Source organism: Mesorhizobium sp. Z1-4, assembly GCF_004000235.1.
Taxonomy (GTDB): Bacteria; Pseudomonadota; Alphaproteobacteria; order Rhizobiales; family Rhizobiaceae; genus RCIO01.
On record NZ_RCIO01000009.1, the window covers coordinates 1 to 53,742 of the forward strand.

66 protein-coding genes and 1 pseudogene (1 of these 67 only partly in view) are annotated in these 53,742 nt (G+C 61.0%); 22 read left to right on the forward strand and 45 right to left on the reverse strand.

All coding sequences use genetic code 11. From position 1 onward, the window contains the following. A partial coding sequence (locus tag EP165_RS19205; protein ID WP_127524478.1) for a formyl transferase occupies positions 1-706 on the forward strand: 706 nt, incomplete at its 5' end. 250 nt (positions 707-956) lie between these two features. Here EP165_RS19205 and EP165_RS19210 read toward each other — a convergent pair. From EP165_RS19210 to EP165_RS19220, 4 genes are all read right to left on the reverse strand, one after another. After that, positions 957-1,148 (reverse strand): DUF1344 domain-containing protein, encoded by a 192-nt coding sequence (locus EP165_RS19210; protein WP_245440242.1) that lies wholly within the window; start codon positions 1,146-1,148, stop codon positions 957-959. Between the two features lie 719 nt (positions 1,149-1,867). Further along, positions 1,868-1,972 (reverse strand): hypothetical protein, encoded by a 105-nt coding sequence (locus EP165_RS20850; RefSeq protein ID WP_501981692.1) that lies wholly within the window; start codon positions 1,970-1,972, stop codon positions 1,868-1,870. Then, entirely contained in the window at positions 1,969-2,394 is a 426-nt protein-coding gene (locus tag EP165_RS20855) for a L,D-transpeptidase (protein ID WP_501981693.1), read from the reverse strand. The genes EP165_RS20850 and EP165_RS20855 overlap by 4 nt, the downstream gene beginning before the upstream one ends. 390 nt (positions 2,395-2,784) lie before the next feature. Continuing rightward, positions 2,785-3,036 carry an ATP-binding protein gene (locus EP165_RS19220; RefSeq protein WP_127524480.1) on the reverse strand — a complete coding sequence of 84 codons (252 nt, stop codon included), beginning with the start codon at positions 3,034-3,036 and terminating at the stop codon, positions 2,785-2,787. Between the two features lie 127 nt (positions 3,037-3,163). Here EP165_RS19220 and EP165_RS19225 point away from each other — a divergent pair, with 127 nt between their 5' ends. The 4 genes from EP165_RS19225 (at position 3,164) to EP165_RS19240 (ending at position 5,825) form a co-directional block, all read left to right on the forward strand. Further along, positions 3,164-3,574, forward strand: a complete 411-nt coding sequence (locus tag EP165_RS19225) for a hypothetical protein (protein ID WP_127524481.1) — start codon at positions 3,164-3,166, stop codon at positions 3,572-3,574. Beyond that, positions 3,565-4,017 (forward strand): plastocyanin/azurin family copper-binding protein, encoded by a 453-nt coding sequence (locus tag EP165_RS19230; protein ID WP_164743102.1) that lies wholly within the window; start codon positions 3,565-3,567, stop codon positions 4,015-4,017. The genes EP165_RS19225 and EP165_RS19230 overlap by 10 nt, the downstream gene beginning before the upstream one ends. Before the next feature lie 31 nt (positions 4,018-4,048). Further along, positions 4,049-4,561 (forward strand): cupredoxin domain-containing protein, encoded by a 513-nt coding sequence (locus EP165_RS19235; RefSeq protein ID WP_127524483.1) that lies wholly within the window; start codon positions 4,049-4,051, stop codon positions 4,559-4,561. A gap of 535 nt (positions 4,562-5,096) precedes the next feature. After that, on the forward strand, positions 5,097-5,825 hold the full coding sequence (locus EP165_RS19240; protein WP_127524484.1) for a helix-turn-helix transcriptional regulator: 729 nt from the start codon (positions 5,097-5,099) through the stop codon (positions 5,823-5,825). Between the two features lie 15 nt (positions 5,826-5,840). On the opposite strand, the gene EP165_RS20465 is transcribed toward EP165_RS19240, so the two are convergent. Beyond that, positions 5,841-6,152: a transcriptional repressor TraM gene (locus EP165_RS20465; protein WP_164743103.1), complete on the reverse strand. Its 312-nt coding sequence runs from the start codon at positions 6,150-6,152 to the stop codon at positions 5,841-5,843. 274 nt (positions 6,153-6,426) lie between these two features. On the opposite strand from EP165_RS20465, the gene EP165_RS20470 reads away from it, so the two are divergent. Further along, on the forward strand, positions 6,427-6,858 hold the full coding sequence (locus EP165_RS20470; protein WP_164743104.1) for a hypothetical protein: 432 nt from the start codon (positions 6,427-6,429) through the stop codon (positions 6,856-6,858). 152 nt (positions 6,859-7,010) lie between these two features. Here EP165_RS20470 and EP165_RS19250 read toward each other — a convergent pair whose 3' ends face one another. The 5 genes from EP165_RS19250 to EP165_RS19270 form a co-directional block, all read right to left on the reverse strand. Further along, entirely contained in the window at positions 7,011-8,366 is a 1,356-nt protein-coding gene (locus EP165_RS19250) for a dihydrolipoyl dehydrogenase family protein (protein ID WP_127524486.1), read from the reverse strand. Positions 8,367-8,537: 171 nt separating this feature from the next. After that, a complete protein-coding gene (locus EP165_RS19255; protein ID WP_127524487.1) occupies positions 8,538-8,798 on the reverse strand; it encodes a hypothetical protein in 261 nt (86 codons plus the stop codon). A 9-nt stretch (positions 8,799-8,807) separates the two neighbouring features. Then, complete coding sequence (gene merA / locus EP165_RS19260) at positions 8,808-10,238, reverse strand: mercury(II) reductase (protein WP_127524488.1); 1,431 nt, start codon at positions 10,236-10,238, stop codon at positions 8,808-8,810. A gap of 102 nt (positions 10,239-10,340) precedes the next feature. Continuing rightward, the gene (locus tag EP165_RS19265; protein ID WP_127524489.1) at positions 10,341-10,673 is read right to left on the reverse strand and encodes a heavy-metal-associated domain-containing protein; all 333 of its coding nucleotides are present in this window, start codon (positions 10,671-10,673) and stop codon (positions 10,341-10,343) included. Between the two features lie 10 nt (positions 10,674-10,683). After that, on the reverse strand, positions 10,684-11,082 hold the full coding sequence (locus tag EP165_RS19270; RefSeq protein ID WP_127524490.1) for a mercuric transporter MerT family protein: 399 nt from the start codon (positions 11,080-11,082) through the stop codon (positions 10,684-10,686). A 76-nt stretch (positions 11,083-11,158) separates the two neighbouring features. Between EP165_RS19270 and EP165_RS19275 the strand changes: the two genes are divergently transcribed. Together EP165_RS19275 and EP165_RS19280 are read left to right on the forward strand one after the other, a co-directional pair. Further along, positions 11,159-11,572, forward strand: coding sequence for a MerR family transcriptional regulator (locus EP165_RS19275; RefSeq protein ID WP_127524491.1), 414 nt, complete (start codon positions 11,159-11,161; stop codon positions 11,570-11,572). Further along, the gene (locus EP165_RS19280; RefSeq protein WP_127524567.1) at positions 11,572-11,898 is read left to right on the forward strand and encodes a YnfA family protein; all 327 of its coding nucleotides are present in this window, start codon (positions 11,572-11,574) and stop codon (positions 11,896-11,898) included. Before EP165_RS19275 ends, EP165_RS19280 begins: the two co-directional genes overlap by 1 nt. Positions 11,899-11,943: 45 nt before the next feature. Here the strand turns inward: EP165_RS19280 and EP165_RS19285 are convergent, their stop codons facing one another. The 18 genes from EP165_RS19285 to EP165_RS19370 form a co-directional block, all read right to left on the reverse strand. Next, the gene (locus EP165_RS19285; protein ID WP_206075952.1) at positions 11,944-12,150 is read right to left on the reverse strand and encodes a hypothetical protein; all 207 of its coding nucleotides are present in this window, start codon (positions 12,148-12,150) and stop codon (positions 11,944-11,946) included. A gap of 90 nt (positions 12,151-12,240) precedes the next feature. Next, entirely contained in the window at positions 12,241-12,981 is a 741-nt protein-coding gene (locus EP165_RS19290; protein ID WP_127524493.1) for a cytochrome c biogenesis CcdA family protein, read from the reverse strand. A gap of 30 nt (positions 12,982-13,011) precedes the next feature. Then, on the reverse strand, positions 13,012-13,815 hold the full coding sequence (locus tag EP165_RS19295) for a DsbA family protein (protein ID WP_245440244.1): 804 nt from the start codon (positions 13,813-13,815) through the stop codon (positions 13,012-13,014). 17 nt (positions 13,816-13,832) lie between these two features. Next, on the reverse strand, positions 13,833-14,459 hold the full coding sequence (locus EP165_RS19300; protein WP_127524495.1) for a redoxin domain-containing protein: 627 nt from the start codon (positions 14,457-14,459) through the stop codon (positions 13,833-13,835). Continuing rightward, positions 14,456-14,905 (reverse strand): copper chaperone PCu(A)C, encoded by a 450-nt coding sequence (locus EP165_RS19305; protein ID WP_127524496.1) that lies wholly within the window; start codon positions 14,903-14,905, stop codon positions 14,456-14,458. The genes EP165_RS19300 and EP165_RS19305 overlap by 4 nt, the downstream gene beginning before the upstream one ends. After that, the gene (locus EP165_RS19310; protein WP_127524497.1) at positions 14,905-15,546 is read right to left on the reverse strand and encodes an SCO family protein; all 642 of its coding nucleotides are present in this window, start codon (positions 15,544-15,546) and stop codon (positions 14,905-14,907) included. The genes EP165_RS19305 and EP165_RS19310 overlap by 1 nt, the downstream gene beginning before the upstream one ends. 122 nt (positions 15,547-15,668) lie before the next feature. Then, entirely contained in the window at positions 15,669-15,956 is a 288-nt protein-coding gene (locus tag EP165_RS19315) for a hypothetical protein (protein WP_206075953.1), read from the reverse strand. After that, complete coding sequence (locus EP165_RS19320; protein ID WP_127524498.1) at positions 15,949-16,374, reverse strand: hypothetical protein; 426 nt, start codon at positions 16,372-16,374, stop codon at positions 15,949-15,951. The genes EP165_RS19315 and EP165_RS19320 overlap by 8 nt, the downstream gene beginning before the upstream one ends. Positions 16,375-16,387: 13 nt before the next feature. After that, positions 16,388-16,996 (reverse strand): TlpA family protein disulfide reductase, encoded by a 609-nt coding sequence (locus EP165_RS19325; protein ID WP_127524499.1) that lies wholly within the window; start codon positions 16,994-16,996, stop codon positions 16,388-16,390. Then, positions 16,993-17,598: a DsbE family thiol:disulfide interchange protein gene (locus EP165_RS19330; protein WP_127524500.1), complete on the reverse strand. Its 606-nt coding sequence runs from the start codon at positions 17,596-17,598 to the stop codon at positions 16,993-16,995. The genes EP165_RS19325 and EP165_RS19330 overlap by 4 nt, the downstream gene beginning before the upstream one ends. Next, positions 17,595-18,080, reverse strand: a complete 486-nt coding sequence (locus tag EP165_RS19335; protein WP_127524501.1) for a c-type cytochrome — start codon at positions 18,078-18,080, stop codon at positions 17,595-17,597. Before EP165_RS19335 ends, EP165_RS19330 begins: the two co-directional genes overlap by 4 nt. A 126-nt stretch (positions 18,081-18,206) precedes the next feature. Beyond that, a complete protein-coding gene (locus tag EP165_RS19340; RefSeq protein ID WP_127524502.1) occupies positions 18,207-18,695 on the reverse strand; it encodes a DUF411 domain-containing protein in 489 nt (162 codons plus the stop codon). Between the two features lie 11 nt (positions 18,696-18,706). Beyond that, the gene (locus EP165_RS19345; RefSeq protein WP_245440245.1) at positions 18,707-19,657 is read right to left on the reverse strand and encodes a WD40/YVTN/BNR-like repeat-containing protein; all 951 of its coding nucleotides are present in this window, start codon (positions 19,655-19,657) and stop codon (positions 18,707-18,709) included. 2 nt (positions 19,658-19,659) lie between these two features. Beyond that, positions 19,660-20,370, reverse strand: a complete 711-nt coding sequence (locus tag EP165_RS19350) for a c-type cytochrome (protein WP_127524503.1) — start codon at positions 20,368-20,370, stop codon at positions 19,660-19,662. Further along, complete coding sequence (locus tag EP165_RS19355) at positions 20,367-21,848, reverse strand: multicopper oxidase family protein (protein ID WP_206075957.1); 1,482 nt, start codon at positions 21,846-21,848, stop codon at positions 20,367-20,369. Before EP165_RS19355 ends, EP165_RS19350 begins: the two co-directional genes overlap by 4 nt. 131 nt (positions 21,849-21,979) lie before the next feature. Continuing rightward, positions 21,980-22,318: a hypothetical protein gene (locus EP165_RS19360; RefSeq protein ID WP_127524504.1), complete on the reverse strand. Its 339-nt coding sequence runs from the start codon at positions 22,316-22,318 to the stop codon at positions 21,980-21,982. A 421-nt stretch (positions 22,319-22,739) separates the two neighbouring features. Further along, positions 22,740-23,165, reverse strand: a complete 426-nt coding sequence (locus EP165_RS19365; RefSeq protein ID WP_127524505.1) for a hypothetical protein — start codon at positions 23,163-23,165, stop codon at positions 22,740-22,742. Between the two features lie 148 nt (positions 23,166-23,313). Further along, positions 23,314-23,727 (reverse strand): MerR family transcriptional regulator, encoded by a 414-nt coding sequence (locus EP165_RS19370; protein WP_127524506.1) that lies wholly within the window; start codon positions 23,725-23,727, stop codon positions 23,314-23,316. 182 nt (positions 23,728-23,909) lie between these two features. Here EP165_RS19370 and EP165_RS19375 point away from each other — a divergent pair, with 182 nt between their 5' ends. Further along, positions 23,910-24,434 carry a copper chaperone PCu(A)C gene (locus EP165_RS19375; RefSeq protein ID WP_127524507.1) on the forward strand — a complete coding sequence of 175 codons (525 nt, stop codon included), beginning with the start codon at positions 23,910-23,912 and terminating at the stop codon, positions 24,432-24,434. Positions 24,435-24,623: 189 nt separating this feature from the next. Next, positions 24,624-25,214 (forward strand): transglutaminase-like cysteine peptidase, encoded by a 591-nt coding sequence (locus tag EP165_RS19380; protein ID WP_127524508.1) that lies wholly within the window; start codon positions 24,624-24,626, stop codon positions 25,212-25,214. Position 25,215: 1 nt separating this feature from the next. Here EP165_RS19380 and EP165_RS19385 read toward each other — a convergent pair whose 3' ends face one another. Together EP165_RS19385 and EP165_RS19390 are read right to left on the reverse strand one after the other, a co-directional pair. Beyond that, positions 25,216-25,410 (reverse strand): hypothetical protein, encoded by a 195-nt coding sequence (locus EP165_RS19385; protein WP_127524509.1) that lies wholly within the window; start codon positions 25,408-25,410, stop codon positions 25,216-25,218. 63 nt (positions 25,411-25,473) lie between these two features. After that, positions 25,474-25,668 carry a hypothetical protein gene (locus EP165_RS19390; RefSeq protein ID WP_127524510.1) on the reverse strand — a complete coding sequence of 65 codons (195 nt, stop codon included), beginning with the start codon at positions 25,666-25,668 and terminating at the stop codon, positions 25,474-25,476. Positions 25,669-26,003: 335 nt separating this feature from the next. Here EP165_RS19390 and EP165_RS19395 point away from each other — a divergent pair, with 335 nt between their 5' ends. Next, the gene (locus tag EP165_RS19395) at positions 26,004-26,867 is read left to right on the forward strand and encodes a L,D-transpeptidase family protein (RefSeq protein WP_501981694.1); all 864 of its coding nucleotides are present in this window, start codon (positions 26,004-26,006) and stop codon (positions 26,865-26,867) included. A 16-nt stretch (positions 26,868-26,883) separates the two neighbouring features. Here the strand turns inward: EP165_RS19395 and EP165_RS19400 are convergent, their stop codons facing one another. After that, positions 26,884-27,609, reverse strand: coding sequence for a heparan-alpha-glucosaminide N-acetyltransferase (locus tag EP165_RS19400; protein WP_127524511.1), 726 nt, complete (start codon positions 27,607-27,609; stop codon positions 26,884-26,886). Between the two features lie 633 nt (positions 27,610-28,242). Here EP165_RS19400 and EP165_RS19405 point away from each other — a divergent pair. The 5 genes from EP165_RS19405 (at position 28,243) to EP165_RS19425 (ending at position 32,192) form a co-directional block, all read left to right on the forward strand. Continuing rightward, positions 28,243-28,956 carry a L,D-transpeptidase gene (locus EP165_RS19405; RefSeq protein WP_245440252.1) on the forward strand — a complete coding sequence of 238 codons (714 nt, stop codon included), beginning with the start codon at positions 28,243-28,245 and terminating at the stop codon, positions 28,954-28,956. A 68-nt stretch (positions 28,957-29,024) separates the two neighbouring features. Further along, a complete protein-coding gene (locus tag EP165_RS19410) occupies positions 29,025-29,651 on the forward strand; it encodes a DsbA family protein (protein WP_127524512.1) in 627 nt (208 codons plus the stop codon). Between the two features lie 11 nt (positions 29,652-29,662). After that, positions 29,663-30,547 carry a foldase protein PrsA gene (locus EP165_RS19415; RefSeq protein WP_127524513.1) on the forward strand — a complete coding sequence of 295 codons (885 nt, stop codon included), beginning with the start codon at positions 29,663-29,665 and terminating at the stop codon, positions 30,545-30,547. A 32-nt stretch (positions 30,548-30,579) separates the two neighbouring features. Then, complete coding sequence (locus tag EP165_RS19420) at positions 30,580-31,140, forward strand: L,D-transpeptidase (RefSeq protein ID WP_127524514.1); 561 nt, start codon at positions 30,580-30,582, stop codon at positions 31,138-31,140. Beyond that, complete coding sequence (locus EP165_RS19425) at positions 31,137-32,192, forward strand: flavin-containing monooxygenase (protein WP_127524515.1); 1,056 nt, start codon at positions 31,137-31,139, stop codon at positions 32,190-32,192. Before EP165_RS19420 ends, EP165_RS19425 begins: the two co-directional genes overlap by 4 nt. A 45-nt stretch (positions 32,193-32,237) precedes the next feature. Here EP165_RS19425 and EP165_RS19430 read toward each other — a convergent pair whose 3' ends face one another. From EP165_RS19430 to EP165_RS19465, 8 genes are all read right to left on the reverse strand, one after another. Beyond that, positions 32,238-32,699, reverse strand: a complete 462-nt coding sequence (locus EP165_RS19430) for a copper chaperone PCu(A)C (RefSeq protein ID WP_127524516.1) — start codon at positions 32,697-32,699, stop codon at positions 32,238-32,240. Beyond that, a complete protein-coding gene (locus tag EP165_RS19435) occupies positions 32,700-33,167 on the reverse strand; it encodes a copper chaperone PCu(A)C (protein ID WP_127524517.1) in 468 nt (155 codons plus the stop codon). Next, positions 33,164-33,829 carry an SCO family protein gene (locus EP165_RS19440; protein WP_164743105.1) on the reverse strand — a complete coding sequence of 222 codons (666 nt, stop codon included), beginning with the start codon at positions 33,827-33,829 and terminating at the stop codon, positions 33,164-33,166. Before EP165_RS19440 ends, EP165_RS19435 begins: the two co-directional genes overlap by 4 nt. A gap of 11 nt (positions 33,830-33,840) precedes the next feature. Continuing rightward, positions 33,841-34,494 (reverse strand): cytochrome c oxidase assembly protein, encoded by a 654-nt coding sequence (locus EP165_RS19445; protein ID WP_127524519.1) that lies wholly within the window; start codon positions 34,492-34,494, stop codon positions 33,841-33,843. A 432-nt stretch (positions 34,495-34,926) separates the two neighbouring features. Further along, positions 34,927-35,940 (reverse strand): cell wall hydrolase, encoded by a 1,014-nt coding sequence (locus EP165_RS19450; RefSeq protein ID WP_127524520.1) that lies wholly within the window; start codon positions 35,938-35,940, stop codon positions 34,927-34,929. Between the two features lie 110 nt (positions 35,941-36,050). Beyond that, complete coding sequence (locus tag EP165_RS19455; RefSeq protein ID WP_206075954.1) at positions 36,051-38,414, reverse strand: heavy metal translocating P-type ATPase; 2,364 nt, start codon at positions 38,412-38,414, stop codon at positions 36,051-36,053. A 129-nt stretch (positions 38,415-38,543) separates the two neighbouring features. Further along, the gene (locus EP165_RS20475) at positions 38,544-39,002 is read right to left on the reverse strand and encodes a methyltransferase family protein (RefSeq protein ID WP_164743106.1); all 459 of its coding nucleotides are present in this window, start codon (positions 39,000-39,002) and stop codon (positions 38,544-38,546) included. Positions 39,003-39,377: 375 nt separating this feature from the next. Next, positions 39,378-39,977: a transglutaminase-like cysteine peptidase gene (locus EP165_RS19465; RefSeq protein WP_127524522.1), complete on the reverse strand. Its 600-nt coding sequence runs from the start codon at positions 39,975-39,977 to the stop codon at positions 39,378-39,380. A 310-nt stretch (positions 39,978-40,287) separates the two neighbouring features. On the opposite strand from EP165_RS19465, the gene EP165_RS19470 reads away from it, so the two are divergent. From EP165_RS19470 to EP165_RS19495, 5 genes are all read left to right on the forward strand, one after another. Continuing rightward, positions 40,288-40,932, forward strand: a complete 645-nt coding sequence (locus tag EP165_RS19470) for a ZIP family metal transporter (RefSeq protein WP_206075955.1) — start codon at positions 40,288-40,290, stop codon at positions 40,930-40,932. 49 nt (positions 40,933-40,981) lie between these two features. Further along, complete coding sequence (locus EP165_RS19475) at positions 40,982-41,890, forward strand: cation diffusion facilitator family transporter (protein ID WP_245440254.1); 909 nt, start codon at positions 40,982-40,984, stop codon at positions 41,888-41,890. Continuing rightward, positions 41,859-42,221 carry a SpoIIAA family protein gene (locus EP165_RS19480; RefSeq protein WP_127524524.1) on the forward strand — a complete coding sequence of 121 codons (363 nt, stop codon included), beginning with the start codon at positions 41,859-41,861 and terminating at the stop codon, positions 42,219-42,221. The genes EP165_RS19475 and EP165_RS19480 overlap by 32 nt, the downstream gene beginning before the upstream one ends. Before the next feature lie 462 nt (positions 42,222-42,683). Next, positions 42,684-43,814: a multicopper oxidase domain-containing protein gene (locus tag EP165_RS19490; protein ID WP_127524526.1), complete on the forward strand. Its 1,131-nt coding sequence runs from the start codon at positions 42,684-42,686 to the stop codon at positions 43,812-43,814. Further along, on the forward strand, positions 43,811-45,019 hold the full coding sequence (locus tag EP165_RS19495; protein WP_127524527.1) for a ZIP family metal transporter: 1,209 nt from the start codon (positions 43,811-43,813) through the stop codon (positions 45,017-45,019). The genes EP165_RS19490 and EP165_RS19495 overlap by 4 nt, the downstream gene beginning before the upstream one ends. A 444-nt stretch (positions 45,020-45,463) precedes the next feature. Here EP165_RS19495 and EP165_RS20715 read toward each other — a convergent pair whose 3' ends face one another. The 6 genes and pseudogenes from EP165_RS20715 to traA form a co-directional block, all read right to left on the reverse strand. Then, positions 45,464-46,309, reverse strand: coding sequence for a vitamin K epoxide reductase family protein (locus EP165_RS20715; RefSeq protein ID WP_245440266.1), 846 nt, complete (start codon positions 46,307-46,309; stop codon positions 45,464-45,466). Next, entirely contained in the window at positions 46,213-47,130 is a 918-nt protein-coding gene (locus tag EP165_RS20720; RefSeq protein WP_245440256.1) for an SPW repeat domain-containing protein, read from the reverse strand. Before EP165_RS20720 ends, EP165_RS20715 begins: the two co-directional genes overlap by 97 nt. Positions 47,131-47,136: 6 nt before the next feature. After that, positions 47,137-47,940 carry an NAD-dependent epimerase/dehydratase family protein gene (locus tag EP165_RS20725; RefSeq protein WP_245440258.1) on the reverse strand — a complete coding sequence of 268 codons (804 nt, stop codon included), beginning with the start codon at positions 47,938-47,940 and terminating at the stop codon, positions 47,137-47,139. A gap of 518 nt (positions 47,941-48,458) precedes the next feature. Then, a complete protein-coding gene (locus EP165_RS19505) occupies positions 48,459-49,601 on the reverse strand; it encodes a conjugal transfer protein TraB (protein WP_127524528.1) in 1,143 nt (380 codons plus the stop codon). 1 nt (position 49,602) lies between these two features. Continuing rightward, positions 49,603-50,133 carry a conjugative transfer signal peptidase TraF gene (gene traF / locus EP165_RS19510; RefSeq protein WP_127524529.1) on the reverse strand — a complete coding sequence of 177 codons (531 nt, stop codon included), beginning with the start codon at positions 50,131-50,133 and terminating at the stop codon, positions 49,603-49,605. Continuing rightward, positions 50,130-53,482, reverse strand: a pseudogene (gene traA / locus EP165_RS19515) (Ti-type conjugative transfer relaxase TraA). Before traA ends, traF begins: the two are co-directional and overlap by 4 nt. A gap of 258 nt (positions 53,483-53,740) precedes the next feature. On the opposite strand from traA, the gene traC reads away from it, so the two are divergent. After that, positions 53,741-53,742, forward strand: partial view of a conjugal transfer protein TraC gene (gene traC / locus EP165_RS19520; protein ID WP_127524530.1) — a 2-nt sliver only. The gene runs 262 nt beyond the window's last position; a 2-nt sliver of its 264-nt coding sequence is all that appears in the window; only part of the start codon is in view: it crosses the right edge, with 2 bases visible at positions 53,741-53,742; its stop codon lies off the right edge, out of view.

Here is a 53,742-nt window from a genome sequence, read left to right on the forward strand (position 1 = left end):
TGCGCTGGTAGAACGCTTCGGGCCCATTACCATCATCCGAGAGGAAGCGGAGCCGAAAGGCCTGTTCCTGCGACGGCGGATGAGAAGGCTCGGTGTGGTGACGGTCACGGGGCAGGTGCTGTTCGTGATTCTATCGAAATTCATCGTGTTGATGAGCCGCGCAAAGCGTAGACGTATCGTCGCCGAATATGGCGCCAACGCCGACTTTCCGTCCGGTTGCGAGACGATAGAGGTACCGAGCGTGAATTCTCCGGCCTGCCGCGAAGCGCTTCGCGCCATGTCGCCAGACGCTGTGATGGTCGTGGGAACACGCATCATCAGCGGGGAGACGCTCGGCTGCGTCGAGGCGCCCTTCATCAACTACCATCCCGGGCTGACGCCCCAATATCGTGGCATGAACGGCGCTTATTGGACACTCGTCGGAGGTGACGAAGAAAACCTCGCTGTGACGCTGCATCTCGTCGACAAGGGCGTCGATACCGGCGATGTCCTTTATCAGGAGCGGGTCAGCATGCCGGCCGGCAACAACATCATGACCTATCACCACTACATGGCGGTTATGGCGCGACCCTTCGCCGTGAAGTCCGTGGAGGACGCACTTTCCGGCCGCTTGAAGCCGCGAAGGTCTGACCTGCCTTCCAAACAGTGGTTCCACCCCACGCTCTGGGGCTATCTGTGGACGGGCCTGACACGTCGCGTATGGTAATCGCAGCGGACAATCTAGTCGTGCGAGATGAATTACAGCGACTGGTAGAGGCTCTTCCTGACCTAACTCGATGCCAAACGCCGGCCGGTGCCCCCTTGCGCGAACGCGACAAGGACGATCTCCTGTCGCCGGGTTCAAAGGCCCAGATCAACTGGGTACTGGTAGACAGCAACGGACCAACCAATCGATAACCGCGCACTCAAAGCCGCCTGCAAGGGTAGCGTAGGTAGAAATTCTTTCTGGAACAACGCTACTGGATCAGCATATCCGTGATCTGATTCACGCCGTGGCGTGAATCATAGGCGATGATAACCGTGATGCCTTCAACAATCACGCTCACATCCATTTCCGCGGGCAGCTTATAGGTCTTGCCGTCGTCGAGCGTAATGGTCATCTCATCGGGATCGACCTGCCTGACCTCGCCTTCTGTATCCGCTGCCAACGAGCCTCCCGTGTCCGCCGCATGCGCACTCGCCGTTACTAACATCAACGCCTACGCGGCAGCGACTATCGAGCGCATTTCCGTGTCCTTTTAGCAGTTTTCACACCCGCATCATGCAGATTGCCTATCCACCTTTCATGACCGGGTACCCCGCGTCAAGGCAGGAGTTTACCGCTATTCGATAGGTTGCCCGTGCTTTGGCTTGGATGTCGGACAGCTTCGGTTGTCTGGACTTGCCCTGCTGTGGCGAAGAGCTATTGGCTCACTTTCTGGCCCTCATCAATTTCACCGCATGCGGTATTTGAAGGCGAACAAGGAATGCCGTCTACGGGTTTGTAGAATCCGTCGATGCACCAGGCCAGGGCGCTTTCGGCCGGCGAACCGTAAATACGGCCGGAAGAACGAACAATCCCGGATCGACCGCCCACACGCCATGGACGACGAAGCGCAACGGCTCGAGATCATGCCATGCATCTCGGCTCAACCTGGGTCAGAGAAAATCGTCGCAGCAACGCCCAGTTCATTTTCGAATAATTCCGCCGAATGTTCGCGCCCACCTTTGGGCCGAGTAGTGATCGAAGAACCAACGGATTGGAATGATGGCGGTAACTGGAGACAATGGCACGTTCCTGATCTAGTGGCCGGCCTGGGCGCGCTTTGGTGATGCGCGTCCAACGGCGTATCTATCTCCATGAACAGCTACTGCGACCGGTAACACGTCAACCGATTGGATCCGGATGTCCGGCGAGGCTCTGCGTTCCGACGACGATCGGCGAACCGGTCGGGACACGCCCGTATAGGTCGATGACGTCCTGGTTCATCATCCTGACACAACCGCTGGAGAGGATTTGCCGATTGTCCAGTATTCCGGCGATCCATGAATACGATAAAGTGTGTCGACCCCGTTCTTGAAAATATAGAGCGCTCGCGCGCCGAGCGGATTGTCCAAACCCGGCGGCATACCGCCGTTTGCGGCACTCCATCTGGCGAGTTCTGGCTGCCGGGCGATCATCTCCTCCGGAGGCGTCCATTTGGGCCATTGCTGTTTCCAACCGACGCGGGCGCGGCCCGACCATGCGTAGCCGGCGCGCCCCAGGCCAACTCCGTATCGCAATGCTTTCCCTCCCTCCTGTATGAGGAAGAGAAAGAACCTGTCGGTATCGATGATGATTGTGCCGACCTGTTCGGTCGTGGCGTAGTCGACCTGCCGACGGTAGAATTTCGACGGAACCCTTTTGAGGTTCACCGCCGGGATCGGAAATCGCTCCTTTGGCCTAGGCCCATACATCAGGGCATAGGAGGGACCAGGTCCTGGAACGGACGGTTTTCCCTCCACCGGCGCCCTTGTGACGCAACCCGCGAGCGACAGCCCCGCGAATGCGGCAGCCCCGCTCAGCAGTCGGCGGCGATTCACTTGATGGCCGGTCAACACAGGCGCACTACCTACCGGCTTCATAAGAGATCTCCATTTCGCCATCCGAACTTCCCGCGCGGAAGACATACTGCTTTCATGTGAATGTGGCGGTTTTCCCCGCGACGATCCGTATCCACGGAATCTCCTCTCGGTTGAACCGGCACAATACCGGTTTCCTGCCGCTTCCAGCAGGTGGAAGGTCCAGGGCGACAAGAACCAGGGTCAGCCCTTTTGCGGAAGTTCGGCGGCGAGCGGAAGGGCGACCTCCACGCAAAGCCCGCCGCCCTCCCTGTTCCGCAGCCGGATGTCCCCGCAATTGGCGCGAACCAGGGTGCGGGCAATGGTCAGACCGAGTCCCGTGCCACCGGATTCCCTGCTTCTGGAGTCTTCGAGTCTGACAAACGGATCGAACACCTCTTCCAGCTTGTCTTCGGGAATGCCGGGTCCCCAGTCGCAGATCTGAATCTCGGCCATGTCGTGGTTTGCCGCTGCCGGGCCCGGCACCGCTGAACCTTGCCATGCACATTCTGGTCACGTTCTTCCTGTTCGATGCCGACCATCCGAATCGCCAACAGCTCAGCGACAGTGCCGGTCAGCCAGAATGCATCGAACGATCCTTTCGGCGGTGATGGTCCTTGGGCTGGTCGTGGCTCATTTTTCGGCGATGGCCGATGATCATTTGGGCACCACTGTCGCCATCGAGAACGCATTCGATGGCGCCCACACGCACGACAAGCCCGACACCCATTGCCCGCCCGCGGCATCCTGCGAGCATACGCTTTCGGGCCTGACGCCGGTTTCGGGCACGATACGCCTCACGCATCCTCACCCCGTCGGCCAGGACAGCGGCGATCGGGATCCCGATACCCGCGAACCGGGCGTCGATCCGCCGGTCCCACGCACCGCTCCCGTTCCTTCGAAACATAACGAAGGTCTTCGGGGCCTCCCTCCGGGAGCGGACGAACGGCCTTTACCTATCCGACTACCGATATGGAGAATGGAATGCGTATAAATCGCATGCCCTTGGCACTGTTGTGTGCCTTCGTCACCGCCGGGACCGGTCTCGTTCCGGCCCGTGCGGAAACAACCGCCACTGTCGAAATGCTGAACCGGAAGGGCGACGAACGTTTCGTCTATTCCGAAACGCTGGTTCGAATCGAACCGGGGGACAAGATCAGATTCGCGGCCGCAGACAAGGGGCACAACGCGGTTTCAGTCGCGGGCATGCTCCCCACCGGCGCGGATCCTATCAGCGTTCCGTTCAACAAGGATGGTGAGATCACGCTGACCAGGCCCGGCCTGTACGGGATCAAGTGTACACCGCATGTCGGCCTGGGCATGGTTGCCCTTGTTGTCGTCGGCAAACCCGTCGATCTCGATGCGGCTGTCGACGCCGCAAGCGATCTACCAAGCAAAGCCAAATCCCGCATGTTCGAGCTGCTTTCGCAGCTCTGAACCGACCACCCAACCAATCAGGACAGACCCAATGGTTAAGACCGTAACACGCATCCTCCCCCTCGCTGCCGCCATCGGCGCCGCGTTGCTGCTAGGCGCAGTCGCTGCGCGCGCCGATGCCGGCCATGGAAACGGCTCCGTGCCATTCGGCAAGCCGGGTCATGCCGCCCAAGTCGATCGCACGATCGAGCTCGACGTCGACGGCATGAGTTACAGCATGGAGAAGCTTGACGTGAAGGCCGGTGAGACGATCAGGTTCGTGATCAGGAACGAGAGCGAGATCGAGCACGACTTCACGATCGGCGACAAGGCAACGCAGAAGTCGCACCGCGCCGAGATGGCGGAAATGATGGAGCACATGGGCCCCGGGTCTGCCACAATGGAGCATGACGACCCGAACGCCGTGTTCCTCGAGGCCGGCCAGACCCGCGAGCTGATCTGGATCTTCGACAAGGCCGGAAATTTCGAGTTCGCGTGCAACGTTCCCGGACATTACGAGGCGGGAATGCACGGCCCGATCACCGTCGGTGACAACGACGCGTAGTTTCGCCACGAGGATCCCGTCGGCAATGCCGGCGGGATCTACCCAAGCAGACAGCGAACACATCGTTACCTGCAGCATCGAATCCTCGCGGCCGCCGATGGCACGCGATTGAACCGTTTGCACGGCGTCCGAGTCCGAAGCTCTACTCTCAAGCTCGAAAGTCTCGCGACTCCACTGATCGCTTGGAACAAGACCAATCAGCTACCGTATCACACACGACAGCTTTGGTTTGTCAGTCGGCTTCGACGTCCTGCTCCATCGCCGTCACACTTCCTTGCACAAGTTCCGTCCATATGCTTTGGGTTCGCTGTTCGGCACAGTTTTGGGCGCACTGCCTGCTGTAAGCCATTGTGCCCATATTCATTTTTAGAATTGATTGTTCGTCCGCTTGGACCAACGGATCCAACAATGATCCTATCCCGCAAATAAGCTTGATTCATGCTGGAAAAGACGACAAGACCGAAGCGACTGAGGTGACCGGCCCGATCCGAATGCTTCGGCGACCTTCCGACGCTGAAAAGTCCAGGACAGCAGGATGCAGAACGACCCAAACAATCGTCTCCTCGATCATCACATCGGCAACTTCATTGATGCGCTCGAGGTCTGCCAGGACGAGGCCTCGGTCAGATTCTCGTTGAAAACCTTTGCCAGGGATTCGGGGTTCAGCCGGTTCGTCTATGCCGACATGGGAGCGAAGAACATCCGCCGTTACTCTGACTATCCTGACGAATGGCAGCGTCGATACCTGTCTCGAAACTACGTGGCGCGCGATCCGATCGTCGCCACGGCAAAGCGGACCATGCGACCGACCGTCTGGTCGATCAAAGACCGGAATCGCTATGGCGCGGAGCAACGCAACGTAATGGACGAGGCAAATGAATTCGGGATCGCCTCCGGTATGATGGTGCCGATACATGGCGGTTTCGGGCGGACGGCTCTCCTAGCACTCGCCTCTGATCACTCGGATGCACCGGACATCGCCGTCCGCGATGTTGCATATGTCGCGACTGCGGTCGCCTATGTCCACATCAACCTGTTGCGACTTTCCAATCGGACTATTGACGCGGCGGAAAACTCGCTGTCACCACGTGAGCAAACCTGCCTGATCTGGGCTTCGTTGGGAAAGACAAAGGCAGAGACAGCACGGCTGCTGGGCATTTCAGAAAAAACTGTCCGTTACTATCTCGATTGCACGCGCGACAAGCTTGGCGCCGTCAACACCATCAACGCCGTCAGGATCGCAGCCGAACGCGGTTTTCTGTAGCCAGACAGCCTTGTATCAATCTGACGCTTCGGGCAGATCCGGCACGTATCCGAGCCGATCCACCAACAAGTTGACTACGACCAGTTGTGCCTTGTTGTTAAGCATCGCGTGGACATAGGCATCTCGCAACGCGCCGCCGCCCTGCCCCCGCGGCGACTTCATTTCCGCATGGGCTTTTTCGGCCAGATCGAGGAGCCGCCGATGTTCGATGATCGACTGGATGGTCACTGTTTCAAGCTGTGATCTGTTTAGCATAGCGACAACTCCCTCAATTGCCGCAGCTAGATCACCTTCAAGCGCTTGATGCGTCTTCCAATCTTCGCCCATGCTCACGCCCCGAAGGCTTGGTCCACGGTGCGCGCCCGCAGACAAAAATCCTCGAGCCCAAGCCGGGGGGTAGAAACCGTTTTCCGACGGCCCTGCGACCTTTAGTGCCGAGGCACCTGGACATACGTCACAGGCCCCCGGCCATTGGCCAGAGAAAATCGGTGCCATTCGGTCGACACCAACCTCGGAAAAGGAGTTTCTACGCTCCAAAGCGGCGCGTACCGCTTCGAGCGCGAAGTTAGGCGAAACCAGATGCGATGACCAGACACCATTTGTGCCAGACATCCTTGTCGGAGACGGCCATGAAATCGGCGCAAAATGCTTGACAAGGACTTCCCGCCAGCAGCAACCCGAGAACATTCCGCGCCAGGCCGGATCTTTGCAGCGAACTGCCCCGGTGCGACCATCTGATCTGAGCGATGTTCTCCGGCAGCGCCGTTCACGCACCGCCAGCGACAAGCGGTCCGGTCCGCAGCACGCCCAGCGAACCCCTTGCGGCGAGTTCAAGTCCAATCATCGCGAAGTTGACATGTCGCCTGACAAGGGAGGAACGAATGTATTGACCGCGTCAGCGATTGAACGCCACGATCAGGTCCAGATCGAACAAACGCGCCTAGAAGACGGCAGCCGCCATTTAAGCCCCGATGATGTTGATGCCCCGGCCCACCAGCAGCTACCAATGGTGACAATCGCGTTTGAAGAATGAAATGCCTATTGCATGATTGGCCAAAGGATAAACTGCTCATAGCATATCAAAGGCGCAATCAACGTCCCGGAAAATCTGCTGCCACGGGGTTTGGCCGGCTGCGCGATCAGCCCGCGCCGCTCGTAGAAACGGATGGTCTACACGCTGCGGGCCTAGATCATCGAACCGACGTCGGATGCAAAGCTCGGATAGGCGAAGATAAGTCGTTTGATCCTGTTCGCGGTCAGGTCCGCGGCCATCGCCATTGCAAAAAGGTTGATCTGTTCCTTAGCGCCGGGGCCGATCAGATGCGCACCCAGTATCTTGTCCGTCCCCTTTTCGACCAGGACCTTGTAGGCGGTGTGCCTTGCGCCGACGCGCAGGGACGAGTACCAGCCCACCGTCTTGTCGAACCGGGCGTCGAAATCCAGTCCCTTGTCGCGTGCCACGGCTTCGGAAAGCCCGACGGAGGCCAGTTGCGGGAGCGTGAACACGACGCTTGGGATCGGCGGATAGTTCAGCTCACACTCATCCTTGCCGGCCAGCAGGTTCTTGCCGGCGATCCGGCCTTCGTTGGCTGAGACGGGCGTCAAGTTCGGGCCACTGTCGGCACAATCGCCGGCAGCGAAGATGGCGGGGTTTGTGGTGCGCATGAATGGGCTGACCTTGATGCCCCTGCGGCTATATTCGACGTCTGCGGCTTCGAGATCAAGGTGGTCGATATTGGGCACACGGCCGGTTGCATGGACCACCAGATCGCCATCGACGGTCTCGGTCCCCTTCGGTGTCTCGTAGGCAACCGTGAAACCGGTGCCGTTCTTCTCGATCTTCAAAACTTTGGCCCGGGTCCGCAGATCGATTCCCAACTCTGCGGTCGCTTCGCAGAGAATGTTGACGAGATCGGGATCGAAATTGCCGAGCGGCCGATCCGTCATTTCCAAAACCGTCACCTCGCGCGCACCTGCACGCTTCGAGATATGCGCGAATTCCATCGCGATGAATCCGCCGCTGACGAACACTACTTTGTCCGGCCTTTCGGGCAGTTCGAGGAAATCGGTGCTGGTCGCCAGCAATTCCTCGCCGGGGATGTTCAGCGTCATCGGCCGGGCGCCGGTAGCGATATGAAGGTGCCGCGCCGACAGGGTCTCGCCATTCACCTTGATCGTGTTATGTCCGGTGAAGCGCGCCTCGCCATGCAACACGGTGATACCGGCTTTCTCTAGTCCGCCTTCGATGCGGCCGGGCATCGCGTCGGTGAACGTGCGCTTGAAGGCGATCATGTCCGGCCAGTTGACGTCCGTCCGAGCATTCAGCCCCTTGCCGTCAAGGCTGCGAGCCCATTCGACCCCCTCGGTTACTGCGATCAGCATCTTTTTCGGATCGCAGCCCCGCAATGCGCAGGTGCCGCCGAAAGGCAGACTGTCGATGCTGGCAACCTTCCAGCCGGCGTTCGCGGCCATGCGGGCGACTCCGTTTCCAGCCGTCCCACCTCCGATCACGATCAGGTCGAAACTGTTTGTATCACTCATGCTTTTTTCCTCTTTCGACCTGTCGCGGTTGCCAGATTCCGTTTACGGCTTTTCAGACGATACATTATCGGTGTGTCGGGGCCCCTCGACTGCCTGGCGCTTGTGTGGATTGGCAGATGTTACACTCGCTGCCTTCTTTCCGCGAATGCTGTCGCCAGTTCTCGCGAAAGCCTATTTGTGCGGGCCATGAAGGGGATGCGTGATGGCGACTTTGCGAACATCATTGCTGCTCGGACGTGCACTCCAGCGCCACAAACCGATTCCGAGGACGACCAGGACAGCAGGGGCAAGCCAGAACGGGCCACTACCGATAAGCCAGCCGGAGATGCCGGCAAAACTGATCGCCCGGGTTGCGGCAAGCGCCAGCGCGCCGCAACAAACGATCTTTGCTGCCAGCAGCCACGCCACGCCAAATCCATGCGAAGGTTCCACCTTAGCCTCCTATCCAGCGCAGCAGGACAGCTTCGCCACGTCCTTGCCAAAGCCCTGCGCGGCGAGTTTCAGCCCTTCGACCGTGGTGAGATAGGGAAAGATCGTCTCGCCCAGTTCTTTTGTCGTCATGCCGTGCTTGATCGCCAGCACCAGGGTCTGGACGCTGTCGGCACCCTCCGGCGCCAGGATCTGCCCGCCAAGCAGACGATCGGTCCCAGCGTCCGCCACCAGCTTGATGAGCCCGCGCGTGTCACGGGCGGCCAGCGCCCGTGGCACCTGGTCAAGGGGAACGATCGAGGTCTTTGGCTCGAATCCGGCGGCCCGCGCGGCCTTCTCGGTCAGCCCCACGCCCGCGACCTGCGGATCGGTAAACGTCACCCACGGCATGGCGGTGCTGTCGTAGGCGAGGCTGCCGCCGTTGAGCGCGTTGAGGGTGGCGAGCTTTGCGCCATAGGCAGCCATGTAGACGAACTGGTCGCGGCCGGTGACGTCGCCCGCGGCGTAGACGCCGGGCTTCGAGGTGCGCATCCGCTCGTCGACGACGATGCCGCCATTGGGCGAAAGCCTTACCCCCGCTTCCTCAAGCCCGAGACCGGCCGAATTGGGTCTGCGGCCGGTCGCGACGAGGACACGCTGCGTCGTCAGGAGCTCCGGCCTCCCCCCGCGGTCGATGGTCAGTTCGACGCCATTCTCAACAGTTTTCATGGCCCGGTAGGAGAGCCCGGTCAGAACCGAGATCCCGTCATCCATCAGATATCGGGTCAATGCTTCGGAGATTTCCGGCTCAGCCCCGGGCAGCAGGCGACTGCGGGTAACGAGGGTGACCTTCGTCCCCGCCCGCGCGAACATCTGCGCCAGCTCGCAGCCGATATAGCCGCCGCCGAGGACCATGAGCGAAGCTGGCTGATCGGCCAACTCCAGGGCGGTGGTGCTGGTGAGATAAGGGACATCCGCTATGCCGGGAATATCCGGCAAACCCGGCGCAGACCCCGTCGCCACGATGATCTTGTCCGCCGCGATTGTTGCGCCGTCGACAACAACGCCCTGACCGTTTAGGCGCGCCGCGCCTTCGAGATAGGCAACGCCGTTGTAGTCGGGCAGTAGGTCTATATATTTCTTCTGGCGCAGCGTCGCGACCAGATCATCCTTCGCCGCGATCAACCGGCCCCAGTCCACAATATTCGCCTCGCCCGCAAGACCGGGAAAACGTCCGGCGGCGCGCGCGCCGTGCAGCGCTTCCGCTGCGCGGATCATGGTCTTGGATGGCACGCAACCGATATTGACGCAGGTGCCGCCGATCGTGCCGTGGCCTATGAGAGCGACATTCGCGCCTTGTTCGGCCGCCGTGATGGCGGCGGAGAAGCCAGCCGAGCCGGCGCCGATGACGGCCAGGTCGTAGCCATTCTTGCTCTTGTCGTTTGTCGAGCAGCAATCGGACATGTCAGGCATTTTCCTTGTTTGGTTGAGTCTCGCATGAGCAGCACGCCGCGATAGTCGTGCCGACGATACCGGTTCTGAGGATCGTCGCGTGTTTCATCGCGCCTAATCTTTCACCTCTGCCGGGTATCCGGCATTGGCCGAGGCAGCGATTATGGCTTCGGCGGTCGTCACCGACGGATCGAACACCACGGTTGCCGTTCTGGCATCGAAGTCGATCTCGACCTGTCTCACACCTTCGACACCCTCCATCGCCGTTCTCACAGTGACGGGGCAGAGCGCGCAGGTCATGTCCGGCACGTCGAAGATCGTGGTCCGTTCGGTCTCCGCCGCCAGCGCGATCGAAACTAGAGTTGGCGATGAGACAGACCCGATAAGGGGAAGGCCGGACACGCCGATAGCCATCAATCCCACCGCAGCGATGAAAAGTCGTTTCATGTTATTCCTCCTAATAGAAAAGCCGCGCCCACCAGTTGATCGTCAGCGCCAGGACGACCAGAACCGTCGAGAGCCAAAGGGCAGATTTGGTGATGAGGGCGGATTCGGGACGGGCGCAGTAGGACCCATCCTCGCAAGCGGGTCTGGTCTTGAAATAGACCTGCCGGAACCCGAGCCCGATGAAGACCAGCGCCACGCCGGCAAAGATCGGCTTGTAGGGCTCGAGCGCGGTGAGGTTGCCGATCCACGCGCCCGATACGCCGAGCATCAACAATAAGAGCGGCGCAATGCAGCAGGTCGAAGCCAGGATGGCGCCAACGATTCCTCCAGCCGCAAACCATCCCTTTTTCCGATCTGCCACTTGCGTTGGCGCGTCTGGCGCGACGGCTTCGATCTTTGTCTCGCTCATGCGGTTCGCCCTCGAATTTCAGTCGAAGGCAAGCTACGGTCTGTAGCAACTACAGACTCAAGGAGAAATTCGCGCCATGGCTGATCACATTTCCGGGAAGCGATTGCAGCGCGCCGAGTTGGCAAGGCACACGGGCTGCAATCTCGAAACCATCCGCTATTACGAGAAGACCGGCATGATGCCCGACCCGCCGCGCACGGCGTCGGGTTACCGCGTCTATGACGACGGCCATGTGTCGCGGCTGCGTTTCATCCTGCGCGCCCGCGAACTCGGCTTTTCCATCGAGCAAATCCGCGGCCTGCTCGACCTCGTCGATGGCGGCACTCAGACCTGCGCCGAGGTGAAGGCGCGGACGGAGCTGCACCTCGCTGATGTCCGGGCCAAGATCGCCGACCTGAAACGGATCGAGAAGGTGCTTGCGGAAACGGCCGAGCGATGTTCCGGCGAGGACGTGCCGGAATGTCCCGTGCTGGAGGCGCTGGCATCGTGATGACAACACTCGCAATTAATATCGGCGCGGCAATAGCGGAAATTGCCGGCTGCTTTTCCTTCTGGGCTTGGCTACGCTTGGACCGCTCGCCGCTCTGGCTCGTGCCGGGCATGGCCGGTCTTGCCCTCTTTGCCTGGCTTCTCACACGCATCGACAGCGATTTTGCGGGCCGCGCCTACGCGGCCTACGGCGGCGTTTACATCACAGCGTCGCTGTTCTGGCTTTGGGCAATGGAATCTCAACGGCCCGACCGCTGGGACGCGACGGGCGCAGCGGTCTGTCTGGTCGGCGCTGCAATCATTCTGTGGGGTCCGCGATCCATTTGATGGATAGAATCGGGATCGATAGGCAATGTAGCCGACGCGCCGAATTCATGACTTTCCAGAGCCGCAGGTCCCGACCAGATCGCGATAGGCATCGATCAGCGGCCGAGTGCTTGCAGTAGAGATCGGGCGTTCGCAATCCAGTTTCTCTAGTGCTGCGAGCATGAATTCGGCGATGTCTGGTCGGTCTTGCCGGCGGGCGCATCTGAACACGCGCAGAATATCACGCTCCAACTGATCTGCATTTGTAGTCATCGCCGTCGCTTCCTTGCTTGAGGTAGAGGCTGCGCTCTCCAGCAATGGGAAGGTCAAATCACGATTTCTTTAACTCTCCCCCGATCGAAATCAGCCTATTGAAGACAGTATGGGAAAGGTCTCCAGGAGCCAGAAGGCGAACGCCGACAGATAGCCTGTCATCATGGCGACGCCCATCGCGATCATGACCAGTCCCGCCAGCATGCACAGAACGCGCCCAAGGCGTCCGAACGCCTTTAGCCTTGCGGCCAGCGTGTCGGTGAACAGCGCGGCAAGCAGGAACGGCACGCCAAGACCGAGCGAATAGATCGTGAGCAGCATGATGCCGTCAGCGAGCGTCGCCGACGCGGCGCCGACCGTCAGGATGGCGCCGAGGATCGGGCCGATGCACGGTGTCCAGCCAAAGGCGAAGGCCAGGCCGAGGACATAGGCCGAGACGGTTCGTCCGCCGGGCAGATCGAGGTGGAAGCGCGCCTCGCGCATCATCCACGCCGGGCGGATCGTTCCGAGCATGAACAGCCCGAACAGCGTGACGATCGCGCCCCCGACGATGTTCAACTCGAACCGGTAACTGAGCAGCAACTGGCCAAGCGCCGAGGCGCTGGCTCCAAGGATCACGAAGACCGTGGTGAAGCCGAGCACAAAGCAGAGGCTGAGACCGAATGTCGTGCTTCGAGCGACAGCTATTTCACCGGAAGGTGAAGGTAAGGTCGACCGGCCGGCGACATAGGAAACATATCCAGGCACCAGCGGCAGCACGCAGGGCGACAGGAACGAGACGATCCCGGCCAGGAAGGCGCTGAGGATGCCGATGTTGGAGAATTCAGGCATTCGGACAAACTTTCACAGGCGAGTCCGGCTTCATCGGCCCCGATCCTTCCGGGCCTGGTCGATCAGCCGCTGCATGGTTTGCAGGTCGGTGGCGCCGCGCAGTATCTCATCGCCGATCACGAAGCCCGGCGTTCCGTTGATCCGCAGCGCCCGGGCGAGTGCGAGATTGCGCTCGACCTCGGCATCGATCGCGGGATCCTGCATGTCGGTCCGGAGTCGTTCGACATTGAGGCCGATCTCTTCAGCGACAGAGATGACTTGCTCCTCGTCGGCCGTGCCCGAGACCTGCATCATGGCTTTGTGGAACTGCGGGTAGAGGTTCTGCCTGCGAGCGGCGAGCGCCGCCCTTGCCGCGAACACGGAATTCGGCCCCAGGATGGGAAACTCCTTGTAAACGATCCGCAATTGGGGATCGTCTTCTTCGGCCTCCACCATCGCCGGTGCGACCTGGCGGCAATAGGGGCAATTGTAGTCGAAAAACTCGACCATCGTGACGTCGCCTTGCGGATTGCCGCCAACCGGACTTTCGGGGCTGTTGAGCAGTTCGTCACGGTGCGCGGTAAGGGCCGCCTGAGCCTCCGTCTGTTCCGCCTCCCGTTGCTTACGTTCGAGGTTCTGCATGGCCTCGACGATGACCTCCGGGTTGGCGACAAGATAGTCGCGCACCCGCCGCTCGAACGTGTCCTGCGGCAGGTTCTCCGACGTCGTCGTGGGCTGCTGGCCTACCCTGAACCCTGGATCGAGCAGATACCAGGCGCCCGCCGCGATGATCAGCAGCAGGGGCAGGAGAAGAAAGCCGAAGCGGCGCCCCGTGAATCTCGAAAGCTGCGTCAATTCCCTACTCCCGCCGTTCAGAACCAACCCGTCAGCCATTCCCACCATTCTTCTTTGGCAGGTGGCTTCGGCGCGTGCGCATTGTTGATGAGTCCGTTGATGTATAGAGTCATGTTTGTTTTCTGGAATTCAGCACCATGGAATAATCCGGCATGCCGTCCGTTGCGATCGATGACGTACGCCATTGGCAACTCCTGGCCGCGACTACTCAGCGCGGCAAAACGATCCGCTGCGGCGGCAGTCGTCTCGTCGTTCGATGGGATCACGAGCCGCCAGTTCGCATCGTCCCACGGTGCTTCGATCGACGTATCTGTGTCGTGAACGGTTACGAACGTGACCATTTCCTTCATCGGCGAAACATTCACCTGCTCTTGCACACCTGCGAGAGCAGCCTGCTGCTTGGCACATGGACTGTTACAATTCCGCGGAACAAAGCTCAGCACGATGATCTGATCATGGAGATCGCCGAGGCGCAGGACGTCGCCGCCTGATTTTTCGACACCCAGATTGGGCGTGGAAGGGTGATCCGCGACCTCGAAGGCCGGCTCCTGTTCGGTCATCACCTCATCGATGCGCTCACCGGGATGGTTTGCAAATGCCGGCTGTGCGGCCAGCAGGAAGGCCAGGATCAGGAAGCGCTTCATTCAGCAGCCTCCCTTGGCCCCACGGCCGCTATTCCGAGCACCGAAACCTCAACAGTGATCTCTCCGGCGTTCTCGAAGCTGAGCGTCATGGGGAATGTCGTGCCCTCGCTGAGTTTGTCTTGCAGTCCCATCAGCATCAGGTGCATGCCGCCGGGTGCGAGCGTGATCCGCTCACCGGCCGGCAGCTCAAGCGTTTCGATGTGTTTCATGCGGCTTATGTCGCCATCCTTTTCGACTGCGTGAATCATGACCTGCCCGGCAACAGGCGTGGCCACACCGAGGAGCTGATCTTCCGTTGCACTCTCGACCGTGACATATGCGGCGCCGGGACGGGAGGCGAGGACGGAGGCCCGCGCCCACGCATCGAAGATGCGGACACTCTCCTCCGCGAGGGCTGGGGATGCGACCGCCAAAGCCACCACCACTGTTGCAATCAGTTTTCTCATCATTGTTTCCCGTTCATTCTTGCAAGGACATCGGCGGCCATCTCTTCGGCGGACTGTTCACCTTCGCGGAAGACATCCTCAAAGCGGCCTTCGGGTCTCATCAGGTAGATATGTCCAGCGTGAGCCATCAGGTATCCGTCCGGAGCCGTTGCCTCTTCCATTCTCTCGTAATAGACGCGGAAGGATTGGGCAGCCGCGGCGACCTCGGATTCGGATCCGGTCAGCCCAACCAGCTTCGGGTGAAAGGCCTGGACGTATGCCGCCATCACCTGCGGCGTGTCGCGGGACGGATCGACCGTGATGAAGATCGGCGCAACGCGCTCGACCTCGCCGCCAAGCCGATCCAGCACGTTTGCCAGATAGGCGAGCGTGGTCGGGCAGACATCCGGGCAATGGGTGAATCCGAAGAACACGAGTTGCCAGTGCCCGAGGAAGTCGGCCTCGGTAACGCGATTTCCGTTGTGGTCGATCAACGAAAACTCGGAGCGAATTGCGGCTTCGCCGACGGTGACCGGCGGCGGCTCGCGCACGCCGATCATCCGGACGAAATAAGCACCACCGAGCGCCAGCACGGCAGCGGCCACGAGGATCCATAGGCTGAAGCGTATGCGCCTGAGCTGCGTTGTCTTGGTTGATGTCATATCAGTCATCCTCGAAAGGCCCTGCCCATCGCGATACGGCTCCTCAATTGTCTGGGCACGTTGCGATGCCAGGCTGTGCCCGGCCCACCCTCCGGGATGGAGGGCGGCCGGGATCGGGCGATCTAGCCGTTCGTCCCTGGGGCGCCGTTGTTGTCGGGCGATTTCTCGCGCCACTGCTCGTTGGGCCGTCCGGAGCCGTCATGGCTCATGGACTGCATCATCCTGTTGCAGCCCTCCATCATCTCGCTCATCTGGCCCATCATGCCCATCATGCCGCCTTGGCCCATCATGCCGGAACCCATCATGGAGTCGCCGGACTCCTCTGAGTCATGGGCGTAGAGCGCGGGTGCAACCGCGAGGCCCGCGATAACGGCAGAAGCAATAGCAAGCGCTTTGATCGATTTACGCATCGGTCGGTCTCCTTTCCTTGGAGGATTGCGGTTCGGGGCTTGCAAGAACGGCGACGTCGCCGCTCATGGGAGCCGGGCGGTCAGGCGGTGTGTCGAGAGCAACGGCCTGCGTGACTGGCCCTGCGTCCTCGATCTCCGCCGGGCCGGCGTTGCTCGCGGCGGTCGAGCAGGACTTGCCGCCTGACCGGTTCATGCACAGGCCGAGGGCGCACATGGCGAGGCAGGGCAACACGCTGATCAGGATCGGCGCGATGCCGGCAGCGGCCAACCAACTCCAGTTCAACGCGAGGCCCGCCGCGATCGCCAGTCCGGCGAGCACCAGCAGACCGCGTCGGCTGCCGAGGTAATAGCGAAGGGCATAAAGCAGGTCGCGACCGAGCGAGCCGTCTTGAGATGGTGACTGTTGTGTATCGGCCATGGAGGCTTCCTTTTCAGTTTGACGTCAGATGGGTTTTGAGGAATGCGATCATCTCGGGCGTGTCCCACTCGGCCGGTCCGACGAGCCTTCCCAATTCGCGGCCCTCGCTGTCGATGAGAAGCGTCGTCGGCAGTCCCGGAGCCTGGAGGTCGAACGAGGCCCGCATGGAGGCGTCGATGTAGAGGCCAAGATGCTCGATGCCGATTTCGGCGTAGAACTTCCGAACCACCTCCGGCCCGGCCCGGTCGACTGAAAGCGGCACAACCTCGAAGGCAGGGTCGCCAAGTTCCGCCTCGAGCGCATCGAGAGTCGGCATTTCCTCGCGGCAGGGCACGCACCACGTCGCCCAGATGTTGAGCAACACGGTCTTGCCCCTCAAATCGGCCAGCGTAAGAGCTTCGCCGTTCCCGTCCTCGAACTTGATTTCGGGGAGCGGCCGCAGCGCCTCGTGCATCACGAAAGACCGGGACGAGGCCGTCTCAGCCTGTCCTCCGCCTTGAGGCGCAGGCATTGGCGTGCCTCCGCTGAAATAGATCACGCTAACGATCGCGATCGCGGCCAGTGCGAGCGTGCCTGCCGCCAGAAATACGATTGCGCGCTGCCCCTGCAGGAGCTTCCTCATTGGCCGTCTCCCAGGGTGTTGTCGCCTTTGGCCTGACTGCGCAGTTGCTCCACGAGCGGCAGGATGGTGCGGATAAGCACCTCTTCATCCACAGGTCCGATATGCTTGTAAACGACGCGTCCGTCGGCACCGATGACGAACGTCTCGGGTACGCCGTACACACCCCAATCGATCGCCACGCGCCCGCTGATGTCGGCCCCCGTGCGCGTGTAGGGGTCACCAAGGCTGTCGAGCCACTGCGCCGCGTCGTCCGGTTGGTCCTTGTAGTTGAGGCCGTGCAGCGGCACGGTGCCTTGCGCCGCAAGCTTCATGAACAAGGGATGCTCCTCGCGGCAAGCAACACACCAGGACGCGAAGACATTGACCAGCGACACTTCGCCCTTGAGATCGGCGCTCGACAGGCCAAGCGCCCGGCCTTTGACCGGCGACAGCGCGAAGTCGGGTACCGCCTTGCCGATCAGCGTAGATGGTAAGTTGCTTGGATCACGCGTCAGCCCCCAAGCCAGCACCACGGCGAGCACGCTGGCGAGAACAAGCGGCAGGAAAACCAGGAGATTGCGACGCCTTATGGGAGCCGTGGGATATTCGTCGGTTCTGCTCATGAGCCATCTCCGTCCTTGGCCGTTATGCGAGCCTGCACGTCCCGCTGACGCTCGGGCCAGGTGCTTTTGATGAACGCGAGTACGGCAGCGATCTCCTCGTCGCTCAGGATTTTCCCGAAAGCGGGCATGTCGCTCTCATAACCCTCGACGACACCGCCGACGCCGAGCTTCGTCATGTCGAACAGGTCCTGGTCCGAGTGGTGCCAGGTGTGCCCGCTTTCATCGTGCGGAGGTGCCGGCATGCGTCCGTTCTCCAGCCGACGCTTCCAGTTCGGTTGGCCTTCGAGGCTTGTGCCGTGGCAGGAGGCACAGTTCTGCGCATAGACTTCTTGGCCGAGGGCGATCTGCTCACTGGTTACGGGCTGGCCACGGAAGGTCACGTCCTGCGTACTCACATCGTCGTCCTGCAGTTGAGCAGACGCCGCGATGGCTGCCACGGCCGAAACAGCGACAGCGGAAAGAAGGATTACGCCGCGCCTCATCTTGGTCCCCGCAGATATTTCATGAGCGCGAAGAGGCCAAAAATCAGAACTGCGAGGACCAGAAGCCCTGCGAGAACGACTCCGGCCATCATCAACATCATCAAAGACCCATCCATCATTGCTAGATTACTCTTCGGAATAAACAGTGACGCCGTCCTTGCCGAAGGCGTAGGTCTTCAGCGTACCGGTCTTTGTTGGCGCCATGCCGGGAGCGTTGGCGGGCATTCCGGGCAGGGTAATCCCGGTGATGTCGGGGCGTTCGCTGACCAGGCGCTCGATGATCTCGGCCGGCACGAGTCCGCTCACGACATAGCCGTCGATCTCGGCCAAATGACATCCGATCCCTTGCTGCGGAACCCCGGCCTCGATCGAACGCTTGTCGAAGTTGGGGTCGTCGACGCGCGTCACCACATAGCCGTTGCCCTCCAGATAGTCGGCATAGGCATCGCAGCACCCGCAGCCCGGATCACGCCAGATGGTGATCACCTTATTACCCGAGGCTGCCGCGACGGATGATCCTCGCAGGGGCGCGTTCGCTGACCCCAGCGACCAGTAGGCGATGCCGGCTGCGGCGACCACGGCGACGAAGGCTGCGGCAATTGTTTTCTTGTTCATGACATTCTCCGTTATGCGCGTGCGAGCGCGGTCCAGTTCGCGCCGCCATCGCGGCTTTCAACGACGCCATCGCCGGTGATGGCAACGACATGATCGGCATTGGTGGGGTGAACGGCGACGGCCAGCGCGCGCGTGTTCGACTTTTGCGACCACACGACTCCGGCATCCTGAGATTCCCAGATGCCCGAAGGTAGCGCGGCGTAAAGCCGAGTGGGCAGCGAAGCCGCGCTGACCAATCCGTTGATCGTCTCGCCTTGGGGAAGTGGCGCCTCCGACGGAGCTGGTTTCCCCGAGGCAAGCGCGTCCATCGCATCGCCCGGCTGCACGTCCTGCCAGCGGCAGAAGCAATCTGGCACGCGGGTGAGACCGAGTTCGGTTCCGGCGTAGATCCAGATGCCGCCCATGCCTGTTGCGAGTTCGACCGAGGCCAAGGCTGTCAAATCGCGTTCGGCGTCTGCCAGCCAGGGCCGGTCCATCGCGAGGGCCCATGACCGACCGGCATCCTCGCTCTTCCAGAGACCATCGCCGTGTATGGCGGCATAGATGGTGTCCGGCTCGGCGGCTGCCACGGTGACTGCTGTCACCGGGGCACCGGGCAATCCTTGACTTCTTGCCTCCCACCGGTGTCCGCCATCTTCGGATAGCGCAACGCCACCGCCCGTGAGCCCCGCCACAATCCGGGCCGGCCGGGCGGAATGCGTCGCAAGCGAAATAATGCCGCCTGCCTCGGGAGCGGACAGCTCTATCCAGCCTCCGGCGCCATCGCTACGGGAAAGGGTGTCTCTCGCCCGGATCAACGCATCGCCGTCGAATGCAATTGCGGGGCCGGCTGCCGCGGGTGCGGCGCGAAGGCTGATCGGCAGGCCGATCAGCCCGGCGCCCGCCATCATCGTGCCAAGGAAGACGCGTCTGGAAATGCGAGTGGAATTGCTTGTCATGGTTGCCATGTTGATGTCATTCATGTTCAGCGTGCCTCACAGCCTTCGGTGACGAGCTGATCGAGGTCGGCGAGACTCCGGAAGATTACCGAGAAACGGTCGCCGCCCATCCCGGCGCCAAGGATCACAGGAACGCCCGCTGGCGGGCCGGTCTCGACGCTATCGATCTTGAGCCGAATGTTTTTCTCCCAGTACGGCGTTTCCCGGCCGTCACCGGTGGTGATGAAATAGCTGTCACCGCAATGGCGAATTGCCGTGACACGAATTTTCGGCGATGGCTCGCCGATTGGTTCCGGCGCCCCGGCGCGAAGCCAACCAGCCGGGATGAGACCTGCGTCCACGACGCGCCTGCCACCGCCGGGCTGGCCGGCGATTTCGAGGAAGGCGACAAGGTCGGCGCGCGCCTGAGGGTCGTCGATCCCGCGGAACGTCATGTAGGTGCCAGGAATCATGCCCGCCGGATCCTTAAGCCAGCCGTCGAGCGCGGCAGCGTTCCAGGAGAACCCCGCGTCCTTCAGTCCGCTCGAATACCGGACAAACCCCTCCGCCGTGCCCGCAGTGCGCCCCATGAAGCCGTCTAGGCTCGGCCCGCTGAGGTGCAGTCCGGGTTCGAGGGCATGGCAGGCGACGCAGGCGCGATAGGCTTGCGCACCACGCCGTGCTTCCCCGTCGGCAAGTGCGGCCGAACTGACCGAAAGGCCAGCCAATGCGGCGAGACAGAGGACCATCCGGCTCATATCCGCTCCTCCTTCCCGGAAACACGGATCACCCCCATCATCCCGGCGGCCTGGTGCTCGAGGATGTGACAGTGGAACATCCAGTCCCCCGGATTGTCGGCGACGAAGGCGATCTCGACCTTCTCGCGCGGCGCCATCAGAACCGTGTCCTGCCACTCGCGATGCGCCGTCGGCTGGCCGTTCCGCGACAGGACGCGGAAGGAATGTCCGTGCAGGTGGATGGGGTGATGCCAGGCTGTCGCGTTGGTCATCGCCAGGACGCATGTGCGGCCGCGCGGGAGCGTCAGCAGCGGGTCCATGACGTGGCCGGTGGCGGCCTTGCCGTTGATGAACCAGATGCCCTGGCCATGCATCATGTTCATCATGTTGCCCATCATGCCGCCGGAGGACCCGTCCCCCATGCTGCCGCCCATCTCGGACATGACCATCTGGCCCATCATGCCGCCGTTGAACGTCACCTCGTGGCGGATCGCGCCGCGCAGGTCAGGCTCGGCAAGCGGATTGGCCGGCAGTTCCACCGGCCAGTCCGGAGCACTTTCCCTCAGCGCTGTTTCCGCATAGGCGAGCTCGACCAGCCGGTACTCCAGTCCCTGGTAGAACCTGTCCACCACGGTGACCCGATTGCCCGCCTGGTCCTTCATGTCGAGGATCAGGTCCACGCGCATGGCTGGTCCGAGCGTGACGAGCCCGTCCGTCGGCGCATGGGGCGTGACCGGCTGGCCGTCGAGCGCGATCAAGACCGGCTCGAGCCCGGCGAAGTCGAGGCCGAAAATGCGGGCATTGGCGGCATTGATCAGGCGCAGCCGGACCCGTTCGCCCGCGTGGACCGCAATGCTCTCCGGCAGCCGGCCATTTATGGTGACCGTGTTGCCGATCCGGCCGTTGTGCATCAAGTCGTGCCGACTGCCGAAATCGTCGCTGATCGCCGCGTTCCTGGTTAGCCGCCAGTCGTCCAGTATCCAGGTCAATTCGCGGTCGACGCGAACGGGTTCGGCTTCTTCGATGATCAGGGAACCGTAGAGACCGCGCCCCACCTGTACCGTGCTGTTCAGGTGCGGGTGATACCAGAAGGTGCCGGCATCCACGGCGTCGAACTCGTAGGTGAAGGTCTCGCCCGGAGCTATCGGTGCCTGCGTCAGATGCGGCACGCCGTCCATGGCGTTTGGCGTGCGCACACCATGCCAGTGAACCGTGGTTTCTTCATCGAGGCCGTTTTCGACCTCGACGCGCAGGCGGTCGCCCTGGCGGATGCGGATCTCCGGGCCGGGCACCATATCGTTGTAGGCCCAGACCGGCGTTTCCCCGTAGGGCTCCGGAACAAGATGCGTCCGTCCCGATAACGCCTTCAATCGGAATTCTTTGACGGAAGCGGCACGAGCGCGCCGGAGTCCGGTAACCGGAAGCACCGTGCTGGTCGCAAGAGCCGCTGCGGATGTGAGAAAGGTCCGACGCGTCGGCGTCGGTAAATGTAAGACCATGATATCCAACCATCCTGAGAGGGTGTTCGAGACCGCACGCGCTGCCCGCGCGATGCACAGCGGGATCATGGGCGGCCAGTGTGACCGCGCATGATTTCAGGCGCCGCTAACCGGAGGAGCTCCGGGCGGCGTCAACTCAGGATGATGGTTCGGGGAGGATAAGGGTCCGGCGGTCCGGTACGCCCGGCCACGCTTTGCAGAACCAGACTTTGGGTACTCGTCTCAGCACCGGGCAGGCTTGGCTGGCTCGACGGCACAACAGCCAGGATCGGCGATACGCAGGCATTGTCGCACGGCTGCACACCGCCCTTGCCGTCCGGGCAGTCTTTACAGTCGCCCATGTCCGCGCCATCGATCGCGGCAAGCGTCATCTTCATGCTCATCGTGGCGGCATTCACGGCATGCGTAATCGTTCCGGCCGCGAAAGCGGCGAGCACCACGATCATGAAGATGTGGACATACCTTGCCATACTCTACCGGATACCCCGAATCTTGCGTGCTGTCGATGTGCATACGGTCGCAGTTCCTTTCTACCCGCTGCAGATGAGCAACATCAAGACGCCGCGACCTTCCTCCGCGCCCTTTCGGACCTCTACGAATAGGCCGCCTCTAGGTTCGACCGGATCAAGGACCAGCGTCAGCCAGGCGAAGCGTCACTCTCGAAGCCGCAACCTGCCCTGTTTCGTAGATAGGCGCATGTTTCTCGCCCTGCGCGTTGTTCTCGGTAGCCGCCGATACTCAGATAGACAGCATACGCGAACATCATCGATCACAGCCCGGCTCATGGCGACGATCGCCGCTTCGGTGGCACACAGACGAAGCGCGAAGGATCGGCCACGGCGGAACACGGTCTTGGCCCAGCGGCCGAATTTGGCGCAGGTTAGCACTGGCTCAAATCGCCGGTTCACTAGTTTGGAAACGGCAATAGTATGTCTTTCGTTCGACAATTCCCCGATCCGCTGGAATACCCGTCAGCGTCAGCGTTGTAACCGAGGTGGAAGACGACGAAACGATCGTTCCTGGAATTCTCATTTCCGGATGCTCATCCGGAACGAGCGTGAACTGGTAATTGTTCTCTTGGCCGCCTGTCCAAGTCACATTTCCGCGATCGTAATCACCTTCAGAGGAATAGGTCGTCTCGATCCGAGAGGGCGTAACGATGAGATAGAGTTCAAGCTCGTCCGTCTCGTGGTGCGGAACTCTTCCCCACAACCAGTCCTCTGCCTTGGCAATGGACGGTCTGACATCGGCCACCACGCCGCGACAATCCGCATCCGTAGGAACGCCAGGTCCGGGGTACCAGAGATAGACACCCATGGGTCCGGATGCAGCGAAGGTGCCGGACGTTGCCAGACACAGCATCACAAGAAGTCCGCCAATTCGGAAGCTTCGGTTGGACATGCCGTCACTTGTACCCTTGCTGCGACCTAACCCGGCTAACCCCGCGAAGGAGACAACAACCAAGCTAGTGCTCGTCTTCGCACAAATCATGGCTGGCAAGCGCGCGGATCACGTAGCAATCCTTGATCTGTTCGCCGTCGCAGCCGGTAGCGATTCGCGCCAGTTCACGCTCCAGTTTGCGGAGCTTTCCGATTCGTTCACGTACCGCGTGAAGTTGCTCCGCTGCTATCCGATCCGCATCGGCGCACGGCTGGTTCGGGTGCGCGCTGAGTTCGATCAGCTCGCGTATTGCCTCGATCTTCAGCCCGAGATCGCGGGCATGTTTTATGAATGCGAGGCGGTCGCATTCGTCGCGCGCGTATCGGCGCTGGTTCCCTTCCGAGCGCTCGGGCGGAGCTAGAAGGCCCATCTGCTCGTAATAACGTATGGTCGGTATCTTGACACCGGTGCGCCGGGACAGGTTTCCAATCGTCAACATGACAGGTCTCACAACAATTCCAGCAGTTCTACAGAGCCTAGAGATATAGCGGATGCCCCGCAATGGGAACATTTGCCGCAACAGAACACACTGTCTTTCGAACCGCGGAGTTCCGTGGGACACTTGAACCTCTAGCAGCCTGAGGTCACACAAAGGGACCTGTCACGTTAAGGAGAGCCGTCATGATCCGTCTATTGCCGACAATGGTCCTTGGGCTGCTGGTACCTATGGCGGGCGGGCATGCCACAGAGGGGCCACCAACGCATGGCGCCGGTCCAGATGAACTGTCAGTCGAGCACGCTGAGATCGTGTTGCCAACTTCTGGAAAGTCGCAGCTCACGGGCTACTTGACCATCTGGAACGGCAAGCGCGTGCAGGCGAATCTCGTGTCTGTTGAAAGCCCTATTTTTGAGTCTGTCGCCCTCTACAATATGGAGCAAGACGGTGGCATCGCCAGAAAGCGCCGGGTGGAAGGTATTTTACCCATTCCCGGTAACGCGGAGCTTTTGATGCGGCCAGGCGGCGTGCATCTGTTGCTCACCCAGCCGATACAGGCGCTCTCCTCAGAAGAGGCTGTCGAGTTGACGCTGGTTTTCGATAGCGGAAAACGTATTGCGGTGACCGCCACAATTCTGGCTGCCGGCACGTCCGTGACAGATCATCACCATGGAAACGGGGATGGCGTTCAGGGTAGCGGTCAACTGTGAGCCGCCGGTCACCTAAAGACACGACTTGACGGGCGGCCAATGCCGCCCTCTAGCCAAGGTTAACGACGGGTTTCGATACCAGCGGGACTTTGATATTCATTTACATAAACTCTAACTTATTGTTTTCGCGTGATTTTTAGTCCCAACAGCTAACGTCTCTCCCACAATATTCTTGGGGAGACTGTCACAATGCATCGACTTGTTCTGGGCGCGGTCGCGCTCGCCATCTCGTGCGCTTCGGCCGGAGCCAACGCACTGCATCTCAATCCGTCCCAGCCGGCGCTGGCGAAGAACATGGAAACGTTCGGCAACACGTCAATCCCGATCGGTTACTACGAATACTGCCAGCGCTACCGTGAGCGTTGCGATCGTCAGCCGGAGAGGTCCAAGGTCGAGCTGACACGGGAACTCTGGAAAACAATCATCGAGGTCAATAACGAGGTAAACACCACCGTGGAGCCTCTGACCGACAGGGAGATTTTCGGCGTCGAGGAGCGCTGGGACTATCCGGACCAGGTCGGCGACTGCGAAGATTTTGCACTGGAGAAACGGAAGATCCTTAACGAGAAAGGCGTTCCGCTGGGGGCGCTGCTGATGACGGTGGGCCGGGATGCCGACGGCGGCGGCCACGCTGTCCTTACAGTGGTGACTGATCTCGGCGATTTCGTCCTCGACAACGTCGAGCCGCGTGTACTTCTGTGGAAGGAAGCAGAGCTGTACTATCTCAAGCGGCAGTCGCCAGACGATCCAAACAGGTGGGTCAGTCTCGCCTCCAGCTGACTCAGTCCGATCCGCTCGGTCTGAGCCACGCGAATTCGAACGCCGCAGCTACGGTAAGCACAAAGGCTGCGGCGTTTCCATAAATCATTTCCATGATGTTGTGTCCGCCGAGCAGGCAGTAGAGCCAGAATATGGTCGCCAGGACAGGGTAGACGGCCACGCCGGCAACCAGAAAGGTGGCGATGCGTGCAATCATGGTTGCTCCGCCGATTTGGGTTCACACCGTCAACTACTAAGGTCCATCGCGCTCCCGCGCCATTCACTGGTCGGTGATCGCGCCCGGCGACCCTTCATCGCTCGCGCTAAGTTCCGCCTCCAGGTGCCAGAAGCTAAACGTGAAAGCGGCTGCCACGAATGCAACCGGCGCCAGCATGACAAGGACATTGCGGGACCGGCGACTGCTTGCCAGGGCAGCACTGTCGCGGAAAGTGAGACGTTCGGGTTCTTCTATCACTGATGTATCTCCCTTTGTGGGACCTGTGTTAAGGAGATCGGATGCGGCGGTGAAGAGGAGAGGCAGTTCGCAGCGCTGCGGCGGTTTGCCGCCCTTTCGATGAGGCACGTAAACGCGACATTAATCATGATTGGCGAGTGTCTGGCCATTTCACCAGCTTGGAATGCTTCTTCGGGGTTAGGTTCTAGACTGTGGTTCGATTGATCATTGCATTCGCGCTGGTTTCGCTCATTGGCTTGGCCACGTCCGCGTGCGTTTCAACGGTGCTCGAAGTGGACGGGAGGTCAATTCAGCCGGTCCCGGCTGCGCTTGTCACGGAAATGAATCGCAAATCAATGTCGCGGTCAGCGCCAATCCTGGTTCGGATCTTCAAGCAGGAGAGCGAGCTGGAGATCTGGAAGCGCGACAAAAGCGGCAAGTTCGCGCTTCTCAAGACCTATCCTATGTGCCGCTGGTCGGGAAAGCTTGGGCCGAAGACGCGCGAAGGCGACCGTCAGGCACCCGAAGGCTTCTATCATGTCAGCGCCGGCATGCTTAACCCGAACTCGCAATACTACCTTTCCTTCAATCTCGGATATCCGAACAGGCTCGAATCCGCACTCGGCTATACCGGGGAGGCGCTGATGGTACACGGCGCATGCTCGTCGTCCGGCTGCTTCGCAATGACGGATGAGGGCGTGGCCGAGATTTACGCGGTGGCGCGCGAAGCGCTGAAGGGCGGCCAGACGGCGTTCCAGGTTCAAGCTTTTCCGTTCCGCATGACACCTGAAAACATGGCGAAGAACCGAAACCATCCGAGTTTCGAGTTCTGGATGGCCCTCAAGAAGGGTGATGACATTTTCGAAATTACACGCCAGCCGCCTCGCGTCTCCCACTGCGGAGGCAGCTACGCGTTCAACACCGAGTTTGAAGGCGGCGAACCGAGCGATCCCCTCGCAGCATGTCCACCGGCCATCTCCATGCAAAATCCTGTCGTCGCAGCGCGCTCGCAGTCGGATCTGCGGGAAATGAACAGGATCGTTGAGGAAGGTTCGGCTGTGCGGGCGCACGCCTATTCGGACGGGGGAATGCACCCGAAATTCCGCGAGTTGCTGGGGCGCCTTGGTGACAAGGCACTTGCCGAGCGAATTTCCGTGGACGCGGTGCCGATCAGCCGTCCCGATGACGCTCTTGCCGATCCTCACATCCCGAACGAATAGACGTTCCCTCCCCTGTTCAAATCAGTAGCCTGGAAACCGGTACGATGACAGCCAACAGAACGGGCTGGTGCACGAGATAGATCACCAGACTTCTGCGCCCGCACCATGCCAGGAATCGTGCCGCCTGACCCTGCGGCGCGGATCTCGACAGATAATCTTCCAGATCAAAGGCCAGCAGCCATTTCGTCGCCGCCATGCCAAAAAGCGTGAGGCCGACCCATGGGAATATCGGCACGAAATCATTGCTCGGCGGGGGCTGGGTAAAAAAGCCGACCCAGGCCGTCAGTCTGGTGTCGAAAGCCGTCGACTCGTAGAAAAACGGAAGCGCAAAAATTGCAGTCCCGGCTGCCAAACATAGTGACGCGGGCGCGCGAATGAACAGGACCCCTATCAGCGTCGCTGCTGCGATTGCATGAAGGATACCGAAATAGACGAAGCTGGCCGGGAACACGAGGTACGTCACTAAGGTGACGGCCGCCGCTGCGAGGGCGATGATACTCAGACGACGCAAGAATGGCGACCATCTGATTTGCGTTCGATGTGCAAGAACGAGGCTGACGCCGACGAGGATCATGAAGGTGCCGGCCAGACTGCGACCGAACATCAGCCAAGCGGTATGCTGCGCGACACCTGAGATAATGCCGGTGAACTCAAAATTCCAGACGAGATGGAACAGGACCACGCCCGTAATCGCGAGGCCCCGAACGATGTCGACAACAATGAGGCGTTGCGTCCCAGCCAAGGAGCGGTCTCCTGTCCGTAATTCAGGTTTGTGTAAAAGCTCATCCTACAGGAGGTTCAACCCATATTTCCCGTTCGATCACCCAATCTCACGTTGATTTGCCTTTGCTTAACCATCCCGTTGCTTTAATTGGAGACATGCTCCGGGTGCTGTCCACTATCCTTTTCGTTCTGTTCGTGCTTGTGCACGTGGCTCTCGCACCTGTCATGGCCGCTGGGTCAACTATCGAAACGGGCGCGACGAGCCGGAATTCGGCGTTGGTCTCCGGAAATTACGTTGCCGCGGGCACCGTCGGAAATTGGCAGCAGCAACCGAATGTTGCGCCGGATGAAGATCTGCCGCGGCTTTCGGCATGTCCGGATCATTGTGTGTGGTTGGTACGAGCTCTTCTGACCCCATCACGCACAGTGAGCAGCCTGCGCGCGCATGCCGTACTACCTTCTGCCGAGCCCGTTCCCGTCGAGGTTTCCCTCCCGCCGCCGCAATAGACGCGACAGCGGCGGGCGAGGCTTTCTTGCCCAAATCACATGAACGTCCGGTCTCGCGGCCCTCCAGAGCGCCGCAGGCTGGTCATCATCCGGGATAACAGTTCGCGCTTGCGGCAAAACCGCTGCGCATGGTGGGCAGAAAATCGTGAAAAGCAGCAAAGACATCCACTTCGACCCGAAGCGCCGCGCTTTCCTCGCCGGCATAACAAGTACCGCAGGTGCACTCGTCGTTTCAGGTTGTTCGACAACGAACGGCGAGAAAGCGGCCGAGCCGGAGCCGCAGCCGGACCGGTCCTATGTTTCAATGTATGCGGCGATGCCGAACGAGAGGTTTCCTATACCTGCGGTCGATGTTTCGAAGGTCAACAGGCGCTATTACCGCCAACTCGTCGACGACCCCACCGGCGAACGGCCAGGCACCATCGTTGTCGATACGCGACGCTTTTATCTCTACCTGGTCCAGCCCCGAGGCAAGGCCATGCGCTATGGCGTCGGCCTGGGTCGTGCCGGGTTCGAATGGTCGGGTCGCGGCGTGATCCAATGGAAGCAGGAATGGCCGACTTGGACGCCCCCAGCCGAGATGATAGCGCGGCAGCCGGAACTGGAGAAATACAGCGCGGAGAACGGCGGAATGGCGCCGGGCCTCAACAACCCGCTCGGCGCGCGCGCCCTCTATATCTTCCAGGATGGTGAAGACACGCTGTACCGCCTCCACGGCACGCCCGAATACTGGACGATCGGAAAGGCGGTTTCGAGTGGCTGCGTGCGCCTCATGAACCAGGACATCATAGATTTGTACAAGCGCGTGCCCACCCCCTCGCCCATCATCGTTCGCCATGGCGCCCGTCCCATTGTCTAGAGAGAAACGCGCTTGCCCCTCTAGCAGCTAGAGGTCTTACCGTCAGGTGAACAGTTGTCGGAGGAGCCATGAACCGCCGTCTTTTTCTTGCAGGTGCGTCCATATTTGCCGTCGCCGGCATATGTCCGCTTCCGCTATTCGCTCAACCCACGCAGCAGCAGTTGCTTGCGCCCGGCCCGCTTCCAGAGAAGAGTTTTGGAGATGCGGACTCTCCCGTGACCGTCATTGAATACGCATCCCTGACCTGCGGTCATTGCCGCAACTTTCACATAACCGTCTGGCCCGATTTCAAGGCCAAGTACGTTGACACGGGCAAGGTCCGATTCATCATCCGCGAGTTCCCGTTCGACCCGCGCGCCTCGGCCGGTTTCATGTTGGCACGGTGCGCCGGCGAGGACAAATGGTACCCGACGCTCGACCTTCTCTATCGTTCGCAGGACCGCTGGGCACGGGTTTCCGATGCGACCTCGGCTCTGAAGTCGGTCATGGGCATGACGGGGATGGAGGGTGAGCAGGTTGAAGCCTGTCTCCAGGATCAAGACCTGCTGGACAAGATCACGGCCATCGCTGACACGGGCAAGTCATACGGTGTCGACTCAACACCGACATTCTTCGTCAACGGCGAAATGTACAAGGGCGTGCTCAGCCTCGAGCGATTCAGTGAAATCATCGACCCTCTCTTGGTTGCCGAATAAGGAGCGGACAAATGCACGAGACGACGATCATTTCCGGATTCGGCTCCGCATGGCGCGGCATCATTGCTGCAACAGTCGTATTCGCTGCAGCCATGACGGCCAGTCCCTCCGTCCTCGCTCAGCAGGAGGAGATTGTCGCACGTGTCGACGGCCAGGACATCACAGCGTCGGAACTGGCGGTTGCCGAAGAGATGTACGCGCAGCAACTGGGCTCCATGCCCGATGATGCGAAGCGCTCGGTTCTTGTCGACGCGCTGATAGACCTGCGCATCGTCGCGAACGAAGCGCGAGAAAAGGGAATTGCCGGCGACGAGTCCTTCAAGCGCAAAATAGCGTTCCTGGAACAGCAAACGCTGCGTTCCATTTTCATCAGCGAGCAGATCTTTGCATCTGTAACGGAAGAGGCGGTAAGGACCGCCTACGAGGCGCAAATCGCTCGCATGCCCCGCGTTGAGGAAACGCGGATTCGGCACATCCTGCTGGATACCGAAGAGGCTGCGGCCGCGGTCATCGAGGCGCTGAATGCCGGCGAGGACTTCGCCGCTCTCGCGCGCGAACGTTCCAGGGACATGGTCTCGAGGCCGAAAGGAGGTGATCTGGGTTTCGTCGCGGCCGGCCAGTCGCTTCCGGAGATCGACGCAGCCGCCGCGAAACTGCAGGCCGATGAATACACCGCTGAGCCGGTCCGCAGTTCCTTCGGCTTCCATGTGCTGAAGGTGCAAGAGAGGCGACAGCAGCCGGCGCCGGAGTTCGAGACGGTCGCGCCTCAGATTCGTCAATCGCTACAGGCGGCGGAGCAGCGGCGCATCATCGCGGAGCTTCGGGCGGAAGCCCAAGTCGAAAAACTGGTGCCGGACGTGACGCCGCCAGCTGAGGACGACGGTCACGACCACTAACCGCATTTCACTAGCAATTCTGGGGGGACATCATGCTCAATCGAAGGCAATTCCTGCTCACCTCTTTCGCGCTGCTCGCCGCCGTCCGGAGGGCGGCGGCCCATCCGGAAACAAGCCCTGCGCTTGACCCGCAATTCCTGCCGCAAGAGGTCGATTTCGTACGGGACTATCCTATCGGTACGATCGTCGTCGATACGGCGAACCGCTTCCTCTATCTTGTCAAGTCGAAGAACATCGCTCGACGCTACGGGATAGGAGTCGGCCGGGCAGGTCTCGCCTTTTCCGGTGCTGCGGAAATCGGCCGTAAGGCGAAATGGCCTAGCTGGCGTCCGACAGACAATATGATCAGACGCGATCCGGGAAAATATGCGCGATATGCGGATGGTGTCCCAGGCGGTCCGGGCAATCCGCTCGGTTCACGCGCGCTGTACCTCTATCGTGACGGCCAGGACACTTTGTACCGAATCCACGGCACGACTGAACCGTCGTCGATCGGCAAAGCCGTGTCCAACGGGTGCTTCCGCATGCTGAACGAACATGTCGAAGACCTGTTCGAGCGCGTTCCCGTCGGAGCAAAGGTCGTTGTCGATTGACAAAGCCACCCTTCGTGCTGGTTGTCGGTGCCGGTCAAGCTGGACTGGCAACGGGTTACCATCTGCGCCAGGCGTGCATTCCGTTTGTTATCGTCGACGGCAACGACCGCATCGGAGACAGCTGGCGCAGGAGATATACGTCGCTGACGCTCTTCACGCCGCGGCAGTTCAGCGCGTTGCCGGGAGCGATCATTCCGGGCAACCGCGAACTCTATCCGACCCGCGATGAGTTCGCCGACTACCTTGAAGTGTATGCGGGTCTGTTCAATCTGCCGTTGCGGCTGAATTCACGCGTTGCCAAGCTGCAGCGATCGCTTAGCGGGGAATTCGAGGCCATATTGGTGAGTGGCGAGATCTTGGCGGCTACGCATGTCGTTATCGCGACGGGCGGATTTCAGGTTCCTCTCGTCCCGAAAATCGCCGCAGGCTTCGGGAGTGCGGTGACGCAGTTGACTGCCGAGACCTATCGCGATCCGTCCTCGGTGCCCGACGGGGTGGTCCTGATCGTTGGTGACGGCGCAAGCGGGCGTGACATTGCCGCCGAGCTTGCCTCCAAACGCCCAACCTTGCTTGCGGCAGGGAAGCCGCGCAAACTGTTCCCGGAGCGCTTTCTGGGAAAGAGCATCTGGTGGTGGCTCCATTGGTCCGGCCTCATGCGTGCGCCTGTGGACTCGGCTATCGGGCGGCTGATGCGGCGGACCGATCCGTTTCCCGATCGCGACCGCAACCTCGCCAGCCTCGCTCGCAAGGGCGTTCGACTGATGCCCCGTCTCACGGAAGCTGCGGGAACGACCGCGAAATTTTCTGACGCAGGCGAGGCTGATATCGGATCCGTCATCTGGGCGGTAGGCTACCGCGACGATAGCGACTGGGTGCAGATTCCGGCCGCCAAGAACCCGGACGGCTCTTTTGCCCACACGAACGGCGTTTCGCCGGTCCCGAACTTGTTCTTCGTGGGCAGACCATGGCAGCGCAATCGCGCCTCGGCCCTCATCATGGGCGCCGGCCGCGATGCTGGCGCCATCGTGAAACTGATATCCGAACGGAAATAGTCGCCAGATTTCCCGCGGACCACAGTTATGCGCGAGCAGCTCTCACTAATGCCCACCCTCGTCTTCAACGACGACTTTGACCGGCAGCTTACCCGCATCCCCGAAATCGAGGATCAACTCGAAGCTGTCGCCTTGCTCAATGGAGTCGCGGATTCCAGACAACCAGATGTGTTCTCGCCACAAGGCAAGTGACACGGGCTTGTTTGGACGCAATTCGATGAATTCGAGCCAGTTTACTTCACCGTCCTTTGAAATGCGAAAGCCAACATCCTCAGCCAGTAGGCTCGAGGCCCCGACGAGCCGCGCGCTCGTGCCGCCACGATTGAGGAGCGGGCCGTACACCGCGATACCCCCGGCACCCTCCTCGGATGGGGATGCCCAGACATGACCGACCGCGATATCGTCTAGCTTGTAACTATGCGCCAGCGTTTCGGAGGGCGTCTGCAGGAGCACAAAGACAAGACCCGCTGCGCGGGCGACCGCGTGCCAAAACTCCATCGCCGTCATCTAATCGTCCTCCGGTCCTCTGGCGCCTGGCCCGAAAACCGGCACAGAAACCGTGATCGGAGATGCATTCGCAAAACGTAGCGTAAGCGTGAATGTCTCTCCCTTCTCAATCGGCCGCTCCAGATCCATGAGCATGACATGATACCCGCCCGGCTCCATGCGAACGCTCCCGCCGGCAGGCACCTCGATTGGCCCCGCCGCCACCATCTTCATGACATCGCGCTGCTTGACCGTGCGGTGAACCTCCGCGCGGCCCGCGACGGGAGTCTCCAGCGCAACGAGAGTGGCGGGGCGATCACCTTCGTTCTGGACGGTGAGGTAGGCCGCCGCAGGTCGCGAGGTCAGGATGGAAGCGCGCGCCCACGGCTGTTGGACGGAGATGGTAGCTCCATCCTGTCCCCGGGCCGGCATCACAAACACGAGCACAAACAAGCTCATCAACCCGATAGGATACGTGCGCACAGTCATGTCTCCCCACCCACACCGCCGAATCTGGCAATGGCCTCGCGGATCGTCTCGGCCATCTCCTCCGGAGCGGTGCCGTAGCTGAAATGTGTAAGATACTCACCGGATTTCGACATCAGATATGTATTGCCTTGATGGCTCACGAGGTAATCGCCGCTGCCCTGATAGGCTTCGCCGTCCATACCGACCTTCTCGTACGCCACACGGTACGTCTCCGCCATGGCGTCGACCTGATCAATCGTCCCGGTCAGTCCGGTAATCCGTTCATCGAATGCCTTTACATACTCAGCCATGACATCTGGCGTGTCGCGCTCCGGATCGAGGCTCACAAAAAGATATGCCACGGCATCGGCATCGTCCTTCAGCAACTCGATCGTTCGGGCGATTTCGGTCAGCGTTGTCGGGCATATGTCGGGACAGTACGTGAAGCCAAAGAAGACAAGGCGCAGCTTTCCGGCGAAGTCGTCGTTGGTGACGGTCTCGCCCGTGTGACCGACGAGGGAAAACTGTCCGCCGATGGGAACAGAACCCGGCTCGGCAAAGGCTTCCTGTTTCGGCTGGCTGACCATGAAGCCCTGCGAAGGGCCGCGCATTACGGATGCGGCACCGAGGACAACCGCCAGCACCAAAGCTACGGCGGCCAGAAAACCCGAGAGGACTCTCAAATCCCTGCTGCTCATCGTCTTGGCGCGTCGTTCTCGAATTCCGCCGACCCTCCGCCATCCAGCCTTGCGTCGGTTACTTCGGAGCCAGTCTTCAGGTCGCGAGCAGCGTCGATTTCCTCGCTCGATAAATCCTTTTGCCTGAAGAAGGTGTAGGAAAGCGTGACCTCGCGGAACATTTTCGCGTTCTTGTCCTTAAGCATCTGCTCGTCGAGATAGAGGACAAGCGGCATCCTGGCGCTCTCTCCCGGCCCGAGTTTCTCCTCGGTGAAACAAAAGCACTCAATCTTGAAGAAGTAAGGTGCCGTCGGGTACGGGGTAACATTGAACGTCGCACGCGCAACTATCATCTCATCGGACTTGTTCTCGGCGTAGTAGTAGACCTTCGCTGGCTCTCCGAAGCGGGTTTCGACGCTTCGTTGCTCGGGGCGAAACTCCCAAGGCAGACCTGGCGCAACGTTGGCGTCGAAACGAACTTTGACGGTTTTGTCCGTGACTGCTGCAGACGGCTGCTTCGCAACGGCCCGCTGTACCGTTCCGCCGTAGCCGGTCAAGTCGCAGAACATCCGGTAGAGCGTGGGCGAGTACGCTACCAAAACGCTCATCGCCCCCAAAAGCGCAAAACTGAGGGTAACCACGCGTATGTTTTTGTTGCGTAAATTGGTCATCGGTCAATCAAATCATTTTCTCTACGATCATCACGCGCTCCGGCAATTTTCTCAACGCGACACCACCGCGCGCGCGGCTTTGACGCAGCAGAGTTGCGGGTCCCTTCGTTGACGCTTCGGAAACCGGCGAAAATCGTACAGCCTCTAGTGGCTTTAGGTTCAAGTATCCGCGGTGCGACCTTTTTCAGCCCGCCAGACCTTTAGCGAATGCTCGCGTCGGGCGGCGTGTTCAGTCGGCACTCTCGCGGTGCTATGGTTTCCGAGAGAGTTCCGCTCAGGTCCGGTCGCTCTGCCGAATTCCGAATTGAAAAGTTGAGTGGATGATTTGGAGAACTACGGAGTAGCTGAGCAGGCGACACCCAACTTGGCAGGAAACGATCCTCGATCTGATCTCCATGAGCCTGGACCGCTGAGGATAGTTAGGGGCCGCACTCAGCTCCAACCGCCGTTGTATGTTCGGTAAAAGATGTGGCTACCGATTTGCGTCATCTCTTCCATCCCATCAGCCCATTCGGGACTGACGTAGGTCGCATTGTAGTGCGTCGATGAGCCAACGTCCCGCAGGAAGATCTTTCCCCCGGTCACGGCCATAGCCACCTCGCGGGCGGTTCGATAGGCACGGCGGTTAACGATCCGCTCGGGAAGGCCGTCACAGGCGAACGAGAATTGGCATCGTTTATACCACCCGGCGTTCTGATAGACGACGCTGCACACTTCATTGGGATATGATGGGTTGCGCACCCTATTCAGGATCACTTGGGCTACGGCCGCCTGCCCTTTCAGGCTCTCTCCGCGGGCTTCGAAATAAATCGCGGTCGACAGGCACTTCTGCTCTTCGGAAGAAAAGACCTTCGGCGGCAAAGGTTCCTTCATCCATACGTGGTCTCCCTCCACAACAGGTGGCACGAACCGCCCACTCCTCTCAGTTGCGAGTAGAGCATCGAAGGGGGATGAGGAGTCGTGGAAGGGGTCCGTTGGCGCGTACGCCGTCGCCAGGATATCCGCGCCGTCATTGGTCACCAGATCGACCAGTTCTTCGGGTACGCCTGCAAGCCGATCCATTTCGGCGCTGTGAAAAAGCATTCGCTTGGTGAGCAGTGCCGCGTCACCCACCTCGAACGGCGCCACACGCTGCGCGTTGACCGCCAGGGGACGCAATCCTAAGCGTAGGCCCAGGGAAACTTTGGCCAATCGGCGCTCAGGCGCCCCGGCAGTTACCCTGGCCTGCTTGTCGCCCCGCACCACGCGCGGCTCGTCGGAAACATGCCGGGTATTGTTCGACTGATCCTCGAACACGAATTCGTCCGGCACCACATCGGGAGCGCGCCCTATTGGATATACCTCTGGATTCGTGCCCGCCACACCAACGACGAGCCCGATCAGGGCGAAAACGACTTTGGTGAGATTCCTCGCTCCCAAGCATCGTTTTCGGCTGCGCCCCTGCATGCTATCCTTCCGAATCCTCCCGAGCAGCCTGGATCGTTAACCTTAATGAGCCGTTAAATCAAAGTTCCCTTTCGCCGCAGGATAGGCAAATTGATTAGCCGCCGCCGCTCCTAGTGACCATGTGTGATCTGGCCGACAACCATAGAATCGACGGCGCCCTCCAGTCGCTCCCTCGCAAACATCGTCTCCGCGCTAGGCCGCAGCAGACGAAGCGCATTTGCCACCACGAGCAGCGACACGCCGACATCCGCCGCGATCGCTCCCCACATCGAGGCCATGCCGAAGGCGGTCAGGCCGACGAAGACGGCCTTGGTCGCCAGCGAGACACCGATGTTTTGGTGGATGATGGACATGGTGCGCCGCGAATGGCCGATTAGCCATGGCACTTTTCCGATGTCGTCGGTCATCAACGCGATGTCCGCCGTCTCGATCGCGGCGTCCGAGCCGACCGCGCCCATAGCAATGCCGTAGTGCGCGCGAGCCATGGCCGGGGCGTCGTTCACCCCGTCACCGATCATCGCGACCATGTCGTGGGTCGCCACCATATCTGTGATGGCGGTAACCTTGTCTTCAGGCAGAAGTTCGGCGCGAACCTCGTCGATGTTCACTTCGGCAGCGACGGCGCGGGCTGTGCGGTCGTTGTCGCCGGTAAGCATGACGACTTTCTTCACGCCCTGTTTGTGCAGTTGTGCAACGATTTCGCGCGCATCCGGCCGGATCCGGTCGCGCAGTTCCAGCAGGCCCAGAACGCCGGAGTCGTCGCCGACGGCGACCATGGTGGCGCCCGCCCCTTCGATCCGGTCGCGCAGGTCGGCGGGGATTGCGGCGTGAAAGCCCTTTTCGGTGGCGAACCGGTCAGAACCAAGCCAGACGGCGCGACCGGCGAATCGGCCTTCGAGGCCACGGCCCGGCACGGTGCGGGTATCCTCGGCGGCGGTCACGTGTTTGCCTACACGGGCGAGGATCGCCTGCGCGAGCGGATGCGACGACCTGGCCTCGAGCGACGCGGCAACGGCCATCAGGTCGACTTCCGACGTGCCGCCCAGCGGATGCACGGCGGCCACTTCAGGCTTGCCTTCGGTGATCGTGCCGGTCTTGTCGAGCGCCAGCGCTGTGGTGCGTCCCGGCGCCTCGACGTAGGCTCCGCCCTTGATCAGCACGCCCGCCCGTGCCGAGGCGGTGAGCGCTGCCACAATGGAGACAGGCGTCGAGATCACCAGCGCGCACGGGCAGGCGATGACCAGCAGCACGAGCGCATTGTAGATCCAGAAGCTCCACGTCGCGCCCATAAGGAGCGGCGGCAACAGAGCGATGGCGACGGCGGCCACCATCACTATCGGCGTATAGATGCGAGCGAATTTCGACACCCACTGCTCCACCGGCGCACGGCGCGAATGCGCGTCGCCGACCATGCGGATGATTTTTGCCAGCGTGCTGTCCGTAGCGGGTTTGGTAGCGCGCACCGTCAGCGTGCCCTCCCCGTTGATGGTGCCGGCATAGACCTCGTCGCCCGCCTCCTTTGGGACCAGCGCGCTCTCGCCCGTGATCGGAGCCTGATCGACCGCACCCGCCCCATCCGTCACCTCGCCGTCGAGCGGGATGCGGTCGCCGCCGCGCACTACGAATCGGTCACCAACGACAACCTCGGCCGCGGGCACGTCCGACTCGGTGCCGTCGCTGCGGATCACCCGCGCCGTTGCCGGCGCAAGGTCGAGAAGCGCCGCGACGGCATTGCGCGCGCGCCCCACGCTCCAGCTTTCGAGATAGAGCGACAGTGCAAAGAAGAAGGCGACGGTCGCGGCCTCGAAATATTCGCCCAGGCCGACGGCGCCGGCGACGGCGACGACCATCAACAGGTTCATGTCGGGCGACAGACGCAGCGCCGAGGACCATGCCTTGGGCGCCACCAGCCAGACGCCGAATACGATAGCGAGGCCGAACAGACCTGCTTCGACCAGCGGAATCGGCGCCTCGCCATGGCCCGCGAACAGCCCCAGCGCACCGCCCAGCCCGGTCTCCACATTGTGATACAGGAACCCTGCCGCCCAGAAGCCGCCACTGACCGCGGTGAACCGCGCCTGTTTTCTTAGGTGCACGGCGCGGTCGGTCTCGGCATTGTCGGCGTTCCAAGGTCGCGCGCCCATCCCGGTTCCCGCAACCGCTTTGATGATCTTCTCGTCCGAGACGATCCCAGCGGAGTCCAGAACCGTCATGCGGCCGTTGATCACGTCGAAGGCTAGATGTTGCTCTCCGCCGACCACCGGCCCCACCACCCGGTTGAGGATTGCCACTTCTTCGGCGCAGTCGAGACCGTTGACCTGAAAGCTGCGCCCGGCGGTAACCACTGAACCCTCTGGCGCATCGGCACCGCAGCACACGCGATTTCCGTGATCCTGGGAATGCACATGCGGGTGAGAACGCCTGCACTCGTGCACCTGAGAACGTTCATGGTTATGTTCTTTTTCGGTCAGCATCGTTGTCTCCTGTCCCGCGTCGGCTGAGGTTGCGTTTCACCGTTCCGCGGTCGGCTCTGATTGGTCCTTCCAAGATAGGACCTCTAGCAACTGTAGGTTCAAGACCCAATGCGAAGTTTTTAAGCGGTCTCAGATGAAGCGTCGAACGCGCTGCTTATAGTCGGAGTAGGCGTCGCCAAGCCGCGCTTCAAGCCAGGGTTTCTCGGCAAACGGCGCGATGAATGCGCGGATCATCGCCAAAAGCGCCGGCCACAATGCGAGCAAGGAATTAGACGCAAGCACAAAGCCGGCGATGATGGGGATGTCGCCGATGTATTGGGGATTGCGTGGGAACCGGTAGGGGCCGCCTGTTACGAGTTCGCCGGCCAGTCCGGTGGTCGGCCTTGTACCGAGGGCGGCAACACCCCACCAGGCCAGCCCATTGCCCAGAACCAGCAAGACGCCGCCGGCAACGCGCCAATGCAATGCAGCCAGTCCAAGACTGCCGTAGTCGACGATACCGATGTAAAGCGTTCCGATGATCAACAGGCCGATCAGCACCCACACCAGCCAGAACTGCCATCCCGCCTGCCCGGAGGGAGGGGCCACACACGCTGGGCCGGTTTCGCGATGGACCAGAACAGCAGCGTATCCAGAAGCGCTGCGGATGTGACGGTGATGAAGAAGGTAATGGTGAGCATTTCCACACCCTGCAAATGGCGCAGGGGCGTGGGCGTTCCCTACGCTGGAAGCCAGCACAAATGCCGTCTTGTGCATTGACGGAGGGTGTAGCCCACATAGGGGCTGGAGATTCAAGGGCTGTATGGCACGGCTGACTTTCAGTGGAAAGCTAAGAACTGCCGTCGCTGCCAATGAGTACATTGCAACGAGCGACAGCTTCGGGCGTCCCATGCGTTGCGGATTGGTCGGACAATCTCGCGCCAATCCCCGTCACCAGGGTGCGGCCGGGGATGCAGCGGCGGATCAATGCAGTGCGCCCACCAGCGGTGCATCGCCGTCGCGGATGCTCACCCAACGTCCAGTGTGATAGGTCGCCTGCCTCTTCAAAAACAAGTAGCCGGTCTCGTCCCAGGGGAGAATGTCATCGGTAAGATTGTCGAGGATGTAGTCGCCGACTTCCGTTCTGACGGTGAGGACGGCATGCCCCTCTCCGTTGGATTTCTTGAGAACCGTGAGAAGGAGGTTTGCGGGCGAAATGCCCTCATTCATCAGGACGCGGCGCTTTTGGAGCGCATAGTCCTCGCAATCACCCCTATCGGTCGGATAGGTCCAAAATTCGTCCTTGCCGTAGATGTCGATGTCATACATCGGCTTGATCGCCTTGTTGATCGACTCTGATAGACTGGCGAGGCGTCGCCGAAAATCGTTGCTCCACGCTACAGGACTGACGTCGTTCAATCGTACCGAGCACTCCTTCGGCATGCGCTTGCACAGTTCATAGTGTCCGATCGGTTGAGAGGTCTGGCCTCCAGTCACCATTTGGCTCGGATGTGCCGACGCCACCCCCGATGAGGCTATTCCCAACAATGCAGCGAGGATTCCCAGCAATATTTTGCTCGGCATCGTTTCCGCCCCTTCGCCCGATTCGTTACCAATACCTTAACAACGCAAAGGGTGGCTGACCATTGCAGATAGGCCACAGTTTAGGATGCAACCTGCCTCGCCGGTGCAGCGGCAGGATTACCCGCATCTCCGGTTGATTGGCGCTCGCAAGGGGTCAATGTGCATTCAATCACTGCAGCGCACAGGCAATTCGCCTTCGCGGTATTCCGCGAAAGTACCTGCGCAGAGAATTTGGCTCGGGGAACAGCAATATTGCACCCGGCGTTGGATGGGCTAGGCAAGCTTCGGCGGCGTCGTCGCCGTTGAACTGATGCCCGAGGCGCTCGACAATCTTGCCGGCTGGTGGACCGCAGTCTCCCTCGCCGCAGGAGGCGCTGCCTATGTTGGAGCCGAGACATTAATCGAGCGGGTGACGTCGGGAGACGGCCGCGGCCGCCCAATGTGGATGACCTATGTCGCCGTCGCGGTCGACCTTTCGGGTGACGGGTTGCTGATTGGATCGGGCACGGCGGTCGCGACGTCGCTCGCCATCGTCCTAGCTGCCGGGCAGGTGCTGGCGGATTTTCCCGAGGGCTATTCGGTGGTGGCGAATTTGAGGGAGAAGAAGGTGTCCCGGGCTCGGCGAATTCTCGTCTCGCTCTCCTTCCCCCTCTATTGCCTAGGGGCGGCCCTGATTGCCTGGTTCCTTCTGCGGAACGCGCCCGACGCCGTCAAGTACATCGCCCTGAGCTTCGTCGCCGGCCTGCTGACGGTCGCCGTCGTGGAGGGTATGCTGGAGGAAGCGCACGAGGCCGCGGGAGATACGCGAAGCTCTACGCTCGCCTTCGGCTGCGGCTTTGCGCTTTTCGCGCTCGTGTCCGCCGGACTCGGCTCCCTCCTCGGCAAAGACGGCTTGCCAGGGGGAGGCACCGCAGGAATTTCCGCGTTGAAGGATCACATGATCTATGCCTCATGATCACGGCCACGCCCACATAGATCCGAAATCGGGGGACCGACGGGTCTCCGTGGCCATTTGGGCGAATGGCCTTCTGACCGTCGCGCAGATCGTCGGCGGCATCCTGGCTGGCAGCCTCGCGCTGATCGCCGATGCGCTGCACAACTTCTCCGACATGGCCTCGCTCGTTATCGCCTTTGTGGCACGCAAGATTGCGCGCCGCCCGGCCGACAAACGCATGACCTTCGGTTATGGCCGGATCGAGATAGTTGCCGCGCTGATCAACTATACCACGCTGATCCTCGTCGGCGTCTACCTGATCTATGAGGGCGGCATGCGGATGATCGATCCGCCCGAGGTCCAGGGCTGGACCGTGGTGGTTCTCGGCAGCATCGCCCTCGTGGTGGACACGCTCACGGCACTCCTCACCTGGTCGATGCAGAAAGGCAGCGTAAACATACGCGCTCTCTTTCTGCACAACCTGTCTGACGCGCTTGCATCGGTTGCCGTGATTGTCGGTGGTGCGCTTATAATACTTTACGATATCCGCTGGGTTGATCCGGCGATCACAATTGGTATTGCGCTCTACATCTTGTATCTCTCCTTTACCGAAATCGGTGGCCCGATCCGGACGCTGATGCTGGGGAGTCCGCCGGATATCGACAGCGACGCCGTGATCGACTCGATTCGGAATGTCGCCGGGGTCCGAGACGTTCACCACGTGCATCTCTGGCAGATGCAGGAGCACGAGGTGGCGCTCGACTGCCACGTGGTCCTAGCAGCGAAGGGCTGGAAGCGTGTCGAATCCGTCAAGGGCGACATTAAGGAGCGCCTGGATAACCGCTTCGGCATCGCCCATTCCAGTCTGGAGTTCGAGCACGTCGATTCCGCACACAGTGACGCCGATCTCTACGGACATGACGGGGCGGTGGGAAAGGAGAAAGACCATGTTCACCGAAACGCTGACAGCGCAGGATGACGTCGTGGGGATTGCCTGCGAAGGCAAGCTGACCGAAGACGACCTGAAACGGATGCACGCGCTGCTGCATGAGCGGCTGCAGGCAGAAGCCAAGCCCGGCCTTGTCGTCGATCTCACAGGATTCGAAGGTTACGAGGGGCTCGCCGCGCTTCGCGAGGACATGAAGATGGACACGACCCACCGCAACGACTTTCGCCGTATCGCCGTCGTCGGCGACAGCAAATGGATGGAATGGGGAACGTCGCTGGCGGGACTTCTTACGTGTTCTGAGATGCGCTGGTTCGGGCCCGGCGAGAAGGAAGCGGCTGCCGAGTGGGCTCGCAGGGGCTGATCCATTCTGTTGTCGGTAGGCACTAGCCGGGCGGTCGCGTCCAATCTGGGTGCTCCTTATTCTGCTGATCCAACCCTTTGTCCGGCTGCCTGTTGTTATCAGCGCGCCTGAGGATCGACTGGTTGTACGCGGCAGCGGAAACCGCGATGGCATGACCGTCAGAAGTCGAACAACTCGCTCAGGAACGATCCCTTCTTCTCGCGGTACGGCTTGCCGCCGTGCCCGTGACCTTGCTGGCGGAGCGCCTCTCGGCTTGTCGAAGGAGCCGACGGTGTCGCCGATCGCTCTATGATCTTGTCCAACTCGCCACGGTCAAGCCACACGCCCTGAGGTCAATTCCGTTTCGAAATAACTTCTCGATCTCCCGATTCAACCAGGGCCTCTTCCGGGCCGTGACCCGCGCTTGCACCGGGACAACTGCGATGCTAAATTGCAAATCGTTCGCATTTGCAGGAATGAAAGATGGGCGAAATCACCGATTGGTTGAGGGTAAAATTGAGTAGGCGCGGCATGCTGGGCGCTGGTATCCTGGCGGCTGGGGGATCGGCCGTAGCTGCCACCGGCGCCGCTCAGCAATCCTCCCGAACCGAACATCCCGGCCGCACGGCGCGCACCGGAATGGGCTCAGCCGGTCATGGCTCACGCCACGGCGCGATGATGACTGTCGGCGAGGTCGATGAGGAACTCAACGGCTTCGATACTATGAAGATGCTGACCGACTGGGAAGTCGGCACTGTCTCCCGCCTCCCCGACGGGCGGGTCTTACGCACCTTCGAGATCGATGCCGTCGACAAGGAGATTGAGATTGCCCCTGGCGTCATGTTCCCGGCCTGGACCTACAACGGTCGTGTACCTGGGCCGGCGCTCAGAGCGACCGAAGGCGAGAAGTTGAAGATCGTTTTCCGCAATTTCGGCTCGCACCCTCACTCGATCCATTGTCACAACATCCATTCCGCGCGCATGGACGGCATTCCCGGCGCCGGCGTGATCGGACCGGGGGAAGAGTTTGTCTACGAATTCGATGCGACGCCGTTTGGCTGTCACCTTTACCATTGTCACGCGCTACCGCTGAAACGCCATATCCACAAGGGGCTCTACGGGCTCTTCGTCATCGACCCCGACCCCACGCTTCACCCGGAGCACGCCGATGTCGCCCGGTCTCGCCTGCTAGGCACGCCGGAGAATGCGGAGTGGCAGGAACTCGCGATGGTAATGAATGGATTCGATACCAATTTCGACGACGAGAATGAGGTCTATGCCGTCAACACGATCGCGCATGCCTACATGAAACGGCCGATTGCGATACGGCGCGACAAGCCGGTACGGGTCTATCTCGTGAACGCCGTTGAATTCGATCCGATCAATTCCCTCCACCTTCATGCGAATTTCTTCGACTACTACGATCACGGTACGACGCTGACGCCGACGCTTCGAACGGTCGATACGGTCATGCAGTGCCAGGGCCAGCGCGGCATTCTCGAGTTCTCGTTCGCGGACCATGAGCCTGGACTCTACATGTTCCACGCGCATCAGTCGGAATTTGCCGAACTTGGCTGGATGAGCTTTTTTGACGTCCGGGAGGCAGTGGCATGAATGACGCGCATCCCTTCGACGAAGCAGCATCGACTCCGACCGAGGCGCCGCGATCCCGCGCGACCCTCGTCTGGCTTCTGCTGCCGCTCATGGCGCTGGCGCTTGCAACTGCATGGCTCGTTACGGCTGACCCGCTGAGAAGTTTCGACAACGGTGCGCCCCCAGTAGAGAACCTGACATTCGAGCGAACGGTCTTGTCGCAGGACGGTATCGACGTCCTCGTCCGCGCTGGCGGATCGGATCCGATGATCATCGCGCAGGCGCTGGTCGACGATGCCTACTGGGAATTTGTTCAAGAGCCGTCTGGACAACTAGCGCGGGGTGAAACCGCCTGGATCCAACTGCCCTATCCTTGGGTTCAGGGTGAAGCGCATGTGGTAACGATCATCACGAGCACCGGCGCGACCTTCGAGCACGAGATCCCGGTCGCCGTGCCGACGCCGGTGCCCACCACCGGAAGCCTCGTTAGCCAGGCGCTCCTCGGCGCCTTTGTCGGTATCGTTCCCGTTGCGATCGGGCTCATGTTCTATCCGGCGCTGCGCGGTGTCGGGCGCGCCGGCATGAACTTCCTTCTCGCCATGACGGTGGGCCTGCTCGTCTTCCTGATGATCGACGCTGCGGGCGAGGCGTTAGAGATTGCAAGCGAAGCCGCGGCCATCTTCCAGGGTCGGGTGATGGTGGTCCTTGCGGGCGCGGCGAGCTTCCTGCTGCTCATGGCCGTCGGCCGCCGCAGCGGTACGCCAGCCGGCTTTACACTTGCGACGTTCATTGCGCTCGGTATCGGCCTCCACAATCTCGGTGAGGGACTGGCCATCGGCGCCGCCTTCGCTTCGGGAGCGGCCGGGCTCGGCACGTTCCTGGTGCTCGGCTTCACCATCCACAACATCACCGAGGGCATCGGCATCGCGGCTCCAATGCTCAAGTCCCGGCCGGCCCTGTGGGTGTTTCCGGCGCTAACGCTGGTCGCCGGCGGCCCTGCTGTGCTCGGGCTCTGGATCGGAAGCCTAGCCTACGCGCCGCAATGGTCGGCGCTGGCGCTGGCGATTGGTGCAGGCGCGATCCTGCAGGTGGTCGTCGAAGTCACAGCCTACCTGATGAAGGCTGACGGACGCGGCGCTGTGGCATTTTCTTCTTGGCCGGTCCTCTCGGGCTTGGCCTTCGGTGTGGTGTCGATGTATGCAACGGCGATGCTGGTAAAGATCTGATCGGACCTTGAAGACAAGGCGCCCGACTTGCATGAGATCCGGCTCCATCTTTCCATGTCAGCAGCCGCATCGAACGTGTAGTGTCAAGCACCGTTGTGCCCATGTTGGCCAGGATTGCTGGCCAGAAACGAGCGACGCCCGCCGCAGGTGTCATCATTTCAAGCCGAGAGCTTTCCCGATGCTCAGTTTAAAGTTTTGCATCACCGCATTGGACAGGCCAATCATCAGGGCAACATCTATCACCCGCCCATGCAAAGGCGCTCAAGTGCCACATCCGTGCGGCGCGCCATCATGGCGATGCCGATAAACGAATACGAATGCGAACACGCTTCGCTTCATTCAAGGTGCCAGAAACTGAGATTGCGAAAGATATACGCAGGCTCCTGGGAGTGTGGAAGAATGACGTTTCGGGCGTAGTCACGTTTCAAAGCTTTGTCGGGTACACTAAGCGATGATGCGGTCCCAGCTTCCATAGTGTTCCTCGCTCCTGCGGCCGCGGGGCAGGCTGAGCGCCACGAGGACGATCCCGGAGATGACACCGATCAGGCTGCCCGCAACCGTCCCGCCATCGAGCAGCAGCGGTGCCACAATCAGCCAAAGACCGAACAGGATATTGAGAAACCTCAACGGCCGGGCCACTTCGGCCCAGGCGATGACCGCGGTCGTCAGGACCAGCGCACCCACGAGGTGATCGCTGCCTGCCAGCGGCATCGTGTTGCCAAAGATCGCGCGACTAAGCATCAGGAAGGCACCGATCGCAGCAGTCAGCGCAAGCGTCCACGGCACCGTTACGCCCCGCGCACTCTGCCGGAAAATTGCCAGCGGCCGTGCGTCAAAGCTCATCTCGCCCCCGGTGGACGAGCCCGGCAACGCATCGCCTCGGAAGAAGGCGCGCCAGAATGGCCGACCCCGGCGCGTGTTCCAGACCATGAATTGGACCATGGCAACGATCTCGTCCAGCGAGAAGGGAATCATGATCAGCATTGCCAACGCGGCCAGGAGACAGATCGTGCAATAGGTGCCGATGGCGATCGGCTGAATGATGATGAAATAGATGCTGACGACACCGAGAGGTCCCACGACGATGCCGAACAGTGCCACCATCCATGGCATGGTGCGCCAACGCAGCCGGCTGCCCATAACGCCCATCAGGATTTCGAACATGTAGCTCATAGCGCCCAGACCGCCATCGGCTATTGGCCACGCCTTGGAGACATCCGAGGTGATGATGTACTCGGTACCGTTGAGCGCCGAAGGGGACGAGAAGAACGGTTCCCAGACACTATCGATATGGCCAAGTTGGTAGGCCGACAGGAGCGCGACAGGATGAAGCCGACGACGCCGAGCGCGATGATCGGCAGGCGCTGAACATAGGTCGAGGGGCAATAGGTCCAGCCGGGCGGAATATCGCCGTCGTCCATCATTCCTTCGCGCGACATTCCGGGCATCATGGGGACGAGGATCGTCAGTGCGATCACCAGGACGCCGATAAGCGTGTCGTTGGCATAGACCGCAGCATCCGGCGTCCAGAAAACCAGCGGTGCGGCCAGCAGCCAGACGCCGAGCGCGGCATTGGCCCATTGGGCCCAACCGTTGCCGGGCCGCAAAGAAAGCGCGGCGAAAAACATGATGGCAAGTCCGGTGAACACGTCGTTCCAGGCTGTCATCCAACTGCGCGTGGCGAGATCCAGCAGGCCGCGATCCTCGGTCACGCGCTGGACCGCGGCGCTGAATTCTGTCTGGTCGAATGTGCCGAAAACCGAAGGCGCGGTGGCAAGCCAGAGACCGAGCGCCATGACCAGCCAATGCACCCAGAGCATCGAAAAATGCATCTGCCGCACATGGGCTTGGTGTTCGCGTTCGGCTTCGTCCACTTCCGCCGCAGACGGATTTTCCCCTGCCTCTTCCTTTGCCGCTTCCAGCGCCACCTTCTGCGCTGAAACCCTAGCGGCGTTCAAACCGTTTTCGCCATACCACGCGTGGGGATCGTCTTTCAGGCGTGTAAGAATGCGTGGCATGTCCTCGCGCAATGAATGTCTCGGTTTCCAGCCGAGTTCCTTGCGGGCTCTTGATAGATCCAACTCGTAGTGATCGCTGGAGATGTCGACCATCCAGGCTCAGATGAAGGCATCTTCGCCGAGTACCTTGTTTTCTGTCCAGGCACCCAGCTTGGCCAGCTTCGGCGGCACGTTCCAAGTGATCCAGTCCTCGCCGTGCAGTTCCCGCCCGATCAGGCGCTGCAATTCGCCAAATGGGATCGGCTGTGCCTCACCGAGCAGAACCGGAAACGTATCCGGCAGGTCGGCGCGGCGGTCAATTACACGCTCCACCGCATCAAGGAGATCCTCCAAGTGCAGAAATGCCTGACCGCGCTGCAGATCACCGGGATAGACCTTGCCGCTGAACCGTCTCTCGTAAATGCGCGCGATCTGATGCGCGAGAAACGTCGAATGTCCATTATCGTCGTAAATGCCGGCCGGGCGGAGGAGAACATGCTTTTCGCCTCCCCTCTCATCTCGCAGCATCGCCTCGGTCCGAACCTTCGACGCCCGATAGGGCAGTTTCGGATCCAAGGGATCGTCTTCCGAAATCGGTTTTCCCGGCTCGGTTGGCGCGTGCGCCAGCATTGTCGAGGCGAACACAAACTGCTCCAAATCGAACTTCTGCAGCCCTCGAAGAAGTCGCTTCGAGCCTTCGACCGTTACTGCCTCGTAAGCCGGGCGTTCTTCGCCGGTCAGGTCGAAATAGGCGGCAAGATGGATGCAAGAGGCGATCCTGTTTCCGTAGGCGTGCCGGATCCGCTTCAGCGCCTGGTCTACGCTTGACTGGTCCGTGATGTCGAAGCACACGCATTCGGCCATGTGGGGCGGGTGAGGTGGCGTGTAGCGATCAAGGCCGACGACCAGATAATTTTCGCTCAATCGGCCCGTGACGGCCGCGCCAAGATATCCGCTCGAACCGGTGACCAGAACGACCGGCTTTTGCTCTTGGTTCAAGACTGAACTCCAAAATCAGTCCTGCGTCATTTGCGCAGATATTTAATGAGGGCGGCGATGAGGAGGATCAGGGCAACTATGATCAGTATCCACACCAACCCCATTCCGATCATCATTCCGCCGCCCATGCCTTCACCCATCATCATTATTCAGTCGCCCTCCAGATTCGCATACTTGGTCCATCCTTTTCGAACGCCTGAGCGCTATATTCGTTCCCACCTCCTTCGACGGGTTGGCGAGTCGACGTCTCCAAGGGGAATTCGCGCACCATCATCGAGCGAAGAAGCCCCCTGTAGACTTTCAGTGTCGACACCCATTCGCGACGCTTCGTGGCGTCACCAAGGCTACGCACAGCAGCATTTAGCGTTCGTTGGAAACGCCGCACCGAAGCGTTGGGGGACTTTCCCCACTTAAGCAAATCTTGCGACCAGACACCCGCGCTTTCACAAATTGAAGGCGGTAACATAAGGCACATGGAACAGCGACGCCCACGCCTTGGCGGTCGCCTTCTGGATCGCGACTATGTTAGTGCCGCCGGTCCACCAACCATTGCCTGTCGCCACGATGACCTCCGCACCAAGGAGCATGGACTGCAGGATCGGCCACACGATGAGCTGCTCATAGCAGATTAAGGGCGCTATCGACGTCCCGGTAATTCTGCGGGTTGGATTTCCGAAGAACTGCGCCGATGCACCCCCAGATGCCCAAGGCCGCCACATCGAAACCGGAACCGGCATTCGTTCCCGGTAGAGTATGCGGGCTCCCTCGCCCGTCACCTCGATCATCACATTGTCATAACCGCTCTCGTTGACGACGACGGCGCCGCCGATAATGACGACATCGACGCCCGCTAGGTTCCGGACCCAGAGGCGCTCGGTAGTCGGCGTCCAGATTCCGAGTGCGCTTTCGGGGAGGATGATCGTGGTGGCTCCGTCCATTGCTGCACGCCTGACAAGTGCGATCGTCGCCATATGCTGAGCATAGTCGGCATGGTTTCCGGCGACTTGATAATCGAACGTCGTCTCAATTCCGACCCATCCCTCCGGCGGTTCGGGATCGGACCAGGTGACTGCGGATAGTGCCAGCGCCACGCCCATTCCGGCACCTACCAGCGGCCATGCTCGCGTGGTCATCGCCGAGAGGCTGGCAGCCGTGGCCGCCAGTCCTGCCCAGCCCCAGCCGGGCAACAGGACGCCGGCTGCCGTGATCGGACTGGCCCATCCGACGATGCCGAATGGCGGCACGCTCATCAGCGCCCAGGCTGCCAAATATCGAAGCGGCCGATGCCACCCGGGCTTCGGCGACCAAAGGACCGTATGCACCGTGACGAACAGCAGCGACGGGGCGATCCAAAGACCGAGCCCGACCCAGATATCGCTCGTGTAGAAAATCGATGCGCCGATCGGCAGACCGCGGGAAGCCGCCATGAAATACGCCATTGAAACCATGCCTGCGACCAGCCGTGTCGGGGCGAACGCCCAGAGTGCGGGAAAGAGGCACGCGACCGGAAGGAGAAGCACTTCGCCGCTCCATCCTAATGCACCAACCGTCGCGGCAGCGGCAATGAACATTACCGCGGTGACCATGCTACGGCGTGAAGGTGAAAACGGGTTTCGCCAACCCGAGAATGCCGGCGGCCGGTAGCGGCCCGAAGTAGCGCGAGTCATAGGAACCTCTGAATGTCGAATGGAGAAAGACGGTGTCCGGGGGCACGACGCCGCCGGGATCGGGCGTCAGCGCCCGGCCCGATCCGTCACGCGGCTGAATCGCGGATTGCGGCAGAGCGAGACCGTCGATCGCGACGGACCTGCCGATTTCAACCGACTGCCCGGGCAGCGCCACGACGGTCTTGATCAGCGGGCTGAGCCAACCGGGGCAGAGGCCGCGCCGTACATAGCCGTGCTCGCGTGCCTGACGAAACGCCTCGGTCGGCGGCGGGCAAATGAATATCCGATCCCCGACCCGAACATGGCGGTTCAGCGTTTCGATCCGCCAGAGACCGAGCGGATAGCTTGGTGTCAGATTGATCCGAAAGCCTGCCCGATATCCCAGGCCGAACAGCGCGAGAGGGATGCAAGCGAGCGCGGCAACGATGACGATCCGGCGCCGTCGGCTCACTGCTTCAGCCCCTGGCTTTTGGTTTGCGTCTGACGCAGCGCCTCGGACTGTTTCAGGGCCTGCTGGGTGCGCTCATGGGCGGCCAGTTGCTGGCCTGCACGCATGGTCGGCCAGGCGGTGCTGAGCTTTTCCCGGTCGCCGGGCGACATGCCCTGGGCCGCTTTGTCGAAGGTCGACCCCGATGGAGTCTTGGCCGCGTTGCCGAGCAAGGTTCGCTCCCCGAACCGCTCCGAAACAGCCTTGTTGAAGGTGTCGAGTTCGGCCTTCACCATGCGGTCGGCCAGTGCAAATCCGAGCGCGGCCGGCAGATCGTTGCGGTCGATCGCATCGCGGACCTTTTCCATTGCCCGCGCCGCCGCCGGCGACAGGGACGGGATATCAATAGAGGTGCGTTTGCGATGTCCTTCCTCTTCCAGCCTGTACTTGGCCGTCGCCTTCTCCCTCATGTCGAGATAGCGCTCGAGGTCCTTACGCAGCGCCGGCACGTTGACCTCCGCCACACGACGATCCTCCCGGTCCGCGCGGCTCGCCAGCAGCCCTTCCCGTCCCTTGAGCGCACCAAAGCTCGCCGCATTCCGTTCGATCTCGCCGAGGCGCTGACGGGCAACGTTCGGGTCTTCGACAACCGCCTCCATGCGCATAGACTTGAAGGCGCTTTCGGGANAACCGCCTCCATGCGCATAGACTTGAAGGCGCTTTCGGGATCCGCATAGACGAGCCGGATGCGGTCGGAGAAATTGTCCCACTGCTTTTGCAGGGCCGGATCGGATTGCAGCTTTTCGTCCGCGGCGTCGCTGACCGACATGGTGAAACTGGAAATGCCCTTGACCATCGGCGCGGCCTTTCTGATTGATTGCTGAGATTGATGAAGCGGTCGATCGGCGAGCCCGAGCCGCGCGCCCGCGGTCCGAAGCCGAAGGCCGAGATCGACGAGTTTCTGTTTCTGCCGGATGGTCCATTGAACCCGGTCGCGCATCAGCGTCCGGGCAACGCGCACCAGGTGCAGACCGCGATTGTTGGCGAAGCGAAGCGCCTGGGAATAGAAGCGGCCGCCCGCATAATCGAGCGTGACTTCCTTGGCGTTCTTTCGCGAGAGGAGCGTCTCGAGCCCGCCGGCGAGATGGAAGGAGCGGCTGCCATAGTAGAGCGCCATGTCTTCGCGATGCCTGGTCATCGCGACATAGGTCAGGTGCCGGTCGAGCGAGAGTGAGGCCAGCACTTTCACGCGATCGACCGTCGCGCCCTGCGACTTGTGGATCGTCGTCGCATAGCCGTGATCGAGATTGCGATAGAAGCGCTGGTCGACAGTGACGCGGGTTGCTCCCTCCCCGTCTCCGATCGCCGCGACGATACGGCCGGGCGCGGCCTCGACGACCTTGCCGATCATGCCGTTCTTGACACCGAGCGAGCCTTCGTTCTTGAGGAAAACGATCTGATCGCCGGAGGCGAACTGTCTGGGGCCGTCCTCTGTCCGAAAGGCATACCCCTCTTCAATGATGCCGCGCTCGACGAGCTTCTCGCGGGCCATGGTGTTGAGCTGGCGGACATCGCGTCGCAGATGCGCGAGGATCAAGATCGACGTCTCCGGATCGTAATCCCGGTTCCAGTCTGCGATGAGGGTTTCGATCGCGTCGGCCTTCAACGGCTGCGAAATCAGCTTGCGTTTCGCGCGATAGGCAGAGAGCGCTTCCTTCACCCGACCCCGCGCCAGATCGAGGGATGCCGCCCGCATCCAAGGCTCTTTCTGACGGTAGATGGTTTCGAGCTCGGCATAGCCGGTGCGTTCGACGATCGCCCGGAACGCCGCACCCGCTTCGATCGGCTGCAGCTGCTCGGCGTCACCGACAAGGATCAGTTTGGCGCCGGAACTGGTGACCGCTTCAACGAAGGTCGCCATCTGCCGGGACGCGACCATGCCCGCCTCGTCGAGAACGAAGACGGTCTTGTCATCCAGACGCCGGCGGCCCTGTTGCCAGCCAAGCTCCCAGGAGGCGAGCGTGCGGGACGGAATGCCAGCTTCCTTCTCCAGACCCTCGGCCGCTTTGCCCGCAAGCGCGCCACCGACGACTTTGTACCCGGCCAGTTCCCATGCCTCGCGGGCGGCCTTCATCATCGTGGTCTTGCCGGCCCCTGCCCGGCCGACGACGGTTGCGATCCGCTCCGCGCCCGCCACATGCGCGATGGCCGTCCGCTGCTCGTCCGACAACCGCTCATGCCGACCAAAGACGGCTTCCAAAACCTTCGCCCGGACTTCGAACCCGCCCTTTCCCGAAAGCCAGTCCGCGCGGCTGACCATTTCGGCCTCACACCTGATCATCGCCCGTGTCGTCAGCCGCGCGGGGACACGCGCGCCTGTCGCGAAGTCTATCGTCTCATCGGCGAGTTTCAGACATTCCGGGCTCTCCGTGATCCGTGCCAGGAGACGTTGGAAGCTTTCGAGATCGTCGATGTAGCGATGCAAGACCTTGGCGATGTCGCGCTGATCGAAGACGCTCTTTTCAGAGGTGAGAATGTCGAGCACCAGCTCGGGACGGGCCTCGATCCGCCCGGCATTTTTCTGCCGTTGTGCCTGGTGAAGGGCGAGCCGTTCGAGTTCGATGGCGCTCGCCTTGGTCTCGGCCTTGCGCTGCAGCGCCTTTGCCGCAACACCGATATGGGTGGTCGGCTCGATATCGATGCCGCGCTCGGCGTAGGACCGGCCGTCGACGCGGATTTCCAATCCGGCAAGGGCAAGGTGGTGGTTCTGAAGATCGAGCCATCGTTGCCGTTGCTCGAGGAATTCAGGTTTCTCGCCGGACCAGAGCTTGTACTGGATTTTCCCGGTCTTAGTCCGAACCGGCTGACCATCCGGCCCCATCACAGCGACCTTTTTGGACCCGAACCCGTCTTTGGTCAGCGGTCGCAGCGTGGTCATCAGGTGGATGTGAGGATTGCCCGGATCATCGTGGAAGACCCAGTCGGCAACCTGCCCGCGGGCCAGCACTTGTTCGGAGACGAACTGCCGGACCAGGGCGATGTTCTGGTCACGGCTGAGCTCGACCGGCAAAGCGATGATGAATTCCTTGGCGAGCTGGGCGTCGCTGCGTTTCTCGAAGGCTTCAACCGTGTTCCAAAAGGCTTCCGCTGCGCCCGCCACGGAGCGATCCGCGATCATGTCGCGGGCCCATTTCGGCGCATCGGGCGGCAGGAGGAATTCCTCGTGGGCGAGGTTTTGCTTGTTAGAATAATCGACCGTTCGCGCTTCCGCCTCATGGCTCATCTTCGCGCAATGGCGATAGGCGGCGGACAGCACCGCGCTGCGGCCATTTCCGCGCGAAATGAGCTGAGGTGTGAAATGCGTGATCGCCACGGGCCATCAAGCTCCTGAGAAACAATTCCAACCTTGTTCCAAGAGGACGGCGGCGTACCCCCAAGAGGGGCCGCCGCTAGCCACGTCGCCCTCGCGACGTATTACTGCGCCCTTGGACGCATTCCTTCGGAACGCTGGGATGATCTCTCAAACAGACGGGTCTCTCGACCCGGCATTTCTGCCGGGATGCGCTGAACGCGCACCCGGGCGATGTTCCTCACGCCTATTGGGCATTCGTCACACTTCGGAGCGTACGGAAT

Excerpts from the sequence above, each read along its gene's own strand:
- EP165_RS19280 (WP_127524567.1), top strand. The coding sequence starts at position 11,572 with ATGACAACACTCGCAATTAATATCGGCGCGGCAATAGCGGAAATTGCC.
- merA (WP_127524488.1), bottom strand. The coding sequence starts at position 10,238 with ATGTCCGATTGCTGCTCGACAAACGACAAGAGCAAGAATGGCTACGAC.
- EP165_RS19250 (WP_127524486.1), bottom strand. The coding sequence starts at position 8,366 with ATGAGTGATACAAACAGTTTCGACCTGATCGTGATCGGAGGTGGGACG.
- EP165_RS19490 (WP_127524526.1), top strand. The coding sequence starts at position 42,684 with ATGGGCGAAATCACCGATTGGTTGAGGGTAAAATTGAGTAGGCGCGGC.
- EP165_RS19370 (WP_127524506.1), bottom strand. The coding sequence starts at position 23,727 with ATGTTGACGATTGGAAACCTGTCCCGGCGCACCGGTGTCAAGATACCG.
- EP165_RS19225 (WP_127524481.1), top strand. The coding sequence starts at position 3,164 with ATGCATCGAACGATCCTTTCGGCGGTGATGGTCCTTGGGCTGGTCGTG.
- EP165_RS19375 (WP_127524507.1), top strand. The coding sequence starts at position 23,910 with ATGATCCGTCTATTGCCGACAATGGTCCTTGGGCTGCTGGTACCTATG.
- EP165_RS19350 (WP_127524503.1), bottom strand. The coding sequence starts at position 20,370 with ATGAGCCGGATGGTCCTCTGTCTCGCCGCATTGGCTGGCCTTTCGGTC.
- EP165_RS19230 (WP_164743102.1), top strand. The coding sequence starts at position 3,565 with ATGCGTATAAATCGCATGCCCTTGGCACTGTTGTGTGCCTTCGTCACC.
- EP165_RS19470 (WP_206075955.1), top strand. The coding sequence starts at position 40,288 with ATGCCCGAGGCGCTCGACAATCTTGCCGGCTGGTGGACCGCAGTCTCC.
- EP165_RS19360 (WP_127524504.1), bottom strand. The coding sequence starts at position 22,318 with ATGGCAAGGTATGTCCACATCTTCATGATCGTGGTGCTCGCCGCTTTC.
- EP165_RS19315 (WP_206075953.1), bottom strand. The coding sequence starts at position 15,956 with ATGCGTAAATCGATCAAAGCGCTTGCTATTGCTTCTGCCGTTATCGCG.
- EP165_RS19395 (WP_501981694.1), top strand. The coding sequence starts at position 26,004 with ATGTCGCGGTCAGCGCCAATCCTGGTTCGGATCTTCAAGCAGGAGAGC.
- EP165_RS19325 (WP_127524499.1), bottom strand. The coding sequence starts at position 16,996 with ATGAGGAAGCTCCTGCAGGGGCAGCGCGCAATCGTATTTCTGGCGGCA.
- EP165_RS19380 (WP_127524508.1), top strand. The coding sequence starts at position 24,624 with ATGCATCGACTTGTTCTGGGCGCGGTCGCGCTCGCCATCTCGTGCGCT.
- EP165_RS19495 (WP_127524527.1), top strand. The coding sequence starts at position 43,811 with ATGAATGACGCGCATCCCTTCGACGAAGCAGCATCGACTCCGACCGAG.
- EP165_RS19365 (WP_127524505.1), bottom strand. The coding sequence starts at position 23,165 with ATGGGTGTCTATCTCTGGTACCCCGGACCTGGCGTTCCTACGGATGCG.
- EP165_RS19355 (WP_206075957.1), bottom strand. The coding sequence starts at position 21,848 with ATGGTCTTACATTTACCGACGCCGACGCGTCGGACCTTTCTCACATCC.
- EP165_RS20850 (WP_501981692.1), bottom strand. The coding sequence starts at position 1,972 with ATGATGAACCAGGACGTCATCGACCTATACGGGCGTGTCCCGACCGGT.
- EP165_RS19300 (WP_127524495.1), bottom strand. The coding sequence starts at position 14,459 with ATGAAGCGCTTCCTGATCCTGGCCTTCCTGCTGGCCGCACAGCCGGCA.
- EP165_RS19270 (WP_127524490.1), bottom strand. The coding sequence starts at position 11,082 with ATGAGCGAGACAAAGATCGAAGCCGTCGCGCCAGACGCGCCAACGCAA.
- EP165_RS19290 (WP_127524493.1), bottom strand. The coding sequence starts at position 12,981 with ATGCCTGAATTCTCCAACATCGGCATCCTCAGCGCCTTCCTGGCCGGG.
- EP165_RS19435 (WP_127524517.1), bottom strand. The coding sequence starts at position 33,167 with ATGACTGTGCGCACGTATCCTATCGGGTTGATGAGCTTGTTTGTGCTC.
- EP165_RS19330 (WP_127524500.1), bottom strand. The coding sequence starts at position 17,598 with ATGAGCAGAACCGACGAATATCCCACGGCTCCCATAAGGCGTCGCAAT.
- EP165_RS19275 (WP_127524491.1), top strand. The coding sequence starts at position 11,159 with ATGGCTGATCACATTTCCGGGAAGCGATTGCAGCGCGCCGAGTTGGCA.
- EP165_RS19220 (WP_127524480.1), bottom strand. The coding sequence starts at position 3,036 with ATGGCCGAGATTCAGATCTGCGACTGGGGACCCGGCATTCCCGAAGAC.
- EP165_RS19345 (WP_245440245.1), bottom strand. The coding sequence starts at position 19,657 with ATGAATGACATCAACATGGCAACCATGACAAGCAATTCCACTCGCATT.
- EP165_RS19320 (WP_127524498.1), bottom strand. The coding sequence starts at position 16,374 with ATGGCCGATACACAACAGTCACCATCTCAAGACGGCTCGCTCGGTCGC.
- EP165_RS19410 (WP_127524512.1), top strand. The coding sequence starts at position 29,025 with ATGAACCGCCGTCTTTTTCTTGCAGGTGCGTCCATATTTGCCGTCGCC.
- EP165_RS19335 (WP_127524501.1), bottom strand. The coding sequence starts at position 18,080 with ATGAGGCGCGGCGTAATCCTTCTTTCCGCTGTCGCTGTTTCGGCCGTG.
- EP165_RS19420 (WP_127524514.1), top strand. The coding sequence starts at position 30,580 with ATGCTCAATCGAAGGCAATTCCTGCTCACCTCTTTCGCGCTGCTCGCC.
- EP165_RS19480 (WP_127524524.1), top strand. The coding sequence starts at position 41,859 with ATGTTCACCGAAACGCTGACAGCGCAGGATGACGTCGTGGGGATTGCC.
- EP165_RS19235 (WP_127524483.1), top strand. The coding sequence starts at position 4,049 with ATGGTTAAGACCGTAACACGCATCCTCCCCCTCGCTGCCGCCATCGGC.
- EP165_RS19340 (WP_127524502.1), bottom strand. The coding sequence starts at position 18,695 with ATGAACAAGAAAACAATTGCCGCAGCCTTCGTCGCCGTGGTCGCCGCA.
- EP165_RS19310 (WP_127524497.1), bottom strand. The coding sequence starts at position 15,546 with ATGACATCAACCAAGACAACGCAGCTCAGGCGCATACGCTTCAGCCTA.
- EP165_RS19305 (WP_127524496.1), bottom strand. The coding sequence starts at position 14,905 with ATGAGAAAACTGATTGCAACAGTGGTGGTGGCTTTGGCGGTCGCATCC.
- EP165_RS20720 (WP_245440256.1), bottom strand. The coding sequence starts at position 47,130 with ATGGTCGACATCTCCAGCGATCACTACGAGTTGGATCTATCAAGAGCC.
- EP165_RS19465 (WP_127524522.1), bottom strand. The coding sequence starts at position 39,977 with ATGCCGAGCAAAATATTGCTGGGAATCCTCGCTGCATTGTTGGGAATA.
- EP165_RS19445 (WP_127524519.1), bottom strand. The coding sequence starts at position 34,494 with ATGACCAATTTACGCAACAAAAACATACGCGTGGTTACCCTCAGTTTT.
- EP165_RS19505 (WP_127524528.1), bottom strand. The coding sequence starts at position 49,601 with ATGGTCACCGCGGTAATGTTCATTGCCGCTGCCGCGACGGTTGGTGCA.
- EP165_RS19415 (WP_127524513.1), top strand. The coding sequence starts at position 29,663 with ATGCACGAGACGACGATCATTTCCGGATTCGGCTCCGCATGGCGCGGC.
- EP165_RS19240 (WP_127524484.1), top strand. The coding sequence starts at position 5,097 with ATGCAGAACGACCCAAACAATCGTCTCCTCGATCATCACATCGGCAAC.
- EP165_RS19450 (WP_127524520.1), bottom strand. The coding sequence starts at position 35,940 with ATGCAGGGGCGCAGCCGAAAACGATGCTTGGGAGCGAGGAATCTCACC.
- EP165_RS19430 (WP_127524516.1), bottom strand. The coding sequence starts at position 32,699 with ATGACGGCGATGGAGTTTTGGCACGCGGTCGCCCGCGCAGCGGGTCTT.
- EP165_RS19265 (WP_127524489.1), bottom strand. The coding sequence starts at position 10,673 with ATGAAACGACTTTTCATCGCTGCGGTGGGATTGATGGCTATCGGCGTG.
- EP165_RS20465 (WP_164743103.1), bottom strand. The coding sequence starts at position 6,152 with ATGGGCGAAGATTGGAAGACGCATCAAGCGCTTGAAGGTGATCTAGCT.
- EP165_RS19455 (WP_206075954.1), bottom strand. The coding sequence starts at position 38,414 with ATGCTGACCGAAAAAGAACATAACCATGAACGTTCTCAGGTGCACGAG.
- EP165_RS19285 (WP_206075952.1), bottom strand. The coding sequence starts at position 12,150 with ATGACTACAAATGCAGATCAGTTGGAGCGTGATATTCTGCGCGTGTTC.
- EP165_RS19385 (WP_127524509.1), bottom strand. The coding sequence starts at position 25,410 with ATGATTGCACGCATCGCCACCTTTCTGGTTGCCGGCGTGGCCGTCTAC.